Origin of the sequence: Salegentibacter agarivorans (assembly GCF_900113135.1) — a bacterium.
Lineage (GTDB): Bacteria > Bacteroidota > Bacteroidia > Flavobacteriales > Flavobacteriaceae > Salegentibacter > Salegentibacter agarivorans.
Genome location: NZ_FOOH01000017.1, coordinates 1 through 57671 on the forward strand (window position 1 = coordinate 1; position 57671 = coordinate 57671).

39 protein-coding genes and 2 pseudogenes (1 of these 41 running past the window's edge) are annotated in these 57671 nt (G+C 37.8%); 18 read left to right on the top strand and 23 right to left on the bottom strand.

Annotation, left to right across the window (positions count from 1 at the left end; all coding sequences use genetic code 11):
- The coding region (locus tag BM084_RS19285; RefSeq protein ID WP_218152247.1) for a hypothetical protein at positions 1-216 on the top strand (216 nt) is incomplete at its 5' end.
- Between the two features lie 175 nt (positions 217-391).
- Here the strand turns inward: BM084_RS19285 and BM084_RS12800 are convergent.
- The 3 genes and pseudogenes from BM084_RS12800 to BM084_RS12810 all read right to left on the bottom strand — a co-directional run bounded on the left by BM084_RS12800 (position 392) and on the right by BM084_RS12810 (position 2761).
- Positions 392-1023, bottom strand: a pseudogene (locus tag BM084_RS12800) (ISAon1 family transposase).
- Positions 1024-1363: 340 nt separating this feature from the next.
- Positions 1364-1717, bottom strand: coding sequence for an ISAon1 family transposase N-terminal region protein (locus BM084_RS12805; RefSeq protein WP_075327931.1), 354 nt, complete (start codon positions 1715-1717; stop codon positions 1364-1366).
- Between the two features lie 204 nt (positions 1718-1921).
- The gene (locus tag BM084_RS12810) at positions 1922-2761 is read right to left on the bottom strand and encodes an AraC family transcriptional regulator (RefSeq protein WP_093305261.1); all 840 of its coding nucleotides are present in this window, start codon (positions 2759-2761) and stop codon (positions 1922-1924) included.
- A gap of 340 nt (positions 2762-3101) precedes the next feature.
- Between BM084_RS12810 and BM084_RS12815 the strand changes: the two genes are divergently transcribed.
- The 15 genes from BM084_RS12815 (at position 3102) to BM084_RS12885 (ending at position 22864) form a co-directional block, all read left to right on the top strand.
- Entirely contained in the window at positions 3102-5684 is a 2583-nt protein-coding gene (locus BM084_RS12815) for an alpha/beta hydrolase-fold protein (protein ID WP_093305263.1), read from the top strand.
- Between the two features lie 40 nt (positions 5685-5724).
- A complete protein-coding gene (locus BM084_RS12820) occupies positions 5725-7332 on the top strand; it encodes a UxaA family hydrolase (RefSeq protein ID WP_317040671.1) in 1608 nt (535 codons plus the stop codon).
- Positions 7333-7346: 14 nt separating this feature from the next.
- Positions 7347-8657 carry an alpha-L-fucosidase gene (locus tag BM084_RS12825; RefSeq protein ID WP_093305265.1) on the top strand — a complete coding sequence of 437 codons (1311 nt, stop codon included), beginning with the start codon at positions 7347-7349 and terminating at the stop codon, positions 8655-8657.
- Positions 8658-8667: 10 nt separating this feature from the next.
- Positions 8668-9444 (top strand): SDR family NAD(P)-dependent oxidoreductase, encoded by a 777-nt coding sequence (locus BM084_RS12830; protein ID WP_093305267.1) that lies wholly within the window; start codon positions 8668-8670, stop codon positions 9442-9444.
- 12 nt (positions 9445-9456) lie between these two features.
- On the top strand, positions 9457-11232 hold the full coding sequence (locus BM084_RS12835) for an alpha-L-fucosidase (protein WP_093305269.1): 1776 nt from the start codon (positions 9457-9459) through the stop codon (positions 11230-11232).
- A gap of 10 nt (positions 11233-11242) precedes the next feature.
- Complete coding sequence (locus tag BM084_RS12840) at positions 11243-12100, top strand: fumarylacetoacetate hydrolase family protein (protein ID WP_093305273.1); 858 nt, start codon at positions 11243-11245, stop codon at positions 12098-12100.
- 3 nt (positions 12101-12103) lie between these two features.
- Positions 12104-12928: an amidohydrolase family protein gene (locus BM084_RS12845; protein WP_093305275.1), complete on the top strand. Its 825-nt coding sequence runs from the start codon at positions 12104-12106 to the stop codon at positions 12926-12928.
- The gene (locus BM084_RS12850) at positions 12925-15306 is read left to right on the top strand and encodes a glycosyl hydrolase family 95 catalytic domain-containing protein (protein ID WP_093305277.1); all 2382 of its coding nucleotides are present in this window, start codon (positions 12925-12927) and stop codon (positions 15304-15306) included. Before BM084_RS12845 ends, BM084_RS12850 begins: the two co-directional genes overlap by 4 nt.
- Positions 15303-16823 carry a sulfatase gene (locus BM084_RS12855; RefSeq protein WP_093305280.1) on the top strand — a complete coding sequence of 507 codons (1521 nt, stop codon included), beginning with the start codon at positions 15303-15305 and terminating at the stop codon, positions 16821-16823. The genes BM084_RS12850 and BM084_RS12855 overlap by 4 nt, the downstream gene beginning before the upstream one ends.
- Positions 16823-18871: an alpha-L-fucosidase gene (locus BM084_RS12860; protein ID WP_093305282.1), complete on the top strand. Its 2049-nt coding sequence runs from the start codon at positions 16823-16825 to the stop codon at positions 18869-18871. Before BM084_RS12855 ends, BM084_RS12860 begins: the two co-directional genes overlap by 1 nt.
- A 53-nt stretch (positions 18872-18924) precedes the next feature.
- Entirely contained in the window at positions 18925-19707 is a 783-nt protein-coding gene (locus BM084_RS12865; protein WP_093305284.1) for an L-fucose dehydrogenase, read from the top strand.
- 5 nt (positions 19708-19712) lie between these two features.
- On the top strand, positions 19713-21023 hold the full coding sequence (gene fucP / locus BM084_RS12870; protein WP_093305286.1) for an L-fucose:H+ symporter permease: 1311 nt from the start codon (positions 19713-19715) through the stop codon (positions 21021-21023).
- Positions 21020-21364 carry an L-rhamnose mutarotase gene (locus BM084_RS12875; protein ID WP_093305288.1) on the top strand — a complete coding sequence of 115 codons (345 nt, stop codon included), beginning with the start codon at positions 21020-21022 and terminating at the stop codon, positions 21362-21364. The genes fucP and BM084_RS12875 overlap by 4 nt, the downstream gene beginning before the upstream one ends.
- A 5-nt stretch (positions 21365-21369) precedes the next feature.
- Positions 21370-22521 carry an alpha-hydroxy acid oxidase gene (locus tag BM084_RS12880; RefSeq protein WP_093305290.1) on the top strand — a complete coding sequence of 384 codons (1152 nt, stop codon included), beginning with the start codon at positions 21370-21372 and terminating at the stop codon, positions 22519-22521.
- Between the two features lie 157 nt (positions 22522-22678).
- A complete protein-coding gene (locus tag BM084_RS12885) occupies positions 22679-22864 on the top strand; it encodes a hypothetical protein (protein ID WP_093305293.1) in 186 nt (61 codons plus the stop codon).
- 115 nt (positions 22865-22979) lie between these two features.
- Here BM084_RS12885 and BM084_RS12890 read toward each other — a convergent pair whose 3' ends face one another.
- From BM084_RS12890 to BM084_RS12915, 6 genes are all read right to left on the bottom strand, one after another.
- Positions 22980-23768 carry a glycoside hydrolase family 16 protein gene (locus tag BM084_RS12890; RefSeq protein ID WP_093305295.1) on the bottom strand — a complete coding sequence of 263 codons (789 nt, stop codon included), beginning with the start codon at positions 23766-23768 and terminating at the stop codon, positions 22980-22982.
- A gap of 27 nt (positions 23769-23795) precedes the next feature.
- Entirely contained in the window at positions 23796-25556 is a 1761-nt protein-coding gene (locus BM084_RS12895; protein WP_218152248.1) for a beta-N-acetylhexosaminidase, read from the bottom strand.
- Between the two features lie 9 nt (positions 25557-25565).
- Positions 25566-27242, bottom strand: a complete 1677-nt coding sequence (locus BM084_RS12900) for a sulfatase family protein (RefSeq protein ID WP_093305297.1) — start codon at positions 27240-27242, stop codon at positions 25566-25568.
- A 94-nt stretch (positions 27243-27336) separates the two neighbouring features.
- The gene (locus BM084_RS12905; RefSeq protein ID WP_093305299.1) at positions 27337-28893 is read right to left on the bottom strand and encodes a sulfatase family protein; all 1557 of its coding nucleotides are present in this window, start codon (positions 28891-28893) and stop codon (positions 27337-27339) included.
- Positions 28894-29163: 270 nt separating this feature from the next.
- A complete protein-coding gene (locus BM084_RS12910; protein ID WP_093305302.1) occupies positions 29164-31155 on the bottom strand; it encodes a RagB/SusD family nutrient uptake outer membrane protein in 1992 nt (663 codons plus the stop codon).
- Between the two features lie 20 nt (positions 31156-31175).
- Positions 31176-34334: a SusC/RagA family TonB-linked outer membrane protein gene (locus tag BM084_RS12915; protein WP_093305304.1), complete on the bottom strand. Its 3159-nt coding sequence runs from the start codon at positions 34332-34334 to the stop codon at positions 31176-31178.
- 421 nt (positions 34335-34755) lie between these two features.
- On the opposite strand from BM084_RS12915, the gene BM084_RS12920 reads away from it, so the two are divergent.
- Positions 34756-37704: a ligand-binding sensor domain-containing protein gene (locus BM084_RS12920; RefSeq protein ID WP_177195704.1), complete on the top strand. Its 2949-nt coding sequence runs from the start codon at positions 34756-34758 to the stop codon at positions 37702-37704.
- Positions 37705-37998: 294 nt separating this feature from the next.
- Here the strand turns inward: BM084_RS12920 and BM084_RS12925 are convergent, their stop codons facing one another.
- From BM084_RS12925 to BM084_RS12950, 6 genes are all read right to left on the bottom strand, one after another.
- Positions 37999-39264 (bottom strand): IS256 family transposase, encoded by a 1266-nt coding sequence (locus tag BM084_RS12925; RefSeq protein ID WP_093305308.1) that lies wholly within the window; start codon positions 39262-39264, stop codon positions 37999-38001.
- 135 nt (positions 39265-39399) lie between these two features.
- Entirely contained in the window at positions 39400-40959 is a 1560-nt protein-coding gene (locus tag BM084_RS12930) for a glycoside hydrolase family 16 protein (protein WP_093305310.1), read from the bottom strand.
- 358 nt (positions 40960-41317) lie between these two features.
- Positions 41318-42133: a glycoside hydrolase family 16 protein gene (locus tag BM084_RS12935; RefSeq protein WP_093305312.1), complete on the bottom strand. Its 816-nt coding sequence runs from the start codon at positions 42131-42133 to the stop codon at positions 41318-41320.
- Positions 42134-42286: 153 nt separating this feature from the next.
- The gene (locus BM084_RS12940) at positions 42287-43750 is read right to left on the bottom strand and encodes a RagB/SusD family nutrient uptake outer membrane protein (RefSeq protein ID WP_093305314.1); all 1464 of its coding nucleotides are present in this window, start codon (positions 43748-43750) and stop codon (positions 42287-42289) included.
- A 15-nt stretch (positions 43751-43765) separates the two neighbouring features.
- On the bottom strand, positions 43766-46783 hold the full coding sequence (locus tag BM084_RS12945; RefSeq protein WP_093305316.1) for a SusC/RagA family TonB-linked outer membrane protein: 3018 nt from the start codon (positions 46781-46783) through the stop codon (positions 43766-43768).
- A 128-nt stretch (positions 46784-46911) separates the two neighbouring features.
- Complete coding sequence (locus BM084_RS12950; RefSeq protein ID WP_093305318.1) at positions 46912-50220, bottom strand: DUF5107 domain-containing protein; 3309 nt, start codon at positions 50218-50220, stop codon at positions 46912-46914.
- A gap of 198 nt (positions 50221-50418) precedes the next feature.
- Here BM084_RS12950 and BM084_RS12955 point away from each other — a divergent pair, with 198 nt between their 5' ends.
- Complete coding sequence (locus BM084_RS12955) at positions 50419-51705, top strand: hypothetical protein (protein ID WP_093305320.1); 1287 nt, start codon at positions 50419-50421, stop codon at positions 51703-51705.
- Positions 51706-51917: 212 nt separating this feature from the next.
- Here the strand turns inward: BM084_RS12955 and BM084_RS12960 are convergent.
- From BM084_RS12960 to BM084_RS12995, 8 genes and pseudogenes are all read right to left on the bottom strand, one after another.
- Positions 51918-52813, bottom strand: a pseudogene (locus tag BM084_RS12960) (IS982 family transposase).
- 131 nt (positions 52814-52944) lie between these two features.
- A complete protein-coding gene (locus BM084_RS12965) occupies positions 52945-53160 on the bottom strand; it encodes a hypothetical protein (protein ID WP_093305322.1) in 216 nt (71 codons plus the stop codon).
- 7 nt (positions 53161-53167) lie between these two features.
- Complete coding sequence (locus BM084_RS12970; RefSeq protein ID WP_093305324.1) at positions 53168-53482, bottom strand: rhodanese-like domain-containing protein; 315 nt, start codon at positions 53480-53482, stop codon at positions 53168-53170.
- A 2-nt stretch (positions 53483-53484) separates the two neighbouring features.
- Positions 53485-53769, bottom strand: coding sequence for a rhodanese-like domain-containing protein (locus BM084_RS12975; protein WP_093305325.1), 285 nt, complete (start codon positions 53767-53769; stop codon positions 53485-53487).
- Positions 53770-53964: 195 nt separating this feature from the next.
- Complete coding sequence (locus BM084_RS12980; RefSeq protein ID WP_093305327.1) at positions 53965-54354, bottom strand: DUF302 domain-containing protein; 390 nt, start codon at positions 54352-54354, stop codon at positions 53965-53967.
- A gap of 179 nt (positions 54355-54533) precedes the next feature.
- Positions 54534-54743: a YgaP family membrane protein gene (locus BM084_RS12985; protein ID WP_093305349.1), complete on the bottom strand. Its 210-nt coding sequence runs from the start codon at positions 54741-54743 to the stop codon at positions 54534-54536.
- A 16-nt stretch (positions 54744-54759) separates the two neighbouring features.
- Entirely contained in the window at positions 54760-55065 is a 306-nt protein-coding gene (locus BM084_RS12990; protein ID WP_093305329.1) for a hypothetical protein, read from the bottom strand.
- 123 nt (positions 55066-55188) lie between these two features.
- On the bottom strand, positions 55189-57671 hold the 3' portion of the coding sequence (locus BM084_RS12995) for an efflux RND transporter permease subunit (RefSeq protein ID WP_093305331.1). 766 nt of this gene lie beyond the right edge of the window; 2483 of the gene's 3249 nt are visible here — the last part of the coding sequence; its start codon lies beyond the right edge, outside the window; the stop codon is at positions 55189-55191.

The following is a 57671-nucleotide window of genomic DNA, read 5'->3' on the forward strand; positions in this document are numbered from 1 at the left end:
AAAAGCTGGAAACCTCTTCACCGACAACTAAGGCGTATGGGCTATAAGGGGAATTTTCTTAAGATATCGGTAACCCGATGGAGAAACTCCTCCACCAATTTAATACACTATGCCCTGCCCAATAAGTACTTCTCAGAATTAGGGTTGTACGCAATGGACACAGTTGAAGGGAACACTTTGCATCAGTACTATCAAACAGTACTGAATAAGATTTAACATGAGCCGTGTACGAGACCCGTATGCACGGTTCTGGAAGAGGGATGAAGATAATAAATGCTCAAATATTTATTATCTTCACCCTACTTGATTATTTGGGTAACACAGAGGTAACACAAAAAGGCAAATTTTAGCCAAATATTAATTTTTAACGGATCAAGCCTAATTGTTGTGTTTAAGCAAAAATTGTGGTTAATCTATATAAGAAGAATTCAACATTTTTCACTCCTCTAAACTGAGCCCTAAAGGCTTTTATCTTTGCATTAAAGGATTCTGCTGAAGCATTCGTACTTCTATTGATAAAGTAATTGAGAATAGACCTGTAATTAAGGGTGATGGTGTTGGCTATGGTATTAAAAGCCTTAAACCCGTATCCTCTACATCCTTGTACCAGTGAGCTAGTTTTGTATAAGCCCCTTCTTTTGATTTCGCATGGTTAAATATATTTCTAAGCCTTTGTGTAAGCTTAAAGGCCAACTTTATATCCGCGTATTGCTCGAAGAGTATTTTGCTGCGCTCGTGCTGGTTCTCTGTCCAATTCGAAGGTGCTTTATAGAGCAGGTATCGGCTGCGGGCCAATAATTGTTTTCTGGTATCTCCATTAGCAAAGGTTTCTGGACTAAAACTTTTCTGTTTTAACCTGGCTTGTTTAATTTGTTCGTTCTCCAGATCTATAGCTTCCCATCGGTGCTTGATCCTAATATCCTGCAGGGCTTCAAAGGTGAGTTTCTGCACATGGAAGCGGTCGGTGACCTGTACGGCCTTAGGGAAGCATTTCCTGGCAATGGTTTTCATAGAATTGGCCATATCTAAGGTGATTTCCTTGACTCGTGCTCATTTTGAAGCGGGTATTTTAAGCAGTTGTTCTATAATGGGTTCTACCTTTGTTCCTGAGAAAATTGCTACGATACTGCCCTTTTTACCCTTAGCTTTTTTATTGGTAATAATGGTATAGAGCTCCCCTTTGGAGAGTGCTGTCTCATCTATAGAGAGCTTTGAGCTGATATTCTCGGGGAAGATGAGCCATTCTTTGGAATGTGGTTTTTGATCCCACTCTTTAAAATCACTTAAATAATCTTTGTACTGGCGCTGGAGCTTCTTTCCATTTACCCCGTAAAATCCACCGATGGTATGACAGTCGGAGGCTTTAGTACTGACTAAGTACTTTTAAAAAAGCAGCGAACTCGACGGTCATACGGGTTCCCTGTGCTACTAAGTTCCAGTCACGCTGAATAACCTGTTTGCTTTGTTTATTGAGCCAGCGACGGCGTTTTATATGCAGGAAAACCTTTTTACCACGCACAGGAAAATCCTGAATTGTTATTTCTTTATGGAACCCGTGTGCTATGACCAGGTTGGAAGAAAACTCTTTAGGAATTTCCGGCTTCTCTTCAAAATGCAGGTGTAGTATATCTCCTTCTGTTTGATGTCCGGTAAGATCAAAATGGGTGATTAATAATTCTGGTAATAATATCTTGAGTAGGTCTATATATGGATCCAATGCTTTCTGTTTAGAAAACAAAAATCAAAATAATATTTCAATTCACACACAACTTTTGAGAATGATCCTTTTTAACATAAATTCTGATTTTAAATTATATCCGACTTATTTATCTAAATTTTTGAATCAGCCTAATTTTTTAAAACTGATATTTTATTTAGATAGGATTATTAAGAAATTGGGTCTCTTATAAAATTCAGCAACTTAAATATTATTTTTTAGGTATTCAGACGGGGTTAAACCCGTACTTTTTTTAAAAATCCTATTATAATAAGATAAACTGTTAAACCCAGATGCAAAACAAGATTTGGAAATTGAATAGTTGCTATGTACTTCTTTTAATAATTTACAGGAATAATTTATTCGTAGCTCGTTAAGATAGGTGATAAAAGATTTTCCGGTATGTTGCTTAAAAAATCTGCAAAATGCTGTTTTATTCATACCCGCTATGCCTGCAATTTTTTCAAGACTAATATCTTCTTTAAAATTCAACATTAAAAACTCCATGACCTCGCTTAAACGTTGATCTGATACCTGATGATGATTTAACCAGTTTACACTTCCTAAATAAGTGTTGTTAGAATGAACAGAAAGCGAATAAAAAACCTGAAGTATGTTTATTGCTTGTAATGGCACCGGCAGCTCTCGCAATTGAAAAAGTAGATTTTCAATTTTATTCTTTTTAAAACTGTGAAAAGTGGCCCCTCTTTCGCTTAAGTTATGAATAAGTCTTATATATTGAAATTCCTCTTTGCTACTTTCAATGGCCTCAAAAAATAACTGATTTAAATGAAGGACATAGGCTTCAGAAAAATTTTTAGAAGAGCTTTGGAACATATGTGGAATATTTTTTCCTATTAAAAATAGGTTTCCTTCTTCAAAGGTCCCAATAAAATCTCCTGCAAAAAGGGTTCCTTTTCCCTGTTTTATATATACCAGTTCAATTTCGGGATGATAATGCCATAAGCGTAGAAACTGCCGCTCTTTATGATGGCTAAATTCGAAGTTGCTTTTTAAATTTTTATGAAGAAAATGAAGTTTCATTTTTTTTTTAAAGTTTAAGAAAAAACTATACGGTAATTTTCAAATTTATTAAATAATTGCTTCAAATGAGCAAATATTGTACAATAGAATGCAAATTAATGTGAAAGAAATGAGCTGGAAGAAGTATAATTTTGGTAGAGTATTTCTTTGAATTTAATGAAAAGCTGCTTGTAGCTTCAATAGAAGTGAATTAACCCTTATCAAGCCCTGGACTCTTTTTAAAAGGAAGATTTCTTCAAGATTCTGGTCTTTAGGTCTTTAGTGGTGAGGTGATGTTGATTAATTATAGCTTATAAATTTGGAGCAATACGAGTGTCTGTGTTATTATTTAAAATTTATTATGAATAGAATTTTATCATTGTTTTTGTTTTTTACCTCTGTAGGCCTTACTGCCCAGGAGAGGGAGGGGAACATTGTAGAGTATTTTGGAAAAGAAAAGGTGGAAGATGTGCACGAAGGAAAAGTGCTGCACGTTTTTACCGAAGCCCTTATTTATAAAAAACAACAACTTCCAAAGGACACCGAGGCAGTAGAATATGATCCTCTTTTCGCGAAATTTATAGGTAAAGCTAAAAGCGGAATAAAAAAGGGGAAGTCAGCCGGTAAAAATTATCGCGGACAAGCCATAAGCTGGGAAGAAATAGAAGTAAATGAAAATAATGAATTTCAGGATCCCGGTTTGAGAGATGGATATTTGTATCTTGAGTACGATGCTGCTGCAGAAGAAATAGTCTTATTAGACGCATCGGGTCATACCAGTGTGTTGATTAATGGTTTTCCTCACGAAGGGGATTATTATGATTTTGGTTGGAATCTAATTCCTCTTAAATTAAAGAAAGGAAAGAATGAGTTTATTCTTTCTTCCGGTCGTTTTTCCCGAATGCGTGCAAGGCTTATAAAGCCAAAAAAGGAGCTTCAATTTACGCAGCGCGATATGACTTTGCCCGAAATCTTAATAGAGCAAAAAGAAAATTTCCCTGCAGCAATTAGAATAGCAAATGCAAGCGAGCAAAATATAGAAAATCTAAAATTAGTAGCCCGTGTAGCCAATGCTGTTGCTGAAACGGCTATAACAGAAATACCAGCTTTATATGTTAGAAAAGTACCTTTTGAAATTCCTTTTGCAGAAAATTATAAAGATAAAAAAGAGGTAGAGGTTGTACTGGAGATGCTTGATTCTAATGGTAAAAAGTTAGATACTGATACTTTATTGCTTCCGGTAAAATCAAAGTACGAGCACCATAAAAAAACCTTTGTGAGCGACATTGATGGTAGTGTACAATATTATAGTATGGCACCTTCTTTAGATACTGTTAGTGAAAACCAGGCTATGTTCTTTTCTTTGCACGGAGCTTCGGTAGAAGCTGTTAATCAGGCTAATGCTTATCAGCAAAAAGATTGGGGGCATATTGTTGCGCCTACCAATAGACGACCGTTTGGTTTTGCCTGGGAAGATTGGGGACGTTTAGATGCTCTTGAAGTTCTTGCTCATTCAGAAAATGAATGGAAAACCGATGCTGCACACACTTATTTGACCGGTCACTCTATGGGAGGTCACGGTACCTGGTATTTAGGCGCAACTTACCCCGATAAATTTGCGGCCATTGCGCCTGCAGCCGGCTATCCTGATTTACTGTTGTATCGTGAAAGCTTTAAACGGCGAATTACCGATAATCCTGAGCTGCTTCAGGAAAGGTTTAAAATGGGGGTAGAGGAATTTAATAAAAGAACTGCCGTTCAATTAAATTCAAAAAAAGAGGAAGACCTAAGTGCAATAATTAAAAGGGCCGGTAACACCAGCCGTACTTTAAAATTAATAGAGAATTATCTAAACTTTGGTATCTATGTGCTGCACGGCGAGGTAGATTCAGTTGTTCCAACATTTATAGCGAGAGATATGCGCGAGCGTTTGGGTACTTTTCATAACGATTTTGTTTATTATGAATATCCCAAGGGTACTCATTGGTATGGTAATCACAGTATGGATTGGCCGTTAATATTTGACTTTTTTAAGGCGCACGATAAAAAAACCGACGAGAACCAAAATGATTTTTCATTTAAATCGGCTTCCCCTGGGGTTTCAGAAAAAGCACATTACATAAATATCCTTCAGCAAGAGCGTCCTTTTGAAATTAGTGATATAGCGGTAGAAAAGGATAGTATTTTACTCCAGATTTCTACGGAAAACGTAAAAACTATTCAAGTTGACTTTTCAGAGTTTTCTGTAAAACCAGATTCTATAGCTATAGATGAGGTTCGCATTGCCGTAAATAAAGAGCTGGAGTCTTTGGTGATGAAAAAAATGAAATCTTATTGGGAAGTGAGTAAAAAGCCTGGATACCAGGAAAAAGGCCCGCATAGGTATGGCGGCTTTAAAGATGCCTTTAAAAATAAACCTGTTTTGGTTTATGCAACCCAGGGAAGTGACAGGGAAAACAAATGGTATTATCATCGTGCAAAATTTGATGCCGAGAAATTTTATTACCGTGCCAATGGAGACCTAACCCTGGTAGCCGATGCAGAGTTCAATCCGGAAAATTACCCAGATCAAAATATAATCTTATACGGAAACAGCGATAATCATGCAAGTTGGAAAACTTTGCTCAAAGATTCCCCTATTAAGGTTTCTAAAGGGAAAATGACTGTTGATACGAAAACTTTGAAAGGAAATAATCTAGGAGCGTATTTTATTTACCCTAGAAAAGATAGTGATTTTGCAAGTGTTGGGGTAATTACCGCTACCGGAGAAAAAGGAATGGAAGCTGCCTGGGGCAACGATTATTTGTTAAACGGTACGTTTTATCCGGACTTTATGATTTTTAAAGACACGATGATACATGAAGGGGTTCAGGGAATAGAAGCTGCCGGCTTTTTTGATAATTCCTGGAATATTGAAGAATACGATGTGATATGGAAAGAGTAAACTACCTGAAAGATAGATAAACAACACAAAAGCTAAAAATTTGAATAAAATTTTAAAAATAAGCGAACAGGATAACGTTGGTGTGGCCTTGTGCAATTTAATGGCGGGTGAAATTATAGAACTTTCGGGAACACAAATAGAGGTATCCCAAAATATAGCGATTAAACATAAAATTGCCCTGCAGCATTTTAGTCCCGGTGATATTATTATAATGTATGGCGTCCCTGTAGGGGAAGTGGTGTTGTCCATTGGTTGTGGGGATGCTTTGACTACTGAAAATATAAAACATCGTGCTGCCGATTATAAATATGAGGACAGAACTTACAATTATAATTCGCCAGATATTACCTCTCTTCAGAACAAAACTTTTATGGGGTATCATAGAGAGGATGGCCAGGTTGGTACTGCTAATTACTGGCTATTTGTGCCCCTGGTTTTTTGTCAAAACAGGAATTTAAAAGTTTTAAAAGAAGCCTTTGAAACCGAGTTGGGTTATAAGCAGGAGAATCCATATAAATTACAATTGAGGCAAATGCTCTCTGGAGACTCTGATGCAGCAGCTAGTTCTGAAGTCATTAATGAACAGGTCTTTAAAAATATTGACGGGATTAGATTCCTGGCTCATGAAGGTGGTTGTGGTGGTACACGGGATGATGCTCAGGCATTGGTGAATTTACTTGCGGGATATATTAAAAACCCCAATGTAGCAGGTGCAACGGTATTGAGCTTAGGTTGCCAACACGCCCAAATGAGTTTGCTGGAAGAAGCACTGGCTAAATTGAACCCGCAGAAACCGGTTCTTTATTTTGAACAACAGCAGTTTTCTTCGGAAAAAGATATGCTACAGAAAATAGTTTCCAAAACCTATCCCGAGCTGGAAAAAGCTAACAGCATAGAAAGAAAACCTGCAGGTTTGGATAAACTCAATATCGGTTTAGAATGTGGCGGATCTGATGGATTTTCGGGCATTACCGCCAATCCATTAATTGGCTATATAGCCGATAAAATTACTGCGGTAGGTGGCCGTGCAATGCTCTCTGAGTTTCCGGAGCTATGCGGGGTAGAGCAAGATTTAATAAATCGTTGCGAAACCGAAGAAATGGCAGATAAGTTTATAAAATTAATGGAGACTTATAACGCCGAGGCAAAAAAAGTAGGTTCCGGCTTTGATATGAACCCTTCCCCGGGCAATATAAAAGATGGCTTAATAACCGATGCAATTAAATCGGCAGGTGCAGCGACCAAGGCGGGTAGGGCACCAATAAGCGGAATACTTGATTATACAGAATATCCCGTAAAAAGTGGCTTACATTTGCTATGTACTCCCGGAAATGATGTAGAATCTACCACCGGATTGGCCGGTTCTGGAGCAAACTTAATCCTATTTTCAACTGGGTTGGGAACACCAACAGGGAACCCGGTTTGCCCGGTCATTAAAATATCATCAAATTCTGAATTGCCAAAGAGGATGACGGACATTATAGATTTTGATGCCGGTAAGTTAATTTCAGAAGAGGCAGATCTAGAAAATTTATCAGAAGATCTCTTAAATCTAATTGTTGAAATAGCAAGTGGAAAAACAGCAACCTGTGCGCAAAAATTGGGACAGGACGATTTTATTCCGTGGAAAAGAGGGGTTTCACTATAAAATTTAATCAACTTATGAAAAAGCCAATTTTATTTATTTTAATGCTGATTCATTTTGTGGTTTTTGCACAGGGGGATGAGGATTATATTCCGGCAAAAGAAAATTTAGAAGCGCGAGAATGGTTCCAGCATGCCAAATTTGGAATGTTTATCCATTGGGGAGTATATAGTGTTCTGGGAGATGGAGAATGGGTGATGAATAATCAGAATATCTCTAAAGAAAATTATGAGAAATTGCCTGGTTTTTTCAATCCTATAAATTTCGATGCCACAGAATGGGTGAAGATGGCTAAGAATTCAGGTGTGAAATATATTACAGTGACCACACGTCATCACGATGGCTTTTCTATGTTTAACACCGAGGCTTCATCTTATAATATTGTAGATGCTACGCCATTTGGCCGGGATGTGATAAAAGAGCTTGCTGAAGCCTGTAGAGCAAACGATATTAAACTGTTTTTCTACTATTCCCTGTTAGACTGGTACCATAAAGATTATTACCCACTGGGAAGAACAGGCAATGGAATTGCGGATAAAAATACCACTGGTAACTGGAAAGATTACATAGCATTTATGAAACAGCAATTAACCGAGTTACTTACAAATTATGGTGAAATTGGAGGTATTTGGTTTGATGGGCATTGGGATAAGAAAAATACCAATTGGCATTATGATGAAATCTATGAATTGATCCATGAGCTTCAACCACAAGCTTTAATAGGAAACAATCATCATATAGCACCAATAATGGGAGAAGATTTCCAAATGTTTGAAAGGGATTTGCCTGGTTATAATACCACAGGTTTTGGAACAGCCAAAGAAAATATAGGAGAACTACCTAAGGAAATTTGTGAAACAATTAATGGTTCCTGGGGGTTTAATCTGCAGGATTCTAAGCATAAATCTCAAAAAGAACTAGTTCGTTATTTAATTAAATCTGCAGGATTTGGTAGTAATTTGCTGCTTAACGTTGGGCCTATGCCCAATGGCGAAATTCAAAAAGAACATCAGGAATCGTTTCTGGAAATTGGAGATTGGCTGGAAACCTATGGAGAGGCAATTTATGGAACCAGGCAGGGGCCGTTAGCACCCAGGGAGAATATGGTGTCTACCCTTAAAGATAATGAAGTGTTTTTATGGCTTTTGGGCGATAATGATACGTATTTTATTGAAGACTTTTTTCCCAAAACAAAAACAATGGTTCATTGGAAGGATGGATCCACAATAAATTTTCAAAAGACAAAATTCGGAACTTTTATAGAAATCCCGGAGGCTAAGAAAAATGGCATAGCAACATTGGTGAGTTATAAAATAGAAAAAGATTAAGTAAAATAATATGGGTCATAAGTTAAAAGGAAAGTCGAGCGTGATTACAGGTGGAGGAAGCGGTATAGGCAAAGCAATTTCAATGGAATTTGCGAGTGCCGGTGCCAATGTTTTTATTTTGGATTATAATGAAGAGACAGCAAAAAATACGGTAGAAGAAATTACTTTGGCCGGTGGTAAGGCAAGATTTTTTGGTTGTGATGTAACCAAAAAAGAACAGGTTGATAAAATAATGGTTGAGATTGCCGCTGAATCATCAATTGATATTCTGGTAAATAACGCAGGTATTGCCCACGTAGGTAATGTAGAGAATACTAACGAAGAGGATTTAGATAGAATTTATGAGGTTAATATCAAGGGTGTTTTTAACTGTTTAAAATCGGTTATTCCCTATATGAAATCAGCCAGGAAAGGCTGTATTATCAATATGGCGAGTATCGCTTCTGTAGTTGGAATTCAGGATCGTTTTGCCTATTCCATGTCTAAAGGTGCTGTACTTACCATGACTTACTCTATAGCAAAAGATTATATAGATTATGGTATACGCTGTAATAGTATTGCGCCCGCCAGGGTACATACCCCGTTTGTAGATGGTTTTATTACTAAAAACTACCCTGGGCAAGAACAAGAGATGTTTGAAAAACTCTCCAAAACTCAACCTATAGGCCGTATGGGAAGTACTAAAGAAGTGGCAAATCTTGCCCTTTACCTGGCTTCAGATGATGCAGCATTTACAACAGGAACCAACTTTCCAATAGACGGAGGTTTTATAAAATTACAAGGATAATATATTGTAGATATGAAAAAAGTATTAATAGCTCTTAGTATTTTAATCGGCTTGCAGGGATATACACAATCTCCCGAAGAAAAAGCTATAAATGAGCATGGCTATCCAGAATGGTTTAAGGAAGCAAAACTCGGTATTTTTATTCATTGGGGCTTGTATTCAGTACCGGCTTATGGGGGTAAAGAGTCTTATGCCGAATGGTTCTTGAGAGGAATGCAAACCAATGATAGTTTACGTAACGCTTTTGTAGATGAGCATTACGGAACTAACTTCACTTATAAAGATTTTGCAGGTGAGTTTAAAGCAGAACTCTTTGATCCCCAAGAATGGGCTGAAATTTTTAAAGAAGCCGGTGCTAAATATGTGGTGTTGGTTTCTAAACATCACGATGGCTATACCCTATGGCCAAGTAAATTTAACCGAAACTGGAATAGTGTCGATACCGGCCCAAAACGTGATATTGTAGGAGAATTAACAGAAGCCGTTAGGGACGAGGACCTTAAAATGGGGTTATATTACTCTCTAGCCGAATGGAACCACCCTTTACACCGCTGGTATACAGATCCGCACGATAGTATTGGACGATATGTTGAAGAATATATGGTGCCGCAGTTTAAAGAATTGGTAAAGGAATATAAACCTACATTGATTTTTTCTGATGGTGAATGGTACAATACAGCCGAGCAATGGCAAGCTCCACAGCTTATAAATTGGTATTATGAAACAGTAGGAAAAGATGCCATAGTGAATAATCGTTGGGGCCATGGCCTTGATGTTGGTTTTTTAACCCCGGAATATAGTTCAGGAATTGTAGAAACCGAAAGACCCTGGGCAGAGGTAAGAGGAATTGGCCGTAGTTTTGGCTTAAACCGAAGTGAAAATTTAGAAGCCTACGGAACCGGAAAAGAACTCATTGAACGGTTTGTGCAAACCGTTGCCAATGGTGGTGGAATGATCTTGAATGTTGGCCCAAGGGCCGATGGGCAAATTCCTATGATTCAACAGGAACGTTTAAAACAGTTGGGAACCTGGTTGGATATTAATGGAGAAGCTATTTATGGTGCTGAAGCCCATACAATAACCGGAGAAGAAAAAGAAGTTAGTTTACAAAAAGTAGATAGTGTAATTAACTTTAACTGGGTAAGAAATTCACCTTTAAAAGGAATACGTGAAGACGATTTTCAGGCAACCTGGGAAGGCTTTATTGTAGCGCCAAAAACAGGGAAATATACTTTTGAAATTGAAGTAGATGATGAGGCTATGGTGCAAATTGATGGCAAAACCATTATTAATAGTAATTATACAGCACCCGATAATGAAGCTGAGGTTATGGGAGCCAATACCGGGACTTCAGATAAAGGCACAATTCGTTTAAAGGCCAACGAGCGCACTCCAATTAAAATTAATTACCGCGAGAAAAAGCAAAACGCCAAGATTAAATTGTTTTGGAGCACGGCTAACACTGAAAAGGAGCTAGTTCCTTCTAAGGCATTTTTTATTGATAAAAATGGGCAGGAAAAAGGTTTACAAGCGCAATTCATTTCTTTAAAAACCTATTTAAGTTATACAAAGAATAACGATGCTTTATATGCTATAAGTTATGAATGGCCAGATGATGAGTTGGCGTTGGAAATAGACAAACCTGCTAAGGGTACAAAAGTTCATTTGTTGGGCTTAGATAGGGAATTACCCTGGACATACAGCAACAATACATTAATTATAGATACATCAGGTATTAAATATGGCGAATTACCCGGTCACGATGCCTGGACTTTTAAAATTCAGTAAAAAATAGATTATGAAATTAATACGATTTGGAGCTCCCGGACAGGAAAAACCGGGAATTGAATTAGAAACAGGAAAAAGAATAGATGTTTCGGCATTTGGAAAAGATTATACCGAAGATTTTTTTGCCGAAAACGGTCTGGAAGATCTTAAAAACTGGCTAGCAGAAAATAAAGATAATTGCCCTGAAATAGATTTACAAGAACGTTTGGGAGCACCGGTTAAACGTCCTTCCAAATTGGTTTGTATTGGTTTAAACTATGCAAAACACGCCGAAGAAAGCGGTATGGAGGTGCCATCAGAGCCCGTTATATTTTTTAAAGCAAGTAGCGCTATTGTAGGGCCTAATGACGATGTAATTATTCCTAAAGACAGCCAAAAGACCGACTGGGAAGTAGAATTGGGGGTTGTAATTGGTAAAAAGGCCAGTTATGTTTCTGAAGAGGAAGCCATGGATTATGTGGCCGGCTATGTTTTGCATAATGATTATAGCGAGCGTGAATTTCAATTAGAGCGTTTAGGGCAATGGGTTAAGGGAAAAAGCTGTGATACGTTTGCACCCTTAGGACCATTTTTGGCTACTAAAGATGAAATTCCAAATCCGCATAACCTTAATTTATGGCTAAAACTAAATGGTGAGATTAAGCAGCAAAGCAACACTTCAGATTTTGTTTTTAACATACCTCAGGTAATTAGCTATGTAAGTCAGTTTATGAGTTTATTGCCTGGAGATATTATTTCTACCGGAACTCCATTTGGGGTAGGTATGGGTTTAAAACCACAGCGCTACCTTAAACCCGGGGATGTAGTAGAATTGGGTATAGAAGGTCTTGGGACTTCTAAACAAGTGGCAAAAGCTTATAGAGAATAGGCAATGAGAATAGATAGCCATCAGCATTTTTGGAAGTTTGGGAAGGAGAAAGATGCCTGGATTCCCGATGAGATGTCGGTAATTAGGAAAGATTTTTTTCCTGAAAACCTAAAGCCTATTCTGGAAAGAAATAAGGTGGATGGTTGTGTGGCGGTGCAAGCTGCTCCCACTGAAAATGAGACCAAATTTTTGCTGAATCTGGCTAAAGAATATGAGTTTATAAAAGGAGTTGTAGGTTGGGTTGATTTTACTGGCGATAATCTTGAGGAACGCCTCGCACATTTTTCAAAAGACCCTAAATTTAAAGGAGTTCGGCATTTATTACAGGCTAAACCGGCTAGTTATATGCTTCAACCCAAATTTTTGAAGGGAATGGAAGTTTTTGGGAATTTCAACCTAACCTACGATCTTTTGGTTTTGGAAAATCAGTTGGCCAATACTATTGAATTGGTTTCTAATTTTCCAAACCAAAAGTTTGTTTTAAATCACCTCGCTAAACCTAATGTTTCAAAGGGAATTTCTAAAAACTGGAAAGAATTAATAACAAAACTGGCAGATAAAAAGAATGTGTCTTGTAAGCTTTCCGGTCTATTAACCGAAACTGAGAGTTTTAATTGGAAACCCGAAGATTTTTATCCTTTTTTTGACTTTGCTTTGGAGGTTTTTGGACCCGATAGATTAATGTTTGGATCTGATTGGCCGGTTTCTTTGGCAGCCGGACAATATTCTGATACTGTTAATATTACTGAGGATTTTCTTAAAACTAGAAACGAAATCGTTTTAGAAAAAATAATGGGGCTTAACGCAATTAATTTTTACCAATTATGATCAAAAAATCATTGCTTTTAATTCTGGTACTCGGGCTTGGATGTTCGGCTCCTAAAGAGAAAAAAGAAGATAAGGAAGAAGTAAACGAACATGTATTATGGTATGCGCAGCCTGCATCAGACTGGATGGAGGCACTGCCCATAGGGAATGGTAGGGTGGGAGCAATGATTTTTGGGAACTCGAAGAATGAGCGAATTCAATTAAATGAAGATTCGCTTTGGCCTGGTGGCCCTGATTGGGGCGATTCAAAAGGAAGCCCGGAAGATTTAGAGGAAATAAGGCAGTTAATTTTAACTGGAAAGACCAGTAAGGCCGATAAAGAAATTATAGATAGGTTTTCGAATAAAGATATTGTGAAATCCCATCAAACTATGGGAGATGTTTATTTGGATTTTGAACATGCCGGAGACATTGAGAATTATAAACGAAGCCTTAGCTTGAATGATGCTTTGGCAGAGGTGAGCTATACTATAGACGGCGAGCAATATCATCGTAAAATTTTTGCAACCGCAGCAGATGATGCCATTATAATTCAATTAAGTACAACGGCAGAAGCAGGATTAAATTTTAGTGTGAACTTAGACCGACCAGAAGATGAAGGGCATAGAACAGTGGAAGTAAGTCACCCTGCCGAGAACCAAATTTCCATGTTAGGTGAAATTACCCAGATGGGTGCCGTAAAAAATTCAAAACCAAAACCATTGGATTATGGGGTTAAATTTGAAACTTTACTCCAGGCTGAAACAGATTCCGGAAAGGTTTATTCAGATGCTTCCGGCTTAAAAATAGAAGGTGCTAAAGAAGTTACCTTGTATTTGGTAGCTAATACTTCCTTTTATACTGAAGATTTTCAGCAGAAAAATAGACTGGCATTAGAGAAGCTTAGTAAAAAAACTGTTGAGGAATTATTAGAATCGCACAAAAAAGATTACCAGGAATTATTTACACGAGTAGACTTTTCCCTTGAAGCAGCAGTTAATGACAGCGTACCTACCAATAAACGACTGGAGGCTTTTAAGAAAGGAAAGGAAGACCGGGCACTAATTACCGACTTGTTCCAGTATGGTAGGTATTTGCTAATCTCTTCTTCCAGGCCCGGCACAAACCCGGCCAATTTACAGGGGTTATGGAACCAAAATATTGCCGCCCCCTGGAATGCCGATTATCACTTAAATGTAAATTTACAAATGAATTACTGGCCAGCAGAAGTCACCAACCTAAGTGAACTTCACGAGCCTTTATTTGACTATACTAAAGGTTTGGTTGAGCGGGGAAAAAACACGGCGAGAGAACAATATGGTTTAGAAGGAGCGGTGCTTCATAATGCTTCAGATCTATGGGGCGCACCTTATATGCAGGCTCGTGAAGCTTATTGGGGCAGTTGGATTCACGGCGGCGGATGGCTTGCACAACACTTTTGGCAACATTACCTATTCACTCAGGATAAAGAGTTTCTTAAAACTACCGCTTATCCCGTTCTAAAGGAGTTTGCTACATTTTATGCCGGCTGGTTGGTTAAAGATGAAAAAACTGGAAGTTTTGTTTCTTTCCCGGAAACTTCTCCCGAAAATTCTTACATCAATGAGCAGGGAGAAAGAGTTGCACTTTCTTATGGTAGTGCTATGGGGCATCAAATAATCGCCGAAGTATTTGATAACACCTTAAAAGCTGCAGAAATTCTAGATATAGAAGATGCTATTTTAGGAGAAATAGAAGAAAAAAGAAACAAATTAACCCCAGGGTTAAAATTAGGACCTGACGGTAGGATCTTAGAATGGACTGAGCCTTACGAGGAACCTGAAAAGGGACATAGACACCTTTCACATTTATACGCGCTTCATCCTGGTTCAGGAATTACTGAGGCCGATTCCAATTTATTTGTAGGTGCTCAAAAATCTATTGATTATAGATTAAAACATGGGGGTGCAGGAACCGGTTGGAGTAGGGCCTGGATGATAAACTTTAATGCGCGATTATTTGATGCTGAAGCTGCAAGGGAAAACATTCATAAGTTTTTTGAAATTTCCCTGGCAGATAATTTATTCGATTTACATCCTCCTTTCCAAATTGATGGAAATTTTGGCTATACCGCTGGTATTGCTGAGATGCTATTACAATCTCATGAAGGTTTTCTACGAATATTACCAGCTTTACCGGAGGCCTGGGAGCAAGGACATATTAAAGGTTTAAAAGCAAGAGGTGATATAGGTGTCGATATACATTGGGAACTGGGTAGATTAAAGCAACTTACTTTAAGAACAAACAAAAAACAACAGGTTAAAGTAAAATATGGCCAGGAAGAAATCAAAATTAAACTTCCCAGTAATAATCAAGAAGTAATATTGAATTCAGAATTAAAAATAATCCGTGATTTATGAAAAACCTCTATTTTATATTTTTTTACATTCTATTTATCATTTTTTCGACTTTAAATGCTCAGGAACAAAAACCGAATGTGGTTTTGTTTCTTGTAGATGATATGGGCTGGCAAGATACTTCGGTTCCATTTTGGACAGAAGAAACAGCATTTAATAAACTTTATCATACTCCAAATATGGAACGTCTGGCAAAGAAGGGAACTAAATTCACCCAGGCCTATGCAACTCCTATTTGTTCTCCTTCAAGAGTAAGTATTTTAACAGGAGCCAATGCAGCAAGGCATCGAGTTACAAATTGGACTTTAGATAAAAACGAGTCTAAAGATGCTGCCGATGAACACCTTGAGTTTCCAAGATGGAATATGAATGGAATTTCCAATAACGAAGATATTCCTAATTCTTTTGTGGCAAATACTTTACCTGAGCTTTTAAAAATGAACGGTTACTATACTATTCACGCAGGGAAAGCGCATTTAGGAGCTAAAAATACACCGGGTGAAAATCCTTTAAATTTAGGTTTTGACGTAAATATTACGGGTCACGCCGCCGGGGCACCGGAGAGTTTTTTAGGAACAGAAAATTTTGGGAATGGAAAAGCCGGCAAGTCAGAGTGGGCCGTACCCGGTTTGGAAGAGTATCACGGTAAAGATATTTTTTTAACCGAAGCTATTACGCGTGAAGCATTGCAAAGTTTAGATGAGGTGGTTGGTAAAAAGCCTTTCTTTTTACATATGTCACATTATGCCGTGCACGTACCTATTATGGCTGATGAGCGTTTTTATCAGAAATATCTTGATACAGGTCTGGATAAGACTGAAGCTAAATACGCTTCTATGGTTGAAGGAATGGATAAGAGTTTGGGGGATATTATGGATTATCTGGAAGAAAATAATTTAGAAGAAAATACGATTATTCTTTTTATGTCAGACAATGGCGGGTTAAGTGCACATGCTCGTGGAGGAGAACCACATACGCATAATACCCCTTTAAACAGTGGTAAGGGTTCTGCCTATGAAGGAGGAATTAGGGTGCCTATGTTGGTCTACTGGCCTGAAAAAACCAAACCTGCATCCAGTATTGATGATTATGTTATAATTGAAGACTTTTTTCCCAGTATCCTGGAAATGACCAAAAGCCATATACCTGCTTTAAAACAAAAAGTGGATGGCCAAAGTTTTGTGTCATTAATTGAAGAAAATAATCAATCTCGTAATCAACGTCCATTATTCTGGCATTACCCTAATAAATGGGGTGGTAGTGGTCCTGGAATTGCCACATTTAGTGCAATTAGAAAGGGAGATTATAAACTTATTTATTACCATAAAGATCGCCGTTTTGAATTATTCAATATTAGAAAAGACATTGGGGAAACCTCCAATATTTCAGAAACTCATACTAAAAAAACAAAGGAATTAGCTACAATTTTGAGTTTGTATCTAGAATCGGTTGATGGGCAAATGCCTTTAGATAAAAGAACCAATAAGAAAGTAGAACTACCTATTAAAATATTTAAATAATGAAAAAACCAATTTTTTTACTGCTGTTATTAGTATTAATCAGCTTGATTTCTTGCAAAGAAAAAGTAACTGAACCGGAAGCGGTAGGACCTGTTCCATCACAAAGGCAATTAGCCTGGCAGGATTTGGAATACTACGGTTTTGTTCATTTTAATATGAATACGTTTACCGATATGGAGTGGGGCGAAGGCGGCGAATCTCCAAAGAATTTTAACCCTACGAACCTCGATACAAGGCAATGGGCAAAAACCGCTAAAGATGCCGGGATGAAAGGAATAATCTTAACGGCAAAACATCACGACGGATTTTGTCTTTGGCCAACAGAAACCACGGAGCATTCAGTTAAAAATTCTCCCTGGAAAAATGGCGAAGGAGATGTAGTGAAAGAACTGGCAGAAGCCTGTAAGGAATTCGGACTAAAATTTGGCGTTTACTTATCACCATGGGATCGTAATCATCCTGAGTACGCCAGGGAAGAATATGTGAAAGTTTTTCATAAACAATTGGAGGAGCTTTTAACAAACTATGGACCTGTATTCGAGGTATGGTTTGATGGAGCGAATGGCGGGACCGGTTATTATGGAGGTGCTAATGAAAACCGCAAAATTGACGACGCAACCTATTATGAGTGGGATAAAGTAACCAAAATAGTTAGGGAGCTTCAGCCTGAAGCAGTAATTTTTAGTGGTGGGAATCCAGATGTGCGTTGGGTTGGCAACGAACATGGCTTTGCAGCTGAAACAAATTGGAGCCCATTTACCCCAGGGAGTGGAAATCTCCAAAATGGAGATGATGACGGGACACATTGGATTCCCGCAGAAGCTGATGTTTCCATTAGGCCGGGTTGGTATTATCACGCCAGGGAGGACCACCAGGTAAAAACATTGCCACATTTGTTGGATATCTATTATAAATCGGTTGGTAGAAATGCCTCACTTTTATTGAATTTGCCTGTGGATACCCGTGGTTTGGTGCACGAAAATGATGTAGAACAGTTGATGAAGTTGCGGAAGCAGTTAGATAAAGATTTTGCAGAGAATTTAGTTGAAGATGCCAACGTAGTAGCTTCCTCAGAGGCAGGCTCTCATTATAGTGCTCAAAAGACTATTAATGGGGATACTAAGGCTTATTGGATGCCACAAAAGGAAACCATAAAGTCAAACATAACGATTGAGTTCGATGAGCTGCAGGAAGTTAACCGGTTTGTAGTTCAGGAATATATTGCTTTAGGACAGCGTGTGAAGTCTTTTACTTTAGAAGGGAAGATTAATGGAGAATGGAAGGAAATAGCATCTGAGACTACCATAGGCTATAAGCGAATATTAAGGTTTGATCCTGTAGAAGTTTCTGCATTGCGTTTGAATATTACAGATGCTAAAGCACGACCTTTAATTTCAAATATTGAGGCTTATAAGGCACCTTTAATGATGGAAGCTCCAGAAATTGTACAGCATAAAGATGGTTTGATTAGCATTGAAAGCTATGATAAAAACCTGGAGCTTTATTATACCTTAAATGCAGAAGAGCCTAACAAGGATTCTAAACGATATTCTGAAGAATTTTTACTGCAGGATCCTACCCGTGTAATAGCGGTAGCATATAACCCCGGAACTAATTCATATAGTGAAGTTTCCAACATTAGGCTGGATATACCCAAGAAGGATTGGAAAGTATTGAATGAAAATGATGATGCAGGAAAAATTATTGATGCCGATGAAAATTCAGTATGGACAAAACAAGGGAAACTTCCGCAGGAGGTAATAGTAGACCTCGGTAAAACCTATAATTTAAAAGGATTTACTTATTTACCCCAACAAAGTAGATGGCCACAAGGTGTAATTGCAGATTATGAATTTATGCTTAGCGAAAATGGAAAACAATGGAAGCAAGTAAGTGAAGGTGAATTTTCAAATATTAAAAATAATCCTATAGAACAGCTTATTGAATTTAAAACTACAAAGGCACGATATTTTAAATTCATAGGACAACGAAGTGCTGATGATACAGAAGTTCTGGGAATTGCTGAAATAGGAGTAATTACAGAATGATAAGATTTTCAAAAATTAGAATAAGAATATAGATTTAAAGAAAAATTCCTCATATGGATTTAGGATTAAAAGATAAAGTAGTTTTAATAACTGGCGGTACTAAAGGGATAGGCGGAGCTATTAGCAAAGCGGTTGCCCGGGAAAATGCAATTCCAGTGTTTGTTGGCCGTGAGGAAGCAAGAGGTAAGGAAATGCTTGAAACCTTTAAAACCAGTGGAGTTAATGCTCATTTTATACAAGCCAATTTAAATGAAGATGGCCAATGCAAAAGAATTGTTGATGAAGTTTTAGAGATCTTCGGAAAAATTGACGCACTGGTAAATAATGCTGGAGTGAATGATACTATTGGTCTAGAAACCGGTAACCCAAAGAAGTTTGCAAATTCAGTCTATAATAATTTGAATCATTATTATGAGATGGCGCATTTTTGCCTTCCAGCGCTTAAAAAATCAAAAGGGAATATTCTAAATATTAGCTCTAAGGTAGCCCTGGTAGGTCAGGGAGGTACATCGGGTTATGCAGCATCAAAAGGTGCGCAGTTAGCGCTAACTCGTGAATGGGCTGCAGAATTACTGCCATATAATATCAGGGTGAACGCAATTTTACCAGGGGAGGTTATGACGCCTCTATATAAAACTTGGTTGAATTCTTTTGACAAGCCCGAACAAAAATTAAATAAAATCACCCGTAATATTCCAATGGGAAATCGAATGACTCTTGATACTGAGATAGCCGATTTGGCAGCATTTATCCTATCTAAAAAATCTGGACATACTACCGCAGAGTGGTTTTCTCCCGATGGTGGTTATGTGCACTTAGACCGATCCTTAACCTAAAATCTATGTCTCAAGATTCTTTAGTTTCAAAGAAAGCTGTCGTTCCGTTTATTTTAATAACGGCCTTATTTGCTTTATGGGGGTTTGCCAATGATATTACCAATCCTATGGTCTCGGCGTTCAAAAAAGTTTTGGAACTAAATAATTTTCAGGCTTCCTTAGTTCAGCTTGCTTTTTATGGAGGCTATTTTACTATGGCCTTGCCAGCCGCGCTCTTTGTCAATAAATTTTCCTATAAAAAAGGAGTACTTATGGGATTGGCATTGTATGCTTTGGGAGCCTTATTGTTTTACCCTGCTGCAATTTACCAGGAATATATCTTCTTTTTGTTAGCCTTATATATTCTAACATTTGGCCTTGCTTTTTTAGAGACTACTGCCAACCCTTATATCCTAGCTATGGGAACCGAAGCAACTGCTACCAGGCGTTTAAATCTAGCCCAGGCATTTAATCCCATGGGAGCATTAGGTGGCCTAATTGTAGCACAACATTTTATTCTGGGAGCCTTGGAATCTGATGATATAGACGTGAATGGGAACCCTATTTATAGTACACTTTCTAAAAATGCTAAGGCTACCATAAGAGATGCCGATTTAGAGGTAATAAGTACTCCTTATGTGTTATTGGGATTGGTAGTTATAGTATTTTTCCTGGTTATACTTTTAGTTAGAATGCCTGAAAACAAAAAGAAAGAAGCCCGGGTAGCCGTAATACCAGCTATAAAAAGACTCTTTAGCAATAATAAATTTGTGGGTGGGGTGATAACCCAGGCTTTTTACGTGGGGGCGCAGATTATGTGTTGGACTTATCTTTATCAATATGCCGAATCTATTGGTATTGATAATAAAAGTGCGGTAAATTATGGAATTGCCGCTTTGTTGGTATTTCTTATAGGACGTTGGTTAGGTACCTACCTGCTCCGTTATATAAGTTCAGGTAAATTGTTGATGTTATTTGCATTCGGTGCGATCTTAACCTGTCTGCTTTGTATTTTTAGTCAGGGATTGATTGGTTTATACGCCTTGGTAAGTGTTTCATTTTTTATGTCAATAATGTTTCCAACCATATATGGAATTGCGCTCGAAGGCCAGGGTAACGATGCAAAATTTGGAGCTGCTTTTTTAGTAATGGCAATTGTAGGCGGGGCACTAATGCCAACTTTACAAGGTATGGTATTAGATATTGGAGGTTCCGGTTATACAGATACTACAATATTAGGTGTACCAGAAATAAACTTCTCGTTCTTTTTACCGGTGTTATGTTTTATAGTTGTTAGTATTTATGGGTGTTATATTTTTAAAAGAAACAAAGCATGAAAACTAAGAAGTATGTATTGGCTTGTGATTTAAAGGATGAGGTTGAACTAATTAAAAAATATGAAGAGTATCACCGTGAAGTCTGGCCAGAGATTATTAAAAGTATACTGGAGGTAGGTATTTTAAATATGGAAATTTTTAGAACGGGTAACCGCCTGGTTATGATTATAGATACACAACCAGATTTTTCTTTTGAAATGAAAGCGAAAGCCGATAAAGAAAACCCTAAAGTTCAGGAATGGGAAAGTTTAATGCAGCAATATCAGCAGGCTATTCCTTCGGCAAAAAATGGTGAGAAATGGACACCCATGGATAAAATATTTGATCTAAAAAACACCTAGAAAACATGGCTAATAATTTCAATTCTCAATATCCTTCTATAGAAGATCTTCGAGCAAAAGCTAAAAAAAGAATACCTGATTTCGCATTTGAATACCTGGATGGTGGATGCAATGAAGATGTAAATTTGAATATAAATACATCTGATATTCGTAAAATTCAGTTAGAACCGCGATATCTTCAAAATTATAAAGAAGCAGATACGACTACAAAATTATTTGGAAAAGAGTATAGTGCACCTTTTGGAATTTCACCCGTAGGTTTACAAGGACTAATGTGGCCTAATTCGCCTGAAATACTCGCCAAAGCGGCTTTTGAACATAATATTCCCTTTATTTTAAGTACGGTTACTACTATGAGTATTGAGCGTGCCAGTGAACTTACACAGGGTAACGCCTGGTTTCAGCTGTATAATCCGGTAGAAGATGAGGTTAGAAATGATATCTTAAAAAGGGCGGAAGTAGCAGAGTGTCCCGTTTTAGTACTTTTATGTGATGTGCCTACTTTTGGTTACAGACCCAGGGATATTAGAAACGGGCTGGCATTACCACCAAAAATGTCGGCGAAAAATATCTTTCAAGTTTTAGGAAAACCAAGTTGGGCATTAAATACTTTAAAACATGGAGTGCCAACTTTTGAAACCTTAAAACCCTATACTCCCGAAGGTTTAAACCTTAAACAGCTAGGGAAATTTATGGATAAAACCTTCTCCGGAAAATTAAATGCTGAAAAAATTAAACCTATACGGGATAAGTGGAAAGGCAAGTTAGTTCTTAAAGGAGTTTCTGCACCACGTGATGTGGAAGATGCTATAAAAATGGGATTTGATGGGGTAATTTTATCTAATCACGGCGGGAGGCAGTTGGATGCAGCGCAATCAACTATTTCAACTTTACCCAATATCGCTAATAGATATGGTGATAAAATTGAAATAATGATGGATAGTGGTCTTAGGTCTGGACCAGATATTGCCCGTACTATGGCTGCTGGAGCAAAATTCACCTTTATGGGAAGATCCTTTATGTATGGTACCGCAGCTTTGGGGAATAAAGGAGGAGATCACACCATAACTATGCTAAGAACACAATTTAAACAAGTAATGGATCAGTTATGTTGCGAGAAGGTAGAGGAACTGCCAAATCATTTCATACTTAACTAACGAAGAATTATTACAACAATTAAAGCGCTTAGAGTTGTAGTAATTTATCCTAGGCTGTTTTTTTGATGTTTTAGACATTTAATGTGCAACCATATTAATCTAACTTTCTATTAGTGGTTCACGGTTTTATTGACTCAGGTAGAGGTAAAATGGCTGGATGCTATTAAACCGGAATAATTTTAGTGTTTTAGACCTGTTAACTCCATTCCTGGAAAACGAGATTTTAGATAATTCGAAAAAGATTGAAATTATTGAAGCTATTTTAGTGGTAGATCCTTTATTTGAGCCTACAGTTAAGGAAAAAGTTTCCTGTTTATTACAAAGATTAATGCAAAAATGCTAATTACAGATAATATTTGAGGTTGATTTATAAGTATGTTTTTTTGAGACACTATTCTTGGGACACACTCCTTAATAAAAATTTTTAAATTTCTGAATCTGCACCATTTACATTATTTTTATTTATAAACCCGCACCCAATCTACTAGCATTTCAACTGGCAAATCTTCATCTTTAATGCTGCCAACCCAGTTTCCACCTAGTGCCTGGTCTAGAATAATAAAGAACTCCTGGTTGAAAGGCCATTGCTTTGAATCGGCATTTTCAATTTTTGGATAAGAAAATGTCTTTTTTCCATTAACAAAGAAATCTAAGCGATTAGGGTACCATTCCACGCCATATACATTATAGGTATCTATCTTAAATGGAATCGTGGTGAAATATGGCGGATACTCCTTTTTTTCCTGAATATCTATATAATTGGTGTGTAAGGTTTGATAAACAATGGTATCATAATTTAGGTGCTCCATGATATCTATTTCTCCACTATGCGGCCAACTACCATATTCGGGGTCTTGTGGCATCATCCATATGGCCGGCCAGGAGCCTTTTCCTTTATCCAGTTTAGCTTTCACCTCAATTTTCCCGTATTTAAAAGAAAATTTATCGGTGGTTCTAATACAACCGGTATTGTATTTTACCGTATCATTTTTATTGGTATTTATAATGCCACGCAAATGTAATTTGCCATCTTTAACGAAGCGTGTAGCATCTGAGTCTGTACAAAAGCGTGCCCAATCTGCTGAATTTCTGGGTGCGTGAGACCATTTCTCAGTATCGGGTTTACCTTCATTTTCAAACTCATCCTGCCAAATTAGTTCCCATTTCCCATCGGGTTTATCCTGGATATTTCCTGTACCACATGCGGCTAAAAGACAGGCAAAAAATATAACTACTATCTGTTTCATCTGATTTAAAAGGTTTTGAAGATATTTTTAATATTCCGATTGTTCAAAAAATTCTGGGTGGAACCTAACTCCATTAGTCTTCCATCTGGTGTAGTGCCCCATATTTAAACGCCGGGTAAATTCCGTAAAATTTTTGTCTTTCCTATTGCTCCAAACCGCTTCGCTAAAGGCAGCCATTCTTGGTAATAACATGTATTCTAAATGTTCTACCGATGAGATAAACTCGGTCCAAATTGCAAATTGTGATCCTAAAACGTATTTAGCCTCTTTTGCACTTAAAGCTTCTGGTACCGGTTTGTAATTATAAACTCGTTCTAGGGTGTTGATAGAGTAGGGGGCTGCCTGTGGCTCTAGTTCGGGATCAGCTTGGTAACGGTTAAAATAGAGAGGATCACTAGGGCTCATAACTACATCGTGACCAGATTTTGCAGCAGCAATTCCACCTTTTTCCCCCTGCCAACTCATTACGGTCGCGTTTGGTGCCAGGCCACCTTCCAGAATTTCATCCCAGCCCAGGAGTTTACGGTTGTTTGCCTGTAGAAATTTCTCCATGCGTTTTATAAAATAACTTTGCAGTTCTTTTTCATCTTTCAGGTTTTCATCTTTAATTCTTGCCTGGCAGGTTTCACATTTTTTCCAATAAGATTTATCTACTTCATCTCCTCCCATGTGAATATATTCTGACGGAAAAATATCCATAACTTCTACTAATACATCTTGTAAAAACAGGAATGGAGCTTCTTTCCCGGCACAATAATTAAACGCCATATTTTCGGTGTCTATCACATCGTTCCAGAGGTTTGATCCTGGAGGATCCTGTTTTGGCTGTGCGCAGGAGAATTCTGGATAAGCGGCAAGAGCTGCGGCAGAGTGTCCCGGCATTTCTATTTCGGGAATTACCCTAATATTTCTTTTTGCTGCATAAGCAACCACTTCCCGGGCTTGTTCCTGAGTGTAAAACCCGCCATAACGGTAAGGCTTCCCGGTTAATGGTTCAGCATAAGTAGAATCTTTTTTGTAAAAAACACTACCCGGTATTTCTTCCCGCCAGGCACCAATACTGGTTAATTTTGGATATTTTTTAATCTCCAATCGCCAGCCTTCATTATCGGTTAGATGCCAATGAAAAGTATTTAGTTTATAAAAAGCCATTAAGTCCAATACCTCCTTAATAGTTTCTACGGAATAAAAATGCCTGCTTACATCCAGCATCATACCACGCCAGGCAAATGCCGGTTCATCGGTAATTTCCATAGCCGGAAGCGTAATTTTTTCGTTGGTACGAATGCCTGGAAAATATTGCAGAACGCTCTGCACTCCATAAAACACACCGGCCACAGCAGGTGCAGAAATAACAATACGGTCGGTGGATATTTGTAATTTATAACCTTCATTTTTTAGATCTAAATTTTTATCTATTTCCAGTTTTATCGTCTTGCCTGCAGTTTGGTTTATAGGGAGCTGAATTCCGCTTAAGCGTTTTATCTGTTTTTGGAAGTAGGTAGTCATCTCTTCTAAACCATGTTTTTTGGAAAATTGAAGAGAAGTATTTTTATCTACTTCAAATGCCCCTGCTGCAAGTTCCATTTTTGAAGGCGCAGGGATAAGTTGAGCTTGCATTAAATTAGATACTCCAAAAATAAACAGAAAAAGAATTAGAGTGCTAAAGCTTTTTTCTAGCCACAAACTTTGCGGTGGCGGAATTAGTTTTACTGTAGTTTCCGGCACTTTTTGTGAGAGCAACTCCGGAGCTAAATTTGGGGAGTTGTTATTAAAATTGATTTTCATAATTACTACTTATTTATCTTCGTAGACCTTAATAAACTGCTTATCCAACTCTTCAGAGTCTTTATATTTTTTTCGAGTTTCTTCTAACTTTTTCATCATCATTTCTTTTACTTCGGCATAATCTGGATCGTAGAATACATTGTGCAATTCTTGCGGATCATTTTTTCGGTCATAAAGCTCCCATTCATCTACATCATAATAGAAGTGGATAATCTTATAATCTTTAGTAGCAATACCATAATGTCTTTTTACAGTATGCTCGCCAGGATATTCATAATAATGGTAATAAACAGCATCTCTATCCCAGGCCTGCTTTTCACCTGTTAGTAATGGTAATAAACTCTTACCCTGCATCTCATCTGGAGCATTAACACCTGCAGCATCTAAAAAGGTTTGTGCAAAATCCAGGTTCTGCACCATTTCCCCTTCGGTGATACCTGCTTTTATTTTATTTGGCCATTTTATAAGTAAAGGAGTTCTAAAAGATTCTTCATACATAAATCTTTTATCGAACCAACCGTGCTCTCCCAGATAGAAACCCTGGTCTGAAGTATAAACAACTATGGTGTTATCAGATAGGTTATTGTCATCTAAATAATCCAACACCCGACCTACATTCTCATCTACTGAGGCAATAGTCCCCAGGTAATCCTGCATATAACGTTGATACTTCCATTTCATTAAATCTTCATCATCCATCTCTGGATATTTCTCAGCAAACTCTTTATTTATAGGATCGTAGACCCTATCCCATGCAGCTTTTTGCTCTTTATTCATCCTATTGGTAGGATCTCCCAGGTAACGCTCTTTTATTCCCAGTTTTTGAATTGTTGTATCCTTCAATTTATTATCATTAGTTAGGATCATGTGGGTAAGAATATTCATTTCAGCCGTTTTTGCGGCTGTACTTTTACGGCTTTTTGGAGGGGCTAAATTGTATTTTTTAGATGCTGCATCGGGAGAACTGGCTTCAAGGTCTTCAGGATGGATACGGGTGTAATTATCAAAAAGCGTTTCGGGTAATGGGAATTCTTTTTTAGTAAATTCTTTATAATGTCTTTCTGCCGGTAACCAGGCCCGGTGTGGCGCTTTGTGTAGATACATTAATAGGAATGGTTTTTCTTTATCGCGTTTTTCCTCCAGCCAGTTAATAGTGAGATCTGTAATTATATCGGTAACATAACCATCTATGACGGTATCCCCGTCTTTGGTTATAAAGCGAGGGTTATAATAACTACCCTGGCCGGGTAGGATTTTAAATTCATCAAAACCTTTTGGATTGTTTCCAAAGTGTAATTTTCCAAACATTGCTGTTTGGTAACCGGCATCCTGTAAGATTTGTGGGAAAGTTATATTAGTAGTATCAAACTTACTAAGGTTGTCAATTTTCCCATTTAAATGACTGTGCTTGCCAGTTAATATAACAGCTCGCGATGGGGCGCAAATAGAATTGGTTACAGAAGCATTGTTGAAAAGAACCCCTTCACTGGCCAGCCTGTCAATATTTGGTGTATTGATAAGTTTATCATTATACGCACTTATTGCCTGGTATGCATGGTCGTCAGACATCATAAATACAATATTTGGCCGTTTGTTTTCTGTCTTTTTCTGTTCCTCTTGATTTTTACAGGAGAATAAAGCTGCTACTATACATAGCGAGCAAAGGAATGTTTTGTAATTTAACATATAACTTAATTTAGATTTTCGCTTATTTAATGCTAGGAAATAAAGGTTCGGAAATGGGTTACAAGGATTTTGTAAGATTTATATTTCCGGGTTGTCAGTCAGTTGTGCTTTTGCCTAATACTTTAGAATCTCTAATTTTATTGAGGGCTGCTTCCATTTCTTTTGTTTTTTCTGGCATTTTTGAAGCCAGGTTTTCTGTTTCACCCGGGTCTTTTTTAAGGTTATAAAGCTGTGGCTCTTGATTAAAACCTGTTTCTATTTCTACACCCCAGGGCACCATTGAAGGTCCAGAATGAGGTTCAATATATTTATAATTCCCCTCAATATAAGACAGGACATTTCTAATCGCTTGTTGAACCACGGACTTCCTACCTTTAGCTTGTTTTCCAATTAGAGCGTTCCAGTGGTTTTGACTGTCTATAGCTATATCTTTGGGAAGATTTTGTCCTGTAACAGTGGCAAAGGACCTTAAGAAATCTACTTGGCTCATCAACGCAGTAGATTCCTGATTGGATTTTACTTTACCTTTCCATTGCACTAGAAAGGGGACTCTTGTGCCGGCCTCGAAGGTGCTGTATTTTCCACCACGAAAGTTTCCGAAGGGATCGTGTTCTGCTAATCTTTCTGCAGCGCCATCGACATAACCATCGTCTAAGACGGGACCGTTATCACTGGTGAAAATTAAGAGGGTGTTTTCTTCTAAACCTAATTCCTTGAGCTTTTTTTGAACTGCGCTTACCGTATAATCCAATTGCACAATTACATCACCACGCGCACCTTTTCCGGTAGTGCCGGCAAAACGCTTATGGGGTACACGAGGTACATGAATATCATGGGTGGCCAGATAGAGGAAGAATGGAGAGTCTTTGTTCTCTTCTATAAACCCAACCGATTTATTTATAAGAACATCGGCGATATCTTCATCCTGCCATAGGGCTTTTTCCCCGCCGCTCATATAACCAATTCGGCTTATCCCGTTGGTGATACTTTGGTTGTGCCCATGGGAATACATCATTTTTAATTGTTCTGGGTTTTTACTGCCGGTAGGACCCTCATTTAAGTTTTTGAGATAGCTTACAGTTATTGGATCTTCAGGGTCCCGGTTTACTACACGGTGGTTTTCTACAAAAACGGTTGGTACCCTATCACCTGTAGCGGGTAGGAGGTATGCATAATCAAAACCTATTTCCAAAGGGCCCGGTTTAATATCTTTGTTCCAATTAACCGGCGCCTTTTTTCCCAAGCCAAGATGCCATTTTCCTACTACGGCAGTTTTATAGCCAGCTTTTTGCAAAACTCCCGGTAAAGTAGTGCTTCCGGGCAATATAAGACTCGTAGCATCGCCTGGCGCCACTCCGGTACCTTTCTTTCTCCAGGCATATTCCCCGGTAAGCATGGCATATCGGGAAGGCGTGCAAGTTGCTGCAGCTGCATAGGCGTTGGTGAATTTTAAACCATTTTTAGCTAAGTTGTCTATATGCGGAGTAGGAATATCCCCTCCATAACTGCTAATATCTCCGTATCCAAGATCATCCGCATAAATTAGTACGATATTGGGAGAGGTGATATTTTGGCTTTTCACTTGTAAGGGAATAAGCCCCAGGGAATTAAATATTAAAAGATATATATAAGATTTTAGATAAATTTTCATCTATATAGTTTAAAAATACGTTGCAGTTCTATCATTCAATTTATATAAATTTTGAGTGATATATGTTTAAGATTTTTTATATAATACTGGTAATAAAAAGACAGGTTACTATTTCAAACCTGTCTTTTATGGCTATTCAAAAAATCTTCTACTTGTTCTGAATTGTACTTTCCAAATGGATTAAAAGTAGATTTTTATAATGCTTAAGAATTAGCGTATTGGTTGCCTACATTCTCCATAATCCTTTTAAATCCAATAGGATAAGAATAATTAGAATTCAGCCCCGGTACCTGCCTGTGTAGACCATCCGGGATTTTGATAAATTATAGAGCTGGAAGGATCTGTTGACCCCTCAGGACCTGTGATAAGAAAATGTTCTGTAGCAATAGGATTCAAATAATGTGCAAAAGCCCAGGAGAATCCATCGCTTACGGGATTACCGGAACCAGTATTTATTCGATAAGGCATTAAGTAATTACTTTCTTCACTACTCGAAACATTTGGTACACCCCCCTGGCCGGGTTCTATCAACAAAGAATTTCCGTCTTCATCCTCATACCACTCCTCCATGGGTCCCCAAACTTTAAAGCCTTCGATAATATGAGGCTCACTCTTTAACTGATCCAGTGCTCTCCAGCGCTTTAGATCAAAAAGTCGCATTCCTTCTGCTATTAATTCGCTTCGTCTTTCCCTTCTAATATTGTATAATACTGGATCATTTAGTAATTCTCCAGCAGAATAGGCCGCAAAATCATTTTCAGCTTCTTTAGCCATATCAGTTGCAGAAACAGTTATTTCGTAATCAGGCTCTATCCCTGCTCTGGATCTAATGGCTTTCCAATATTGCCCGGCTTTTTCATTTATACTTCCCTCCATCAAATAGGAAGCTTCAATATAATTTAGGTAGGCTTCAGCGGCACGAAATACGATACTACCAGTTGAGCCACTATTACCTTCTACATTGCTTTCCAGGTAAGAAAAACCTTTTTTTACAGAATATCCGGTCACGTCTTTTGTTTCTTGCAAACCTATAATATCGGGTATTCCAATAAGAAGAGGACTTCCATCAGAATCGACAGCATCTGTAAGTCGTAATTCTCCCGGAGCTTTCATAAAAAGCTGAAGTCTGTGGTCGCGATTTTCTTTAACATCTTGAATAAAATCATCACCTGCATAACCTGAACCAGACGCATAAATAGGTAGACCGTTATCCATCAGAAAATTGTCAACAAAACTGCGTGTGTATCCCGAGTTCCCACCATTCTGGTTAATATAGTGGTTAACGTTATGGCTTATACCAAGAGTTGGGTCGTAGTCTCTCCATAGTAAAACTTCGTCATATGATTCTAAATTTTCGGAACCAAACATTGTAAAGTATGGGTTGCCCGACGAATCATAACCAATATCTTCACCTGGAATATTTTGTGCCAAAGAAATATTATCTGCCACCTGTGCGGATGCTTCCATGGCCTCGGTCAGGAAAAAATCAATTTCTGTATCAATGTCAATATTAAAGTCACTTATAACTCCCGCACCCGGCCAATCTGGTCCTCCGGGTACAAAAGGGGTACCTTTATGGTAGGTGAGCCAACTTCCTTCATGAAGAGCTACTCTTGATTTTAATAAAAGGGCAGCGTATTTTGAAATTCTATTTTTACCGTTTGGTGGTACATCTTGAAGTAATTCAATCGCATGCTCAAGATCTGAAAGTACAAAACGTGCTACTTCATTTCTTGGTCTTCGCTCAGATTCTGCAATTAATTGCTCCATGTCATCTTCAAGGGTATTTGTCACTATGGGGAAATCACCCAATTCCTGAATTTTTTGAAAATACTCGTAAGCTCGTAGGAAATAAGCCTCACCTATGTAGTGATCAACATATTGGGGACTACCTTCAATATCTCCTGCTTCCCACCTTGGAATAACGGTTTCTAAAAAATAGTTTAACTGACGGATATTACCAAAGCTCCAGCTTCCACCTGATTGTGAAACCCTCCATTCACCAGGTGCCCAAATATTACTGTGACCTGATGATGCTTGATTATCTGTATGGTTATCCATTCCAAAGGTCCCTATATTCCAGCCGCCATGTGTGGGAAAATTATATCTTGCTATAGTATAAGCCGCAAGATCTGCTTCTCTATTCAAATAGTCCTTCGGAGTTACATCAGAGAGAGGTTCTCTATCCAAAAACTCATCGGCCTCACAACCCGCCAGAAGCAAGAATGTCAAACAGACAAAAAATGATTTTATTGATTTCATAAGTATTTATTTTTAAATTTTTAGAAATTAACATTAAGACCAACAGAAAATACCTGAGAATAGGGATAAGTTTTGCCATCATTCCAGCCTCCCAGCCCTATAGATTCGGGGTCGAAAATATCTATCATATCCGTAAAGGTGAGTAGGTTTTCACCTGAAATGTAGAACCTAACTCTCGATTTTTGAAATGCTTTAAAGGAATAACCCAGCTGCACATTTTTTACTCTTAAATAAGAAGCATCTTGAATATATCGTGTTTGTGTTTGCTGATTTTTGCCACTACCAAATAAAGGGCGGGGATAATAAGCCTCGCGATTCACCTCTGCGATACCTGCCTGAACCATCTGGGAATCCTCGTCTCTAAAGAAATCCATGTGCTCATCAAATCCGGCAGATTGCCACATTCCTCCGTTGGCTCCCCAGAAATAAGGTCCATTTGGCATATAATCTCTTTTTCCAAAACCTTGTAGAAAAATCCGGAAATCAAAGTTTTTGTAATCACCACTTAAGTCAACTCCAAACCTATATCGTGGTGTAGAATTGCCTATTACCGATAAATCACCTGTATTCTCCAATGTTCCATCTCCGGAATTAACTTCCCCATCACCATTGAGGTCTGCATACATAATATCGCCGGCTTCCCAGTTACTCCCAAGTTGGTTTTGACTGGTGTTTTCTAAATGATTCTGCATCTCTTGATCGGTTTGGGCAATGCCTAGGGTAGTATACCCCCAGATTTCACCCATCATTCTACCATCGTACCAATCCGAAATACTATTAGTTGGATTAGGATAATTAAGAACTTTCTGTTGAGAATCTGAAAAAGTTCCTCTTATACTGTAATTAAAGTCTCCGATTTGATCTCTCCAATTAATTTCCGCTTCAAACCCAGTAGATTCCATATCAGCGTTATTAATTCGTGGTACTGCTGTTCCCAGAATAGCAGGCAGTTCCGGTGCGGGCCCTACCATATCCAGGGTCTTTCGATTGAAATATTCCAGACTTAAGTTTAATTTATTCTTAAGTAAAGCTAAATCCAATCCCAGGTTCCAGCTCGTTACTCTTTCCCATGTAAGTTGTGAACTAACTAAGCCGGGAGCTCCTGATGTGTTGGGTCTCTCTCCATTTAAGAGCCAGTTTCCATTCGCCGTACCAATTGGCATGGATTGATAAAAAGGATACCAATTACTCGTATTTTGATTCCCCAATTCACCATAAGAACCTCTTAATTTAAATAAATTTATAGCATCCAAATTCCAAAAGTCTTCTTCGGCTATGTTCCATCCTGCGGATATAGAGGGAAATAAATTCCAGCGTTTATCATCAATAAATCGTGAGGAACCGTCATATCTGGCATTAAGTTCTAATAGGTATTTCTCTTTAAAATTATAATTTAACCTCCCGAAATATCCTGCCACAGCCCAGTGCTGATACTGTCCTTCCGTCGCTCTACTTTCATCTGTAGCCGTATTTATTGTGGGGAGGTCTGGAGTTATTAAACCACTTCTGGAAGCACCAATTGTTCTGTACTTGGTTACTTCAGAATTATAGCCGGCCATCACTTTAAAATTATGAGCGTCATTTATATTAAAGCTATAATCAGTATAGAGGTTTGTGCTATAATAATCTTCCTTACGGTGATATTCGTAAACAGAACTATATCCGGGTGAATTGTATCCCACCGATACGGGGAAAGGATCTCCCGCGACATCGTAAGCATAGGCCGGAAGAACGTTTGCGTGATTGTTGTTGTTTGTAAGTTTATAGTTACCAATGGCATAAATATTCCATCCTTCTAAAGGAGTAATTGTAAATTGTCCCTGCATAAATAACCTATCTGTAAGATTATCCGTGCGACCTCCCTGTTCTAGCTGGACGATCTCTCCAGAGGCATCTCCAAAATTTCCATTTGGATCTCTAACAGGTACGGTAGGCCATCTTCTAGCAATGTTGTGATAAAATAATCCGCTCTGCTGGGTAGCTTTATTATAACTTTTTCTAGAAAATCTTGTGCTATAATTGAAACTGATCCAATCAGTTATTTCTGTATTTAGTTTTCCTGTAAAATCGTAATCATCAAAGGTATCTTCGCCATAGGCTAATAAACCATTCTGATCCATAAATCTCGCTGATGTGTAATATGTTGTTTTATCGGTACCTCCGCTAAGACTTATATTATGCTCTTGAGAAAAGGAAAAATCCTTATAAAGCTCGTCAAACCAATCTGTATTTGCATTAGAACCCGTGTAATACTGAAACCTGTCTCCAGTAGCATTTGGTACAGTTCCGTAATCTATTTCACCGTTTTGATACTGTACTATTCTATCAATAACTTCCTGTGAAAAAGGAGGTGCTTGTCCAGAATTGTTAGCGGCTTCATTCCAATATAAGGCAAAGGTATGTGAGTCCATCATATTGGGAACGTGAAGAGGTGAGGTGAAGCGGAAATTGTTGTTGTAATTGATTCTCGGGGCACCAGGTTTACCATCTTTGGTGGTAATCAGTATGACTCCAAATGCAGCTCTGGAACCATATACTGCAGAAGCAGCTGCATCTTTTAATACAGTAATGGATTCAATTATTTGGGGGTTAATGGCATCAAGGTCTGCTTCCATACCATCTACTAAAACCAGGGGAGCTGAGTTAGACCCGGATCCAATAGTACCGGAACCCCTAATGTTAAAGTTAAGACCTGAATTTAGCTCGCCTCCCAGGCCCGAAGTTTGAAAATTTAACCCAGGCACTACCCCTTGTAGCATTTGACTAACATTGGGTACAGGTCTGGATTGAAGAACTTCGGAATCAACTGTAGTAACAGCACCTGTAAGATTCGCTTTTTTCTGCGTACCATATCCAACCACTACAACTTCTTCAAGTGCCGATTCTTCTGTTTCCAGTTGTATGTTCAGCGTAGCATTTCCATCTACAGGAACTTCCTTAGTAGCGTAACCAATATAGGAAATACTTAGAATGGCATTAGATGGTACTTCGATACTGAACTCTCCATCGAAGTTGGTCATAACCCCGTTAGAAGTTCCCTTTTCTATAATATTAGCACTGGGTACCGGTATCCCTGATTCCATTTCGGTTACTTTTCCCGAAACGGTAATAGACTCCTGTGCTATTAAAATTGATTGACACGATAATAAGATCGTGCAAAAAGTCAAAAATCTTTTCATCTTATAAAAATTTATTGGTATTTAGTTAGTAAAATCTCTTATTTTTCAACCTGTTGAAAATTAATTAGTATTAAGTAATTTTGCTTGCATATTGTTTGTGTTAATTTTTAAGGATTAAAATTTAAGTTTCGTTAAAATTGCATTTTAAAAAAGTTTCGGTTTTTAAGAAACTTCAGACTATATCGTTTTCGGGTTAATATTATGTGGAGACGAATTTATAGATATGTTAAATAAATTTGTATTTTGTGGGTATACATTTGGGTTACATTAACATTACTTTTGAGTTAGCGAATACGAATAAAATACTGATAATCATAGATATATGTTATTTTATCCATTTACAAGGCTAGAAATTCTGTTATTTAATAGTTTCACTTCACACTTTTTTAAGAGTATTTTTTTTCAAACCATATTTATTTTTGTGTCGATAGTAACTTATGGGCAAGAACCCGTTTTGCAGTTTGAGCATTTAGATATGAGTGATGGTTTTTCTGATAACAGAATAAATCAGGTGATGCAGGATCAACATGGAATTATTTGGGCTGCTACAAAATTTGGTGTCAATAGATACGACGGAGATAAGGTAAGATTGTATCCTTTAGCTAACAGCATTACTATTTATAAGTTACAGGTAAAAGGAGAAAATAATATCTTGGTTGGAACCGATAGAGGTTTATACAACTATCATAAGGAAAAAGACCGATTTGAGCTTTATCGTCCCGTGGATAAGAAAGCCACTGACACTATCTTTAACCAGAAGATTTTTAGCATTTCCATTTCCAATTCTCAAGATTTCTGGATTGGGGGAAGTACAGGAAAATTTTATTTTATTCAGGAAGGTAAAAAGAATTATAGCTTTAATGCCTGCCGGTTGAACCCGAGCTTTCCCAATGCGGATATTATTTCCCTTTCACAGGATAGGTTTGGGAAGATATGGCTGGGTACAAGTAACGGTGAAGTCTGGAGTTTTGATCCACGATCAAAAGCACTGCATCCTTTACAAGAAATAGAAAATTATTATCCCATTAGTGATATTTTAGTTGATAGTCAAAGTCAGGTATGGATAGCTAGCTTAGGTAATGGCCTTTATAGATATAATTTGGAGTCCAAAGAACTAAGTCACTATACAGCTAAGGCTAAAAGAGGAGAAAGTATTAATAACAATATAGTTCTGGGATTATATGAGGGTAATAATGAGCGGGTTTTTATAGGAACTGATGGAGGTGGGATTAATTTGTATGAGCCGATAAAGGATAAATTCACCTATTTTAAACAGGAAGATGGTGAATGGGGATTGTCGGATAATTCTATATTATGTTTTGGTAGGGGGATGCATAACGTAATATTTGCGGGTACCGTTCACGGTGGCATTAGCTACTTTAAGGATCGTATGAGTGTATATAATGTTTCTCCGCATAAATTAGCTTTTGAAACAGATAAACAAGGCTCCCGAATTCTTGAAGATTCTCAGGCTAATCTGTGGATCACAGCGGGGAGAAATGGCTTACGAAAGTATAATCCACAAACAGGTGAGGTTGATATTTTTATTGATGACAAAAATAACGACAAGGATCTATCGGGCGATATTATTCTTTCCATCATAGAGGATGAAAAAGAGCGTATTTGGATAGGCTCTTTAAGAGAAGGCTTGAATATTTATGATACCAAAGAGCAAAAATTTATAAGTTTCACAGGAAAAGAGAATTTAAGTGGTATTTACGCTATTGAAAAAGGATCAGATGGACATATTTGGGTAGGAACTACAAATGGAATTGTAATATACAATGAGCAGCTTAACATTATAAAACGACTCAATACCCATACCTGCGAAGGTCTAAGTAATAATAGAATAACCAGCCTTTATAAGGATGCAAAAGGGGAAATTTGGGTAGGTACTGAAAATGGGTTAAATATTCTATCTGCAGAAGGTGAGTGGTTAGAAAGTTTTTATACTTCTAATAAGGACAATACAAGCTTAAGTGGAAACCACATACTCTCAATTCAGGAAGGCCCGGATTTATCGGTTTATGTAGGAACCTATGGTTTTGGATTAAACAGGTATTCCCGAAGAGATAAAAAATTTGAACGAATAGGGGTGCAGAAAGGCTTATACGGAAAAATAGTCCGCGGCATTCTAATAGATCATCAAAAAAATATTTGGCTTAGTACCAACCTGGGGTTAAGCCGAATTAATAATGACACGATTAGTAATTTTGGAATACAGGATGGGATTACTCCCTTTCGTGGAGGGGAGGCGAGTTTAAGTAATTCGGGTCGTATTTATTTCGCGGGAAATGAAGGTTTATCATACTTTGAACCGGAAAGCCTACATCAGGAAATATCTCAACCACGTGTTTTTTTTACGGGTTTTAAAATAGTTGAAGAAGAAGATTCTAGAGAAATAGAACCTTCCGGTTTTTGGGATAAGCAAGGATCGGATATTTTAAAACTCCATGCGGATTTTAGCCTTTTCACCGTTAATTTTTCGAGTTCCAATTATTTCGATCTTGAGGACACAGAGTATTTTTATAAGTTAGAAGGCTTAAATAATGAGTGGCAAGCTTTAAACAAACTTAATTCCATAACTTTTTCCAATCTTGCACCCGGAGCATATAATTTACATGTGACAACTAAAAAGGGTACAGAGGAACCCTCCATTCATAAGGCAAATATTGAGTTTTTGGTGTTACCTGCTTTTTGGCAACGCCGGGAAGTGCAAGTAATCTCAATATTGTTATTAGGCTTGAGTATATTTTTTCTTACCAACTGGCGTAATAGAAATATTAAAAAACAGCGTGATGATTTTAAAAAGATTGTTGCTATTAGAACCCGGGAAGTAGAAAAAGAAAAGGATAAGGCCTATAAAAATGAATTGGAATTATTGGAAACGGAAAGACAAAATGAGCAACTCAAGCAAAAAAGGTTGAGTGATGAATTGAAATTTAAAACTGAAGAACTTACTAATAGTACCTTGAGAACCGTTCATAAAAATAACCTACTAGTTGAAATAAAAGAAGATTTCATTGCGGAAGGAAAAAAGCATATTGAGCTTAAAAAATTTTTCGATCAAATCGTAGGAAAAATAGACGATAGTTTAGCAATCGATACCGAATGGAAACAATTCTACTCCATATTTAAACAGGTACATCCCAGTTTTATACCCAGCTTAAAAAAGGAGAACCCTTCTCTTACTGATAGAGAATTGCGTCTGTGTGCATTGATTAAATTAAATTTTCCTTCTCAACAAATTGCTACATTATTTGGTATTTCCCTGAACTCTATTAAAGTGGCCCGGCACAGACTAAGAAAAAAATTAAAGATAGAAGAAGGTATGTCTTTTGAAGATTTTTTTAAGCTTAAGGGACTCTAATTCACCTGACCGAATGATGAGATGCCCAAAGTCAAAATTATAGTGAAGTCCGCTTCTTTTGTGGTAAGAATGCTAATAATAGGGTGAAAAAAGTATGACAAAATTTGCTCCAGATATGTACTTCAGAGTGAAAGACCTGTAAAGATATGTACTTGTATTTTAACGTTCAACTTGCAATACACAAGTATAGAAAGTATTTGGAAGAAAATAGGTTAACTATATTCCTAGAGCTTCAAACTTTCTTAAAAGATAAGGCAGGAAAGCGAATAGAACCAGAAAAACCGGGTCTGTAAATTAAACTCTGTCTGATATTTCAATTCCTCTGAGGCTAGCCTCAGAGGAATTGGCGTTTATGTCCAGTGGTATCCGGTCTCCAAATTTAATATAAAATTGCTGGATCGTTAGGCTCCAATTATGCAAAGGAGCGGTCCATTTCTTCTCAATGTTTCTTGTGGCCAGGTAGACCAGCTTGAGTAGTGACATATCATTAGTGAAAGCACCTTTGGTCTTGGTAACTTTCCTGATCTGACGATGGAAGCCCTCTACGGCATTGGTGGTATAAATGATCTTCCTAATGGGTTCTGTATACTCAAAATACTGGGATAGCTGTTCCCAGTTACGCTGCCAGCTTTCAATGACTACAGGATATTTACTACCCCATTTCTCCTCCAGGTTCAACAGCTCATCTTCGGCTACATCTTTAGTGACGGCTCTATATACTTTCTTCAGATCTTTCATAAATTCCTTCTGATCCTTTGAAGCCACGTATTTAAGTGAGTTACGGATTTGATGTACAATACAAAGCTGAACCTGGGCCTTTGGATAAACGCTTAAGATGGCCTGCGTAAAGCCTTTAAGGTTATCCGTACAGGCAATCAGGATATCCTGTAATCCACGGTTCTGAAGATCGGTTAAAACCTGTAGCCAGAAATTAGCACCTTCACTCTCAGAGATGTACATCCCCAGGATTTCCTTTTTTCCTTCTTTTGTAATCCCCAGGATATTATAGAGTGCTTTATGGGTAATCTTCCCATCCACTTTAACTTTATAATGCATGGCATCAAGCCAAACAATACAGTAGAGAGGCTCTAAAGGACGACTTTGCCAGGCTTTGATATCAGGAATGATCTGATCAGTGATCTGGCTTAAAACCGTATGGGAAATATCGGTATCGTACATTTCCTTGATATGCCCGGAGATGTCACGGTAGCTCATCCCAAGTCCATAAAGACCGATGATTTTCTCTGAAAGATTATCCGCTAGAATCGTCTGTCGTTTTTTGACCAGTTCCGGTTGGAAGCTGCTTTGACGGTCTTCAGGGGTTTCAATATCAAAGGAGCCAAATCCACTTTTGAGTTTTTTATTTCCCTTGCCATTACGCTTATTCCCTTTGGAGCGTTCATCGCTATTCAGATGGGAGTCCATCTCAGCCTCAAGGGCTTTCTCGATAACGTTCTTTAGCATCGGTGCAAAAGCACCGTCTGCACCAAAAAGGCTCTTGCCAGACATGAACTGGTCAAGTACCTTCTTCTCGAATTCTTGTTGTTCTTTTGTGGTCATAATTCTGTATGAATGAAATTAATAAATAATTCAATTCAGACAGAGTTTATTTTACACCCTCGAAAAACCACGAGGCTGCCTTGAATGTGGCAGCTTCATGGTAATTAATAGATCTTTATACAGTAATTATAGAAATTAGTAGAACACTCTATAATCTTTTACATCTTGCATTCCTATAGAATTATAAGTTACTCCATCATTCGACAGGGATACTTCAACATCTTGATAAGTTCGATTATCCCCGTTAAAGGCACCTAATTTTATAGCATCAAAAGAGATTTCCTGTCCCAGATCAATAATGAGTGTTCCTGTGGAATCTAATCCATAGTAACCGGAACTGCCACCATTTATCCCGACACCATCTGCTAATATGGAGGGAGCGTTATGTCCGGCAGGCAGAACAAATTCAGTTTCTTCATTAATGAGGGTAACCTCTGTTAAATGACTCCACATATTAACCGTACTGCCATTCATTTGGATCTTTATATACTTGTAACCCGTAAAACTGAAAGTATTAAAATTTTCGATATCTTTTATTACCGCATCTTCATATTGGTTTCCATCTGCTGAAACAGATACTTCTACGTCCTCATAAATACGAATATCACCATTATACACTCCTAATTTCACAGCATCAAATTCATAACCTTGCCCTAGGTTTATAATTAATTTGCCATCAGAATCTAACCCATAATAATTAGTATTTGAACCATTCACACCTATCCCATCTCCTAAAACTGCCGGTGCATTATGGCCTGCCGGAAGTGTATATTGAGTACCATCATTTATTAAGGTAACCTCAGTTAAATGACTCCAGTTATTTGTAGTACTACCATTCATCTGTATTTTTATATACTGATCTGAACCCGAAGGGGGACTAGGAGCAGGGATGTATTCGTAGTATTTCACATAATCAATTACGAAATCGACCGGTAATTGACTGGAATCGACATTACCTACCCAGGCTCCTCCCAGTTGTTGAGATAAAATAAGGTGAAAGTCCCGATCGAATGGCCATTGCCGCCAATCAGCACCTGCTTCTTTATGGTATGTAAATGTGGGGGTTCCGTTTATAGTAAACACTATTTTGTTGGGATACCATTCCACTCCGTAGGTATTAAATTCACCAGGGTTTACATTTACAGTTTTAGTGCTCGGCGAGCTCTTGGTGTTACTATGAATAGTGGAATGGATAAAATTGTCAAAATTGAGGTGTTCCATAATATCTATTTCGCCGTAATCAGGCCATCCTCCATATTCACTTGTACTACCAAGTAACCAGATTGCTGGCCAACTTCCCTGGGCTGATTCCATTTTAGCACGTACTTCCACCTTGCCGTAGGTGAAATTGAATTTATCTCTGGTCCAAACTCCACCGGTAAGATATGGTCTGGGATCAGTTTGAGTATCCGTGTTAACCAATCCTTTCAGATAAAGATAGCCATCCGATACTTCATACACCTGATCGTCTGTGGTCATATAATTTCTCCAATCGGGAGTCCCTTCTGTAATCCTGCTCCATTTGGTGGTATCAAGCACGGAGCCATCAAAATCATCTTCCCAAAACAATTGGAAATTTGCTGATGCTGTTAAGTGAGCAGTTTTACTCGCTAATTGTTCGGTACTATCCATTTCATCCCTGTCACATCCAAGACATAGGATAGTAGAAAATAGAATAATCCATTTTTTTCTCATCTTTTTAAATTTTGGTTAATAATTAGTTATAAAAAAACCTTTGCCAGATTAAGCTCATTATTCTATGAGGGTATTTTGTCGATAGCGACCCTTCTAAGGCTTAATAGGTACGATGATTATCAAATTGAAATAGTATTAAAATCATTAATTTGCCAGATTGGTAACTCATAAAGCTTCGCTACCTAAACCAAAGTAAATTGGAATCTAAATTCCTATCGAAATTTCTAGAATTAAAGTTGCCATATGGTGGAAGGGTAAAATTTAGTCCATAACTTCCTTATTAAACTGGCTTTGGTTAAAAGACTCCAGGCAATTAAGTTATGAGCATCTACTATCATTTTTAATTTACATTGATATTTTAGTTCGATCCTAAGGCTGTAGTACGAGATGGATTATATTCGTAGTACTTCACATAATCAATCACGAAATCAACCGGTAACTGACTGGAATCGACATTACCTACCCAGGCTCCTCCTAATTGTTGGGATAAAATAAGGTGAAAGTCCCGATCGAATGGCCATTGACGCCAATCAGCACCTGCTTCTTTATGGTATGTAAATGTGGGAGCTTCATTAATAGTAAATACTATTTTGTTGGGATACCATTCCACTCCGTAGGTATTAAATTCACCAGGATTTACATTTACAGTTTTAGTGCTCGGCGAGCTCTTGATGCTGCTGTGAATTGTGGAATGGATAAAGTTGTCAAAATTAAGATGTTCCATAATATCTATTTCCCCATTAGCAGGCCAACTATCATCATTTTTCCGGCCGAGTAACCAGATTGCCGGCCAACTTCCCTTTGCCGATTCCATTTTAGCACGTACTTCAACCTTACCGTAGGTAAAATTGAATTTATCTCGAGTCCAAACTCCACCGGTAAGGTAAGGTCTGGGATCAGTTTGAGTATCCGTGTTAACCAGTCCTTTCAGATAAAGGTATCCATCTGCAACTTCATAAACCTGATCGTCCGTGGTCATATAGTTTTTCCAGTCCGGGGCTCCTTCTGTAATCCTGCTCCATTTAATTGTATCAATCACGGAGCCATTAAAGTCATCTTGCCAAACCAATTGAAAATCTGCTGCTGTAGTTTTAGGTTGTTCGGAAATTTTCTTTTTTGCCAAACATCCAAGGCATAAGAAAGTAGAAAATAGGATAATCCATTTTTTTTTCATTTCAAGTATTTAAATAGTGTTAAAAAGAAATTCGTGTGCCAATTCTTACTAAAAAATTGAATTAGAAAACATTCATTTTTTAAAATGGAACTAGATCCTTTTTTATATAGACCAGTTTCGTTAAGATGATTGTTGCACATAATAGCACTTTTTTTAGAGGTTTTCATTTATAGATGTATCAGAGAAAGGTAAAGGAAAAGTGTAATCTTCTTTTGTTATTTCTCCTAATGTTTGTAAATCATCCGGGTGTTTATTGGCATTAGCTTCCTCTACCATTTCTAATCGAATTAAATCAAACCAACGTGTTCTTTCTGCTGCAAATTCCCACGCCCGTTCCTGCACAACTGCCGCTGCGAATTCGGAACCTGTCAAGCCACTTAAATCTTCCAGGCCTGCTCTGTGACGAATAGCATTTATACTTTCATAGGCTAAGACATCAGGACTGCCTGTGGCTCGTGCTTGTGCTTCGGCGTAAATAGTCAGTACGTGAGCATAGCGCATCATAGATTCGGGAACTGATGAACTCCAGGTTCTTTCATCTCCCTTGATATAATATTTTTCATAGTAAGGGTGCTCTGTTTGGCTTTCCTGCCACGGAATCACCTCTCCATCACCGGTAATAAATTCAGTGCGAAATGTAATTTCCTTTCTTACTCCTTCAGGAAAATTATTAAAGAAATTTAATTCGGCGAAAAAATCATCCCACCCCGATTCTTCCCCCGGCATAGCGGCAGATCCATAATTACCATTGGTTGTAGTGCCATTACCTCGAAATGTCGAAATCTGAAATACAGTTTCCTTGGTACCATTTTTTTCGGGATCATTTTCAAAAACTTCGGCAAGGCTAGAGAGCAGTTCAAATCCGTATATTTCCTTATTATCAATTACTTCTTTTGCTTTTGCAGCGGCAAGAGCATACTTGTCAGTTTGTTTTAATGGCCATCCCGCTGCGGTTAAATATACACGGGCCAGATAAGCTTTAACCGTCCCTTTATTAGGGCGACCAGCATCTCGTTTAGTATTGGGAATTTTTTCCTCGGCAAGTTTTAAATCAGCCTCTATTAAGGCATAAACTTCTTCGGGAGAAGATTTTTCTATGGTCAAGAGATCTTCAGAATATTCCGCTTGGGTAATAAGAGGAATTTCTCCATATAACCTTACCAGCCAGAAGTAGGAAACCGCTCGTACAAAATAGGCTTCGCCTGCAATGGTGGTTATAGTCTCTTGATTTCCTGTAGCATTTTGAAAATTTGCAATAATATTATTTGCTCCCTGAATAGCTTTATAACAACCAGTGTATAAAGCCTGAGTTCTTTGGTTGGTTTCTGAAACATTGAATTGATCAAACTCTCTAAAACTTGCTTTATTGCTGGCTTTATGGGTGGTAACATCATCAGCCCCCATGGTAGCCGCTATTGAAGTTGAATGTAAAAAGCCAGAGCCCCAGGTGGTTCCCCATCCCTTGTAGGCTCCTGTAAGGGCTGCCTCCAATCCTTCTTCACTGTTTAAAGCTGATTTTCCTACTAGTGCTCCATTGATTTCCTCATCAAGGTAATCTGAACATCCTGTTAGAATAGTGATCAAAGATGCTATATATAATATTTTAAAATTTTTCATTTAATGATTTTTTGGTTAAAATGTTAAATTAAGTCCGACAGTATAAGTTTTGGAATTAGGGTAGGCTCCATAGTCTATACCTTGAGCTGTATCTGTAGCTGAACCAATATTGCTGGATTCAGGATCTATACCTGAGTACTCTGTAAAAGTGAGTAAATTTGTTGCGCTGAGATATAAGCTCAAATTTGCATCCTTCAAAAAGGAATCTGGTAGATCATAAGCGAGGCTTATGTTCTTTAATCGAACATAATCTCCTTTCTCCACAAACCGACTAGATTGGGTAAACATTATATTTGAATTGCTAAAAGCTGGTATATCAGAAGTTTCATTTACACCAGGGATATATCGATCCTGTATGTCAGACAAAATAAATTGTCTAGCATCCCCACTTCCAGTCATCGCGGCACCTCGTGTATAATTTAGCTTATCTATGCCGAAGACCCCTTGAAAAAATAAGTTTAAAGTAAAGCCATTATAGGTGAAGGTATTGTTCCAACCAGCTGAGGTAGTGGGAATTCCCTTACCTATTATTTGAAAATCATCTGTAGTAATAGTACCGTCACCATTAATATCTTCGTATCTTGAATCCCCGGGCACCGCATTATATCTGCTTGCCTGTTCTTCCTGTCCTGGTTTCCATGTTCCCAGGTACTCGAGTCCCCAATAGGAGGCTAAAGACTCACCAGGCATTAACATAAATTCATTAGTTGTAGATAATCCTCCACCCACATGGGTACCCTGCGGTATTCTTGATGCGATACCTCCAAGGCTTTCAACCTTATTTTTTACTGTTGATACGTTTAGATTACTTGACCAGCTAAATAAATCTGAGTTTAAAATATCAGCACTTAAAATAAATTCAAATCCTTTATTTTCAATTTCTCCTACGTTTTGGGTTTGAGTTCCACCTCCTACATAGGAGGGCAATGCCTGATTTAAAAGTAAATCTTTTGTATTTTTCTTAAAATAATCTACTTCTACAGAGAGTCTTCGATTAAAGAATTGCATTTCTAGGCCAATATCCGTCTGAGCGGTTGTTTCCCATTTTAAATTTGGGTTTCCTGGATTACCTATTTGAATTCCGCTTCTTACGCCCCCACTGTTAAAGGCCATAGGAGTATTTGTATTATAAGTGCTTAAAGTTGCATATGGATTTATAGCCTGACTACCGGTTTTACCCCAGCTACCACGTATTTTTAATTGATCGAATACATTTAACTTCTGGATAAAATTTTCTTCCGAAAGTACATAGCCCAATGCAAGTGAAGGGAAGGTGCTAAATTTATTGCCTTCCGCAAACTTAGAAGATCCATCTCTTCGTATCGCTGCCGAAGCCAATAGTTTATCGTTATAGGTGTAATTGAATCTACCTAAATAGGATAATAAGCTCCAATTAGTAAAACCCGAACCTACCGTATATGATTCGGCCAGAGGTAAATTATAGTATCCTAATGAAGGAAATAGTAAGGTGTTTCCTGCTGAAGAAAAATAATTGTTAGTAAACTCCTGAGTTTCAAATACAGCTACCGCGTTAATCTTATGAACCTCATTCAAAGTTCTATTATAGTTTAAGGCATTTGTAGCTTGCAATGTAATTTGTTCGGCTGAAGAACGACTTGCACTAGGATTATTTTGGCTGGCGGCATTCCCAACAAAGCTCTGGCCTTGGGAATTAAGGTAGTTGACTGCATAATTTAAATCTAAAGATAACCCCTCTATCGGTAGTTTATAATTAACATTAGCTATGATATTGGCAATATTTCTTTGATTATCATTATTTCTTTCATAGAGTAGGGCAGCAGGGCTATAGGTAAATGAGCCTACGGGGTCTGAAAGTATATAATTGCCATTTTCATCATAAACGGCAGTTGTAGGGGCCCAGGCCAGTGCTTGTACTACCGGGTTAGATGCTCCGCTTTGTAATCCTGTATTATGGTTTTCCAGACGTGTGCCGCTAATATTGACACCAATAGACAAATTATCATTTATTTCAGAAGAAATATTGGATCGTATCCCATACCGTTTAAAGTCGGAATTTTCTATGATACCTTTTGAATCTATGTAATTTCCAGATACCAAATAGGAGGTTTTTTCACCACCTCCTGATACGTTCACTTTATGTTCTTGTCCTATAGCAGTTCTAAATATTACATCCTGCCAATCTGTACCCCCGTTCGATTCATATCCAGAGATTTCTTCAGAAGTGAATACCGGTGAAATGCCTAAGGCTTCAGAACGTTGATTAACTACCTGAGCAAATTCGCTTGCTCCTAAAACATCCCATTTCTGTATAACCTCAGATACTGAAAAATTTCCTTCGTACGAAACTTGTATCTCCCCTGGAGTACCATCTTTTGTGGTAATAATTACCACACCATTAGCACCTCTGCTTCCATAAATCGACGTTGATGCCGCGTCTTTTAAAACTTGAATAGATTCAATATCGCTAGGATTTACCATATTGAAATCGGCTCCAACGTAGCCATCAATAACATATAGAGGATCATTATTTCCTAATACAGAATTGGCCCCTCTTATTCTTACCCGGGATTCTCCTCCGGGAGCACCACCTGCTTGTGTCACTTGTACTCCAGCTGCACGTCCTTGTAGTACTTGGTCAACTCTGGTTACAGGTTGTTGTTCGAAATCTTCGGTAGAAACCACGGAAACCGAACCTGTAAGATCTTTTTTCCGCTGAGTACCATATCCAACTACCACCACATCTTCTAGAGCAGAGGTTTCTATATCCATTTCAATATCGATTTGGTTCTGGCCATTTACTTCTATTTGTTCTGTTGCGTAGCCAATATAACTTACTATAAGAATAGCATCTTCCGGAACTTCAATGGAAAATTTTCCATTAAAATCAGTCATCACCCCGTTTCCAGTATCTTTCTCTAAGATGTTGACTCCGGGAAGGGAAATACCTGTTTCTGCTTCGGTGACCGTTCCTGTCACTTCAATAGATGTTTGAGCAAGCATATCGAATTGAACCGATAGAAGTGCTACGCATATGACTAAAATTTTTCTCATAAGTTTTTTAAAATTGTTTAGTTAGTAGAGTTTATTATTAATATTTCGAATCTTGTAGTTTGTTGTTTTTATAGGCTAATTGGAAATCTATGCCGCTTACAAATGATTAGGACTCGATAGTTTGATGGTTAATGCTTCATCATTATTTTCGCCCATAGGTTATTTGGATATATGTTTATTGCCGTTTTAAACTCTTGCTTTGCTTTACCTGAATTTTTTAAGCCTTTATAGCCAAGTGCTTCCAGGTAGTAGGCATAAGAAATTGTTTTATTATTTCCCAGTGTAGCCTGTGCAACTCCGATGGATCTGTTATCTGAATCACCTTCCCTAAGCTTTTTTCCTTTAGTGATTAAGTTTTCGAAAATCTGTTTTGCTTTTTCGGGTTGATTAAGTTTCTCAAATGCTTTGCCTTGGAAATAAAGTAGATCGGTCATTCCTGGACCATTTTGAGATGTAATACTTTTCTCATAACTTCTTTGAGCCTGTTTGTTTTCACCCATTTTCTGATAAGCCTCTCCCATAAAATAATAGATCATCGCATTTTTTTCATCGTGTAGAGGCTTTCCTACTTCAAGATTTTCTGGATATAGAAGAGCTTTATTTAATTCATTAATTGCAATTTCGATTTGGTTATTCTTCAGCAATTCCATAGCTTGAAGGGTATGAGCGTTCACGTAGCTCCAGTAAGTTTCTCTTCCGCCTTCCCAGGTTCTAAAGTGATAATTTTCCAGAAAGTTAATAGCCTCCTCATAGTCGCCATTAAGGTTTAATAATTTTATATAAGCTTTGGGTGCCGCAACATCCTTTTTTACCACATCCAAGTTGTCTCTGAGAATTGCTAAGATGTTCTTATAGTCGCGCCTGGACTCATCATAGTATCGTGATAATTCATCAAACCAAAGAGGGTGGGAATTATCCCGGGAAATTGCTTTGGTTAAATAGTTTATGGCCTGCTCAGGATCTTTTTGATGATAAAATGTCCCAAAAGCAAGGTTACGCCAGGCCATAGAAAAAGAGCTGTTCAATTCAATGGCTTTTTTCCAGTAAGTCATGGCCTGCTCAGGTCTTTTGTCATAAAGCAGGTTTCCTAATAAGTAATTTGCCGTAGCATCAGAATTATCTCTTTTCAGCGTATTTTTAAGTACTTTTTCAGTTTCCGCTCTGTAAGGAAATACAAATTTTAATGAAGCGGTTCTGGCCATTTTTTGCATCCTTATAGTTTTTTGAATATTTCCAGATTTTGCATAAAACCAGGAAAGATAATAAGGGATCAATGGATTCTTCGGATTTTCAATTTCAGATAACAAAGAAATTCCTTCATTAAATAATCCTGCATTCATATAGCGGGTGGCGACTTCTATATAGTTATTTTCGACATCCTGCATATTTTTATGCCAATTACCAAGCGAAGCCTTACCCTGTAAAATGCTTTTTTCGTATAAGGCTGAGAAGTCGAGTGGATCATAAGCCAATAAGCCATCGATCAATTCCATTGCTTTATCCGGTTTTCCTAATTTTCGTAGGATGGCACTATATAGAGTATTAATTCTGCCATCTTTGGTATTGGTTGAATAAGCGGCCTTTATATGTTCCAATGCCTTTTGATAGTTTCCTTTTTTAGTTTCCAGTTGTGCTAATTCGAAGTTAGCAGAAGACAACCATTGATAATACCAGGTAGCTCGACCCAAATTTTCGTATGCCTTCTGGTCAAGTCCTAATGCTTTCTGCGCAAGTCCCATATAATAGTAGAGCTCTCCTTCTTTTGGTTGATAGTATTTCACTTTAAGTGTGTGCGCGGCACGTTGAAAATAGGATAGTGCCTCTTGGTATCTAGTTTGGTTCAATCGCCGTATTCCTAAAGCAATATTTACCCTGTAATCATTTGGTGATATTTTTAATGCGGTTAGATAGTAATGGTCAGGGTTTATTCCTGCTCTTTTGAATTGTTCTACAAATCGCCCAGTGAGATAGAGTTCTTCTACCGTTTTTAATTCTTCAGGTTTTTTAATTTTTTCCTGTGGTTCGGGTAATTCGGGTTGTTGAGGTTTATATGGGGAATAGGATACCAGAATATTACCCTGACTATCTTTTAGTTCAAGATGAAGTTTAAATTCATCTATTTCTTCCTCACTTCTAAATGTGGCTGTAAAAGGAATATTCGGGGCAATTTCCAGATATCTTTTTACCAAAGTATCATTTCCATTCTTTAAAATTAACTGAGCATTTTTAAAAACCCTTGTGGTGTTAGCCCCGTAAAAAATTGTATTAGAATTACGCATCTGGAGCGTGATTGAAGCATCTTTAGATGAATTTTTTACGATTTCCAAATCGCGAATAGGGTACCAATAATTCTTAGCATCTTTTACCGAGTGTGGAAGTATCCAACTATAATCTGGTTGATTATTGGAGAAGGTGCCTGTCATTAATTCTACATAGGCTTTACCGTCGTCGGTAAGTTTTCTTCTGGCATTCTGACCTTGCTGTCCTGGGCCAAACTGCCAGAGTTTTGAAGTAGCGTTTTCAATAGGATCTCCCAGGTGGATCGTCCCGGCATTTTTACCGTAATCATATCCGCCAAGAAATCCTTCTTTAGCTTGCCACATAAATATAGAAACCGGATTAGGATGATTCTTCCACCAGGTTAGATCGATACCTTGAGTATAATCAATACCATTATAATTTTGATTTGAAACAGGCCATTGTGTGAAACTAGTGTTGTTATGAAAGACGCCTATCTCCTGGCTGGGAGGCCAAAAAGTTCGAAAGTCATCGTTCGCAGTAATTGCCACATTGGCCCAAAAAAGAAAGTTCTGGGTTAAGGTATTTGTATTGTTAATACGATAATCTACTTCAATATAGGAACGGCCAGGATGTAAGGTCATTCCCACTACGCCCCGCAGATCCATAGTTTTTTCCGTCTCACCAATCCAGATAGTAGCACTACCATCTTTATTTTTTACCATTCTATAGTCACTGGGAAGCATCGTAGTAGTTCGGTGATGATGGGGGAAACACCATTCAATGCCTCCTGAAACCCAGGCCCCAAGTGTACCTATGAGGTCTGGTTTTATGACGCTATTGGTATGGAATAATTCATGTCCGTTAGTTTTGTCTATTGCAGAGAATAATCGACCACCAAAGGCCGGTAAAACTTTAAGTTTGATGTATTGATTTTCTAGGTAGACCATTTCATATTCGGTATCTACAAGTTCACTTCCTAAATTTGTCTGGGACGGATACGGATAAACTCGGCCCTGCGCCCCTTGAACAGCTCTTCCTGTATAGAAGATAGGGCTGGTTTTATCTTCTCCCATCTGGTATGTAGGAATTACTTCCGTTCCCTGGTATATTTTCACCTGAGCAATAAGATTTGTACCTATCAATAGTAAAATGATAAGAGCAATCTGTAGAGATCGACAAGGTTGTAGATTTTTCATTTCAGTTTATTACATTAAGAGTTAATACCGGGAAATAGAAGTAAAAAACGCTATAGAGTCTTAGTCATTTTCCTTACTTTTATAAAAACCTAACCGACTTTTATAAAAACTTCATCAATCTTATGGATTTATTCACAAAACTTTATATATATAGGCTATTCAAAGCCTGTGCAAAGTTTTGTATAGCTTTGAATACCTATGAATGACCATAAATACATACAATTTTGTTTAAGTCAGATCGAAAAAAAATTAGGCTGGGGAAAGTCCGATTCGTGGAAGGAATCCGAATTTATAGGCTTATCTGAAATAATCTTTAAAGAAACTGAGATTTCAATAAGTCCACATACCCTAAAGAGGCTTTATGGAAAAATCAAGTATAAAGAACACTATAATCCGCAGCGCGCTACCAAGGATGCTCTAGCTAAATTTACAGGACACACTAATTGGATAGCATTTATAAATTACTATGATCGCGAGAATGGTAGTGAACCAGGGAAAATATATTTCTGGAAGAATAAAAAGATAAAGATAGGACTTCTCATTTCCTTGGGTCTAATGATGCTATTATTCCTTCCTCAATGGACCGGGGTAATGAATGCCTTTGTCAAAAACGAACAAAAAAGTTCTTATTCTTTTAATACCATTGATACTATTGCCAGCGTACCTTATACGGTATCGGTAAATTATAGTATTGCAAATATGGCTTCTGATAGTGTTTATCTTGATTTTGATTTTGACCATCCCATCACTGGCCCGGAAATAAAGAAATTAGATAAACAACGATCCTTATATAATTATACTTATCAGATTCCTGGATATTACCATATTAAATTAACCAGCGAGAACCGGATTCTTAGCGGTCAGAATGTATTGGTAACTTCAGAAGATTGGTTAAGTTATTACTATCCAGAAAACCGGCAGATTCTATGGCTTAATAACCAGATAAATAATATAAATAATGATGGATATTTATATCAATCTCCTGAAAATTTAATGAATAATGGATTTGATATTACTTCCGTATACTATGTAGACAATCAATTGTTTAAAGACTTTGGGATTGATGGGGATAATTTCGAAATGGAATTAAGGTTCAAGAATTCAGGTGAAACTGGTGGAATATCCTGTTATGATTTTGTTTTAACCTTATTGTGTGAAAAGGACTTTTCCCATTTCAAACTAATGGAAAAGGGGTGTTCAAGTTATTCTGGGATAAAGGTTGGGGAGTTAGATTTAAATGGGGTCGATCAGGATCTTTCATCATTAACTTTTGATCCTAAATGTTGGATCGATCTCAATGTAGTAGTAAAAGCACAAACAGTTAATATTATAATTAACGACGAATTAGTTCTTTCGAAACCGTATAAAGGTTCTAATGGAAACATTGTAGGTATAGAACAATTGTTTAAGGGTACCGGATTTTTAGATTATATACGCATAACAGATCTTGGTACACAAAATTCGTTTTCTGATGATTTTGATTAGGGGTTTTGAATCATTCTATTTGCAGAGATAGGATGAGTGGTAAATAACCTGGGCCAGATTTACAACTTTAGCTTTCATTACATGAAAATAATAAAAACCTCAAAATAATCCAACAAAAAAGGCTGCCTTTTCAGACAGCCTCTTTTGTTTAAGCATTGAAAAATACTGAAAGAGTAGAGAACTTACCTATAACCTGAATTCGATCTAAGGATTTAATAGAACAGTGCAATTTGATTGGTTGTTTGAGTTTCAAATTTGATCGCTGGTTTTTTTTCCTGGAAAGAATAGGCTATGAGACTGGCTACGAGATTTGTAATGAAATTCCCAAAACTTCTGTGCCTGGAATGTTCAGCCTGGCAGATATTTTTGAGCTGGTCGTTGATGGTTTCTATAATTGACCTCTTTCGTAACAAGATTTTATCTCGCATGGTCATCAGTACATTCTTCATATTATTTCTGATTCCTGTCACCAAATGTAGTCCCTGATCAAATAGTAGCGCGGTGAGTTCCTTAGAGAGGTTCCCTTTATCAGCATATAAACTGCCAAAAATCTTCTTTAGAAAATTATCTTGTTTGATAGGTGTTCGGTCATCCACATTGGCTTGGGTGATAATAAAATCAAGCAATTCTCCTTTATCATTTACAACGATATGGAGCTTAAATCCATAAAACCATCCCATCGTTGATCTGCCAGTGGTGGCAATATCTTTGAATACTTTATTATTCTTTATCCGCTTATTTTTACAAGCTCGTATGGGAGTAGAATCTACGAATGAAATTCCGGTACATTCTCCAAGACAGCAAGTTTTCATATAAAGAGTCAGTGGAAGCATATTGGCCTGCATCAATTCTACAAAGCGGTTGTAAGAAACTGTTTGGGGAAATTCTTTTTGTAAATGTTCCTGAACATAGTATAAATAGAAGTGTTTAAAGGTGCGATGACCACTCAGGTGAAACAGCACAGTGATGGTTAATATTTCACTGGTAGACATCTTAAAGGATCGATTTCTTTTGTTTTTACCCCTGGTTAGTGTTGTGCAGGTTCAAAAACTTTACAAAAGTCATCGATAGAACAGAAAATTTCAGTAATTTTATCAGTAGAAATCATAAGCAGAAATTAGGTTAGTATTTTGGTTTTCAGATACTTAAATATAACCATATTTCTGCTTTTTTCATGCTAAAAAACTACTTTTCTTACGTCGAACTCAGGTCTATAGATAGCTTTTAGAACAATATTATCTAATAATTAGATTCTTCTGACCTTACTTCGCAAGTTCCGGTAGAACAATTTCTTCCCGCACAGGCAAGTCCAAAAAGCCCCATAGCAGCAGGCCAGGCGCCGAGAAGAATACCAATCCATTCTCCTTCAAATGCGCTTTGCACGATTACAAAAGTTCCTATTAAAAAATAGGCAGCTCTTATCCAGGTCCAACCGGTAGCAATTCTTTTTAGCATATTAAGATTATATTTTACCTTTTAGTGCGGCCCAGCTGCCGCCGTTATGCACATTTGAGAATCCGTTAGATTTTAGTACACTTTTGGCGGAAGCACTTCTCATCCCCGAAGCGCAACAGGTAATTATTGGCTTATTTTTATCTTTTAATTTTTCAAAATTTGCAGATAGTGTTTGCAAAGGAATATTTTTTGATCCTTTAATATGACCGCCCGAGAATTCTGCTTTACTTCTTACATCTACGATAATTCCGCCTTCCTGCAGGAGTTCTTTATAATTAGGAGCAGGTTTTATTCCTAAAAGCTCTTTAAGTTTTGAAATCATAATTAGGCTGTTTCTGAGGTTAAAAAATTAACTTCAAGCCACGATCCGCCATTTACACAATCAAATCCCTTGCTGCTTAGATAATTTGCAGCCTGTCCGCTTCTATTTCCCGAGGCACAACATAGAATCAAAGGAGATTCTATTTCTTTTAACTCATCAAGCCTTAGTGGAATTTCATTTAACGGGATATTTACGGCTGTAGAAACACTTCCTCCCATAAATTCGTTAACGGTCCTTACATCTACTATTGTTCCCTTATTATTTTTAATTAAATCTTCTGTTTTCATATTTTAATATTTTATTTGAAAATCATTTTAATCTGTATTGAAGAATACAGAATTGAAAGACAAAATTACTACGAATGCCTTCTTGCTACAGTCACTTTTGTTACATAACCGATTAAAAAACAAAGAGAAAGCAAAAAAAATCAGGATGGTATAATGACCATCCTGACATTAAGATTTAAGAAACTTGCTCGAAATCTAAGAAAGTCTTTCAATCACCATTTTTAATTTAGAGCGCACTTCTTGTGCAACATCTCCAAGTTTGTGGTTTTCTACGGCACTCATAGAAGCCACAGGATCTACTGCAGAAACTTCAGTTTTTCCATCTTCTGTTTCCTGTACAATTACGTTACAGGGTAGCATGGTGCCAATCTTGCTTTCAGCAGAAATTGCCTGGTGGGCCATTTTCGGGTTGCAGGCTCCAAGAATTCTGTACTTTCTAAAATCTACATCGAGTTTCTTTTTGAAAGTTTCTTTTACATCTATTTCAGTAAGAATACCAAAGCCTTCTTCTTTTAATTCTTTGGTCACTTTATCTATAGCCTCATCGAATGAATCGTTGAGGACTTTTGAAAAATAATAGCTCATAATATAAATTTTTTGGTTACCCTTAAAGTTAATTGTTTTCTAGCGAGGGAAGAAAAAGGAATTATTAATCTTGTGTGAATTTCCTAAGAATTTTTTCTCCTCAAGCTTATTTTTAGAAAATAATCCAGATCCAGTTTAAAACTATTTTTAAGCTGAATTCCTGGAATCTGCTCGATTATTTAGCACTTCTGGCCGGGCTTCACTTCATCAGTCACTCCCAGCCTTTCCAGGATCTTATCCATAAGACACCAGTGCGTAAGGGAGGATTGAAGCAGGTTTGCCCCCACAAAAGCGGTAAACCACAACCAGTTAATATTTACATAAACGGCTAATAAAAGACTTCCAAGCACAAAAGTTCCTGCAATTCCACGTACAACTCGATTTTTCATTTTAAAAAATTTTAGGTTAGATATAATTTTCAATGTTCACCACGGCAGCTCTAATGGGATTATTGGTTTCCAGGTTCTCATTAAATTCTGAAACCAATTGGAACAGTAGTTCAATCTTTTCATTTTCGGTAAAAGAGAAGAACATAAGCGATTCGTTCCCGCCTTTTTCTCCCGGAAACCAACTTCTGGTTGCAATGACCGAATTGGTATTTTTATAACCGTCTATTTCAGTACGGCTGAAGGCTTCAATATTTGCCTTTTTAAAAATGCTGAGGATCTCTTTTTGAAATTCCGCAACACTTGTTACAATTAGTAGTTTCATTTTTTTAAGGTCTAATGTTCAAAGTTTAATGGTGATTCAGTTCTCAGTTTTAGGTTGTGAGTTATCAGTTATTGCTTTTCCAGCGCTCATCACCGACAACCCACAACTCCAAACTGTCTTACATCACTTCCTCAGTTTTTTTTCTTCAACAACAATTTCTTTTTTCTCCCGTGTTTCATATTTCTTGCGCTCTATGATATAATACACTAAAGGCACTACCAGCAGCGTAAGAATCGTAGAGACAATAGTTCCTCCCATTAATGAGATTGCCAGCCCCTGGAAAATTGGGTCAAATAGTATCACGAATGCACCTATTACAACAGTTCCTGCAGTTAGAAGAATAGGAGTAGTTCGCACAGCACCGGCTTCTATCACTGCTTGTTTCAACGGAATTCCGTCTTCCAGGCGTAGGTTCACAAAGTCGATGAGCAGCACCGAGTTCCTAACCATAATTCCTGCAAGGGCGATCATCCCTATAAAAGAGGTAGCGGTAAAGAAGGCTCCCATGATCCAGTGCCCAAGTACGATCCCAATTAGGGAAAGCGGAATGGCCACCATCATCACGATTGGCGCACGATAGTTTTGGAACCAACCAACAATTAGGATATAGATGATAAAGATCACTCCCAGGAAGGCAATTCCAAGATCTCTAAAGACCTCAAGGGTAATTTGCCATTCTCCATCCCATTTTACGGTATAATCATCTTCCATTTCGGGTTGTTGTATGTAAAGCTCGTCTAGCTCATAACCGGGAGGAAGTTCGATCTTTTTTAATTTCTCCTCCATTCCTAAGATGGCATAAACAGGACTTTCAAGCTCTCCGGCCATATCTGCCAGCACATACACCACGCGCTTTTGATTCTTTCTGAAAATGCTTTTCTCCCTCACCTTTTCCTCGATTTGAACAAGATCTGCCACACTCACCATTTGTCCGGTTTGTGATACCATTTTGATCTGGGAAATATCTACCGGAGTGGATTTTTCCTGCTCTGCCAGAGCAAGAAGGATTCCCACTCTTTGAGTAGCATCTTCATCATATAAATGTGCAATTGCTCTTTCCCCCAAAGCGGCATTCATTGTATAAACGATTTGCTGCGGAGCAATTCCATAGCGCATTGCTTTCTCTTTGTCGATCTCAAAATGATATTCAGTCTGGTCTGCCTCTACCATCCAATCCACATCTATCACATCTGGGGTTTGTTTTAATATGTTCTGGATCTCATCAGCAATTTCCATTTGCTTCTCGTAATCGGGTCCGTAGACTTCAGCAACAATTGTTGACATTACAGGAGGTCCCGGTGGTACTTCCACGATTTTCACATTGGCATCAAATTTTGCCGCAATCTTCTGAATATCGGGTCGTAATATTTTCGCGATGTCGTGGCTTTGCTCACTTCTTTCGCTCTTGTCTTTCAGGTTTACCTGAATATCGGCCGTATTACTTGCACCTCTCAGGTCATAATGTCTTACTAGTCCGTTAAAGGTTATGGGTGCAGATGTACCCACATAGCTCTGATAATTCACCACCTCCGGTCTTTGGGACAGGTACTGCCCAATTTCCCTGGAAACAGTCGCAGTTCGCTCTAAAGTTGTGCCTTCGGGCATATCTATCACCACCTGGAATTCATTCTTGTTGTCAAACGGAAGCATTTTCACAGCGACCGATTTGGTAAAGAACAAGGCAACAGAGCCCAACAACAACAGCATAGTGGTACCCAGGAAGATCCAGCGGGTCTTTTTGTTGTTAATAAGCGGCCTTTCCAGTTTATTATAGATCTTATATATTCTAGTGTCCTCAATTTGTTCTGCCGATTCTTCCTCAACACTGTCTTTGCCTTTGCTTTTCTCTCTTAAAAAGATGAGCCCCAGGTATGGTGTAATAGTTAGTGCTACGAATAATGACAGGATCATTGCAATGGAAGCTCCAATAGGCATCGGGCTCATATAAGGTCCCATCAATCCACTTACAAAAGCCATTGGCAATACCGAAGCAATCACCGTGAAAGTGGCCAGGATAGTCGGGTTCCCCACTTCGTTAATGGCATAAAGCGCCGCCTGCTTGAACGGCAGCCGTTTCATCTTGAAATGCCGGTGCATATTTTCGGCTATGATAATGGAATCATCTACCACGATTCCTGTTACAAATACAAGAGCAAAAAGGGTAATTCTATTAAGCGTGTAATCCAGCAAATAGTAACTAAGCAGCGTAAGTGCAAAAGTCACAGGGACAGAAAGGAAAACCACTAGTCCGCCGCGCCAGCCCATAGCCAGCATCACCACCAGGGTAACTGCGATAATGGCCCCGATCAAATGCAGCAGTAATTCTGACACTTTATGAGAAGCTGTTTCTCCATAGTTTCGGGTAACTTCAACGTGTACATCATCAGGTATAAGATTTGTTTTCAGGTGTTCCACCTTATCAATGATCACATCGGCTATTTTCATAGCATCCGCCCCTTTGATCTTAGCCACCGATATGGTCACTGCAGGATATTCCGAAGAAAAATTACTTCCCGCTGCAGAGCCTTTTCCGTAGCCAAAAGAAACATATTCCTTGGGTAATTCCGGTCCTTCGATCACTTCAGCAATCTGGTACAGATAGACCG

What these genes read in the sequence shown, in the direction of transcription:
- BM084_RS12810 (WP_093305261.1), bottom strand. Translation starts at nt 2,761, where the DNA reads ATGAAACTTCATTTTCTTCATAAAAATTTAAAAAGCAACTTCGAATTT.
- BM084_RS12815 (WP_093305263.1), top strand. Translation starts at nt 3,102, where the DNA reads ATGAATAGAATTTTATCATTGTTTTTGTTTTTTACCTCTGTAGGCCTT.
- BM084_RS12825 (WP_093305265.1), top strand. Translation starts at nt 7,347, where the DNA reads ATGAAAAAGCCAATTTTATTTATTTTAATGCTGATTCATTTTGTGGTT.
- BM084_RS12830 (WP_093305267.1), top strand. Translation starts at nt 8,668, where the DNA reads ATGGGTCATAAGTTAAAAGGAAAGTCGAGCGTGATTACAGGTGGAGGA.
- BM084_RS12835 (WP_093305269.1), top strand. Translation starts at nt 9,457, where the DNA reads ATGAAAAAAGTATTAATAGCTCTTAGTATTTTAATCGGCTTGCAGGGA.
- BM084_RS12840 (WP_093305273.1), top strand. Translation starts at nt 11,243, where the DNA reads ATGAAATTAATACGATTTGGAGCTCCCGGACAGGAAAAACCGGGAATT.
- BM084_RS12845 (WP_093305275.1), top strand. Translation starts at nt 12,104, where the DNA reads ATGAGAATAGATAGCCATCAGCATTTTTGGAAGTTTGGGAAGGAGAAA.
- BM084_RS12850 (WP_093305277.1), top strand. Translation starts at nt 12,925, where the DNA reads ATGATCAAAAAATCATTGCTTTTAATTCTGGTACTCGGGCTTGGATGT.
- BM084_RS12855 (WP_093305280.1), top strand. Translation starts at nt 15,303, where the DNA reads ATGAAAAACCTCTATTTTATATTTTTTTACATTCTATTTATCATTTTT.
- BM084_RS12860 (WP_093305282.1), top strand. Translation starts at nt 16,823, where the DNA reads ATGAAAAAACCAATTTTTTTACTGCTGTTATTAGTATTAATCAGCTTG.
- BM084_RS12865 (WP_093305284.1), top strand. Translation starts at nt 18,925, where the DNA reads ATGGATTTAGGATTAAAAGATAAAGTAGTTTTAATAACTGGCGGTACT.
- fucP (WP_093305286.1), top strand. Translation starts at nt 19,713, where the DNA reads ATGTCTCAAGATTCTTTAGTTTCAAAGAAAGCTGTCGTTCCGTTTATT.
- BM084_RS12875 (WP_093305288.1), top strand. Translation starts at nt 21,020, where the DNA reads ATGAAAACTAAGAAGTATGTATTGGCTTGTGATTTAAAGGATGAGGTT.
- BM084_RS12880 (WP_093305290.1), top strand. Translation starts at nt 21,370, where the DNA reads ATGGCTAATAATTTCAATTCTCAATATCCTTCTATAGAAGATCTTCGA.
- BM084_RS12885 (WP_093305293.1), top strand. Translation starts at nt 22,679, where the DNA reads ATGCTATTAAACCGGAATAATTTTAGTGTTTTAGACCTGTTAACTCCA.
- BM084_RS12890 (WP_093305295.1), bottom strand. Translation starts at nt 23,768, where the DNA reads ATGAAACAGATAGTAGTTATATTTTTTGCCTGTCTTTTAGCCGCATGT.
- BM084_RS12895 (WP_218152248.1), bottom strand. Translation starts at nt 25,556, where the DNA reads ATGAAAATCAATTTTAATAACAACTCCCCAAATTTAGCTCCGGAGTTG.
- BM084_RS12900 (WP_093305297.1), bottom strand. Translation starts at nt 27,242, where the DNA reads ATGTTAAATTACAAAACATTCCTTTGCTCGCTATGTATAGTAGCAGCT.
- BM084_RS12905 (WP_093305299.1), bottom strand. Translation starts at nt 28,893, where the DNA reads ATGAAAATTTATCTAAAATCTTATATATATCTTTTAATATTTAATTCC.
- BM084_RS12910 (WP_093305302.1), bottom strand. Translation starts at nt 31,155, where the DNA reads ATGAAATCAATAAAATCATTTTTTGTCTGTTTGACATTCTTGCTTCTG.
- BM084_RS12915 (WP_093305304.1), bottom strand. Translation starts at nt 34,334, where the DNA reads ATGAAAAGATTTTTGACTTTTTGCACGATCTTATTATCGTGTCAATCA.
- BM084_RS12925 (WP_093305308.1), bottom strand. Translation starts at nt 39,264, where the DNA reads ATGACCACAAAAGAACAACAAGAATTCGAGAAGAAGGTACTTGACCAG.
- BM084_RS12930 (WP_093305310.1), bottom strand. Translation starts at nt 40,959, where the DNA reads ATGAGAAAAAAATGGATTATTCTATTTTCTACTATCCTATGTCTTGGA.
- BM084_RS12935 (WP_093305312.1), bottom strand. Translation starts at nt 42,133, where the DNA reads ATGAAAAAAAAATGGATTATCCTATTTTCTACTTTCTTATGCCTTGGA.
- BM084_RS12940 (WP_093305314.1), bottom strand. Translation starts at nt 43,750, where the DNA reads ATGAAAAATTTTAAAATATTATATATAGCATCTTTGATCACTATTCTA.
- BM084_RS12945 (WP_093305316.1), bottom strand. Translation starts at nt 46,783, where the DNA reads ATGAGAAAAATTTTAGTCATATGCGTAGCACTTCTATCGGTTCAATTC.
- BM084_RS12950 (WP_093305318.1), bottom strand. Translation starts at nt 50,220, where the DNA reads ATGAAAAATCTACAACCTTGTCGATCTCTACAGATTGCTCTTATCATT.
- BM084_RS12955 (WP_093305320.1), top strand. Translation starts at nt 50,419, where the DNA reads ATGAATGACCATAAATACATACAATTTTGTTTAAGTCAGATCGAAAAA.
- BM084_RS12965 (WP_093305322.1), bottom strand. Translation starts at nt 53,160, where the DNA reads ATGCTAAAAAGAATTGCTACCGGTTGGACCTGGATAAGAGCTGCCTAT.
- BM084_RS12970 (WP_093305324.1), bottom strand. Translation starts at nt 53,482, where the DNA reads ATGATTTCAAAACTTAAAGAGCTTTTAGGAATAAAACCTGCTCCTAAT.
- BM084_RS12975 (WP_093305325.1), bottom strand. Translation starts at nt 53,769, where the DNA reads ATGAAAACAGAAGATTTAATTAAAAATAATAAGGGAACAATAGTAGAT.
- BM084_RS12980 (WP_093305327.1), bottom strand. Translation starts at nt 54,354, where the DNA reads ATGAGCTATTATTTTTCAAAAGTCCTCAACGATTCATTCGATGAGGCT.
- BM084_RS12985 (WP_093305349.1), bottom strand. Translation starts at nt 54,743, where the DNA reads ATGAAAAATCGAGTTGTACGTGGAATTGCAGGAACTTTTGTGCTTGGA.
- BM084_RS12990 (WP_093305329.1), bottom strand. Translation starts at nt 55,065, where the DNA reads ATGAAACTACTAATTGTAACAAGTGTTGCGGAATTTCAAAAAGAGATC.